Raw genomic sequence first — 57671 nt, forward strand, 5'->3', positions numbered from 1 at the left:
CTAGGATTACTCAGAGAAATAATATCACTAATATCCGAGTAAATACTCTGTGTTCGTGTCGAAATCTTACTTAAGCCTTCAATGGGGTCTTTCATCCTCTGCTTGACTCGCTCCAGATACTCCGTATTGATAATCGCACTATCATTGGTCTCACCAACCGTCTCCTTAAAAAGCTTGATAATCCCATCATAGCGACTGACAATGCTATCTAGGGCATTGACATAGTTATCAACCAGTGGTATCTGATAGTTGGTCACCTTCTGGTTAATGGCTTCCTTCACTGTCCCTTTGAGACTATCTGTAGAGACAACTTGGGACAAACAGCTTCTGGCCTTGGTTAGCTCGCCCTTGATACTACCTACAGATGTACCCAAGGCCGATTTCTGAGCTTGTACCTCAGATAAATCAATCTTCATTCACTATCTCCTCTCCATATACGCTAGAAACAATGCCCTCATTGAAATACTCTCTGCGGAAGACCTCTTGACAATAGCGCTCATCTGTCATTTCTGTATATCCTTCCGATACGACTCGCTTGATGAAGAGATTGCTTACAAACAAGGGAGCCGTATCAAATCGCAACCCAAAAGGCCATGTATATCCTATGTAATCTATGTAGCTTCCCGTTTCCATCACTACTCTACGACCAGAAAGAACGACAAAAAAGTCCATCTGCTCACTCTCAAAGGCTGCAACCAAATCTTGTGGAAGAAGGTCTCGATCCAACTCTACAACACTGCCTAAAGGATAAATACGGCTAAAACAAAGATCAACATAAGAAGCATATTGGATAAAGTGACCTCGCGAAAGAACAACCTCTTCTTTGAGACGCTTCACTCGAACTTCAGAACCTTCAAAGAAAAAATCTAGTGGAGCACCAATCATCGGATGGTAGTGATAAGAGTCCTCTCCATTCATAAAAGCCAAATAACACTTGCGAAAGACTTCCGGATGTCCTGAGAGAGTCATAGAAACCGCGAATAAAAATTCTTTAGCCTGTTCAGTCACCTCTATGCGACTAAGAGCTTGCTTAAATAAAGATAGCTGTTCTTCTTTCATCGCATCGTCCCCCAGCTTGAATAGCACCTGCTTCTCGAGCGTCATCCTGAACTTTATTATTCGCAGCTTGCTCCATCTTAGAAGCATCAGTACGGGTAAAATCTTTCAGTTTAACGATTGATTTATTAAAGTGCTCTAACACCTCATTAAACGTTGTAAAAGGGGTGAGATCTGTTTTTTTGAAAGTCAAATCCTTTATACGACCAATATTTGTCGTTGAGGACGATACACCCTTAGTAATACTATTCCATCTAGCTTCATCTACGCCTGTTGGTTTCATATCTACCTCCTATTCCATACAATCATAAATACGAGCCTGCCGATAATAAGAATTAATCGTAGACTGCAAACCTTCCGACTCTGACTTAAGAGAGCGAATCTTGTCATCAATAGCTGTCTTGTTATTGCTATGGCTAATACAGAAATTAGAGATATGAGTTCCTAGAGCATAAAATTGTGCTTCAAAATCTTCTTGACGACTTCCCTTAAAACTTGTAGAATCCAACGGAATTATCTGACCAAGTGATCTACTTTTATTGCCTATAGATTGAATTTCTGTTGCTAATTTACTACTAGCATTTTTTAACTTAGTAATTTTTCCATCAATTTCAGTTTTAGCAGCTTGAGCTTCTGCGGCTCTCCTTCGAAATCTTGCAGCTACATCTCTATAATACGAGCTCATCTCATTTCTCCTTTTACTATCAATATAAAATATCGCTTTTATTTTATCATATTTAAAATAGAATAGCTAGTAAGGTGAGGTAATACAAAAAAACATACCCACTTTCAAAAATCTAACGGGTATGTTTACATTAATCATCTGTTAGGCAACTTGATCCTATAAACTTCTCTTCCTACAAAGAAGTGAACTTCATCTACTTCCAGAAGCGGTTCATTATAATTCGTTTTCCCTTTGATCATCCCTTGATCCATAAATCTAGTACCAAAGATGCCTGCCGGCATATTTGACCGCAATCGCTTACTGAACTCATCAAATTTGTTTTCAATAGTCTTTTGATGACCGTGGAAAATGAAATAAACTCCTGCTTTAGCTGCATTTTTCAGAATAGATTCTAAAGTATTAAATGAGATTAACATTTTCTCGTTAAGAATATGTATATCTGGCATATACACAATCATTGGGATCTTATGTCCTCCATGAAGTCTGCGCTCTATTTCACCAACGATATCCGTAATGACTGCACTAAATTCTTCTGATGTGATAACTGAGTCACAATCAGCCTGATTAGCAAATCGACCCTCTAGATCAAAAACAATGCGTTGAGCTTTTCCTTCCAATTGTTTAAGGGCCTTCATGATAATGACTTCAAGCATTTCTGTCTGCTGAGGCGTATCATCCATAATCACAAAGTAGCCGTGCTCTTCTGGATTAAAGCCAACAATCTTTGTTGTTTCTTTATCATAACCTATTGGAACTTGTACTTGATGCAGCATAGTCTGTGTTTCCTTTGCCTGCTCAAAATCTTCCATTGTAATCTCATTTGGCAACATTGGAATTGACTCTGGACGTACCCCCGTCCACATATTTGATATCGTCTTAATTTCCTCTTCTAACTGATAGAGGCGCTCAATATCATTGTCACCACCCGTAGGTAAATAGACCTGAATAGCATAAGGGATATCTTCTTTAATTTGAGCACGTCCGAAAATTTCTTGCTGAATGAGGGCCTCGCGACCTACTATTTCTTTAGCAGCCCCTTCATCTACCATGAAGAAGGCCATCCGTGAAGTTATATTGCTTGACATACTAATTTTAAGACTATTCGAACGAAGAACTGTTAAAATCACATAACAGCCTAAACTAGCTCCCTCACGTAGAATTCGATTAACCAAATTTTCAATTGACTCTTCTAAAGGTGTATCCTTTATAGAATCAAATCCATCAAAAATGGTTAAAATTATCGGAAGCTTTTCACCAGATTTCTGCTCATATTGAGAAAGACTTGCTACATTGTAAGCCGCAAATTTCTCCTTGCGAGCTTTCAATTCATGATCAATTCTCTTTAAGAATTTAACTAGTTTTTCTTCTTCATCAAATCTTGTCAAATCAACTATATGCGGTAACTCCTTAAGCGGTAGCAGACCATTTGTACCAAAATCAAACAAATTAACATGGACTTGTTCTGGAGTATTTAGTCGAGCAAGATTCATCACCAAGGTTTGGAGTGCAACAGACTTACCAAAACCAGGGGAACCGTAAAAGACAGTATGACCCATCTTTTCTATGTCAAAGTTAAAATTAGTTTGTCTCTGCTCAGTAGGTATATCCATCTTAGCAAAAGGAACCGCCAAAACTTTTTTATCTGTCCAATGCACATCCGTTTCTGGTGATATAATCCTTGTCTCCAATGGCTCCAGCCAAGGTCTATCTGGCATAGTAATAGAAAAATGACTAGTAAATTCAGAAATATAGTTCACAAGTGCATCAAGCTCAGTGATTTCTTCAGACTCTGTAGTTGTATAATCCTCATCAATTGATAAATCCTCAGATAGCAGCTCATATTGTCCTAAATCATTAATCAGCCAAATCCGTTCATCAACCGTCTCTTTTTTATCATCTCCCTGCGGAGCATAGGCTGCACCACTCCAAGCGGATTGGAATAATTCGTATATTTCATTATTTCCAACTTGTAGATAAGCACGTCCTGGTTCTTTGATACTTGCTGCATCTGGTGTTTTTATAATTTCAGACGAATCTGATGCATCTGAAACTTTTAAGGCTAATTTAAAACGCGAGTTAGACCATATTTGATCATTAACAACACCTGACGGTTTTTGAGTCGCGAGGATAAGGTGAACCCCAAGAGAGCGTCCAATACGAGCAGTTGATACAAGTTCTGTCATAAATTCTGGCTCATGCTGTTTCAACTCTGCAAATTCATCACTGATAAGAAATAGATGTGGTAAAGGCTTGCTTGGAAAAGAATCCTTATCAGCAGCTAACTGTCCTTCTTTATACAATTTAGTATAACCATTGATATGGTTCACTCCAAATTGACTAAACAATCTTTGACGCTTTTGCAGTTCCGCCTTAATAGAGGCTAAAGCACGTGCACTTGAAGCCCCATCTAAATTCGTAATTGCCCCAAGCATATGAGGAAGATTGTTGAAAAGATTGGCCATTCCTCCACCTTTAAAGTCAATGGTAAGGAATCCAACATCCTCTGGACTGAAATTTACTGCTAAAGATAGAATATAGGATTGAAGAATTTCCGATTTCCCTGAACCCGTGGTTCCGGCCACGAGTCCGTGCGGCCCATGAGCTCGCTCATGAAGATTCAACTCAACAACATCATCTTTCCCACGCAGTCCTAAAGGAACTGCCAATGTCTTTGAAGTATCAGCCCTTCGCCAATTCGAACCTAAATCTATTTCTTCTACTGTTTTAACCTTATACAGCTCTAAGAAAGAAACAGACTTAGGAATCGTATTTTTTTCAACTTCAAGGTGTTCTAAATTTGCCAATGTCCGAACGCATTGTTCGTAAGTCGGCAAAGCTGAATATGGACAAAATGTCTGAGCGCTGTAATTTCGACCGTCATTGATAATCTGCCCAGCATTCTTATTTTTATATTCAATCAATGTTGTGACTGTTTCAGGCAATAAACGCTGAGCTTCTTTTACCCAAATAACAGTAACACCAAGTTCTGTCAAATCTTTTGCAAGATATTCGTTTAAACTATGACCTAAAAGATGTGAGTCATCTAAAATGGTTAAAACATAGTGAGGCTTAAATCGTGCATCTTTCTCACCCATCTCTTTTTTTAGCTGAGAGCGCTTTTGGATAATACGATAAAAAGAATTTAAAACTGCATCACGACTTCGAGCATCATGCACAAAACCTCGAATATTTCGTTCCTGCATTTTGAAATGAGGTAAAAAACGCCATTCTGACCAATCTTTCTCATAATCATGCTCATGAACCAAATTAATAAAGTTCACATCTAAATAACTATGAAAAATTGCCAACTGCAAAAGCAAATTATAAATAGCTGTCTTGGTAACTTCTTGATTACCAATCAATCCGACCGTCGCTTGTGCAATATTGACAGTAATAGGAACCTGTCTTTGCATCTGATATTTTTGAAGAACCTTTTGTGCAAATTTAGATGACTCATCTTTACTTTGAATATCAAAATTCGTTTGCAATTGGAGCTGACTTACTTTATTACCAAGCCCAAGAGAAAGTTGCAAAAAATCCTCATTGTAATCTAAGCGTTCGTAAATACGAGAATCATACCGAGCAATCATATCTGCTAAAACTTGAATTTCTGGTTGATTATACCTTAGAATCGCTGCCTCTTCTTGATAATATCGATTTAATTCTGAAACTTGCTTAAGCAAGTATTTTTCATAATCTTCTACCCGAATACGCTCCTGCTCTTTATTATCTTTTCTTTCTTCAAAATACTGGCTCATGGTTGTACCAGCAGTTAGCAGGCTAAACCCACCCATCCCAATCATCATCAGCGGGTTCCCTTTGAAAACAAAACTACTAAAAGCTGTAATTGCGAACATCCCAAGTGCAGGGACAATCGCTCTTACTAATGAATTTTTGGCTGGTTTTATCGGCAAAGGAGGTTGATTAATATGAATTTTTGAACTATAAATGGAGGGATTAATCCGAGGGCTTCTGCGATATGCTGGAAAATCTTGAGGATATTCGCTTGCACACTCTTCAACTAATATTTTCTCTAGATTAAAAATAGGAATTGAGTAGAGAGAAGAAATTTTCCATTGTAACTTTCGCTTTTCAATGAAATGCTGAGCAGTAGCAATCATATCTCCTATTTCAAATGGAAATAACCCACTTTCTTCAATTAGTTTATAATTAAGATAAACTGGCCTATCACCAATTTCAATCTGTACTTGTTTATCGGAGAAAATCAAAACTGTTGAAGAACTAATCTTCAGATCAGCTTCTTCCTGACTACTGCAAATGAAAAGCTCTGTCGGAGCAAAAATATAGGTCGTAAAGATTTCTTTTTCAGACTCTAATAAAGTGACTTTTTCCTCACCAAAAACTGTCTCTCCTAACTTTAAGATATCTCCATTTCGATAAACAGTCTGGTTCTCCAATTTATATGCACTACCATTCAGTAAAATAGACTGTGAATCTACTAGATTAGCAGTTAAGAGTTCTCTCGTTTCTATTAGTAACGTGTAGAGGGGATGATACTCTTCGAAAAGTTGATCACCTAGCTGGTGATAGTATACGTTCTTATTTTCTTCCATCAACTACTCACCATTTCCTTTTGATGAAAAAGTATCTTTAGAGTGACTACTGTCATCCGTACTTTTTTCACCAATTTCTGAGGATAATTCCTTTATTTTTTTCTCATATTCACTCAATTTTTTCTGTTTCTCTGAACCATTCATATTTACATTTGACCTGACTGATTCATAAAGATTTGTATAAGCATGCAGAATAAGTTGGGTATCTCCAATATTCTGGGCTACATCCAGTGCCTTTTCAAATTTTCCACGACCCAAATAAATCCAATAATTCAAAATAGTATCATCACTAGATTCCGTAATCGTATTTAATACTGTTTCTTTTTGCTTATCACTCAAACTATCTAAACGAACATAACTAGCTGCTAGAATGTATTTCGCCTCTTTAGGTAATGAATCTACACTATAAGCCTTTAGCGATTCGACCGTCTCAGAAAAATCTTTTCTCATAAAGTTTGATTGTGCCATGATGACTGCAGATTTTAAAGGTCCATCCTTGAACATAGATTGATAAGTTGTGAAACTAAGAACCGCAGAAACAACAGCTAGAACCGACGTAGCAATCAATAGACCTTTCCATTTTTTAGTATTGACCAAAATATTCTCTATCGAACTCTTTTTTGACAATGTATAATATTTTTCAGAAACATACTGATTGATTTCTTCCAAAGTTCTTAAAGGAATAATATCCTGAGCAATTTTATCTTTAACAGCATCTAACCCACTAACAGCCAACTCAAAATCTACTTTTGGCACTAAAATAGATACCATCAATGCTTTGTAGGATGCTAGACAAAATTCTTCATCATATATCCGTGGAGACAATAACTTCTCAATCCCTCGATGAAGCATCTTCACTTTCCCACCTAAAATAACAATATTTTCTGGATGTATATAAGGAATTTTAAAATTATTTTCTCCCAATTCTATAGAAGTCATTTTTTGGGCTAGAGCAAATCGCTCCAATTCTGTCTTTAATGATAACAACTCCTCTGTAACTGTTTTAAAATATGCAGGTATTTCATAATCTAAACACAGCGAACCATTTTCTTGTCTTATCGCAACACGACAGTATTCTTTGATAGCATCTAGCCGTTCTCTGTCATATCCTGAAGAGGAAACTTGAACAGTAACTTTATTCTCCGCCTTCAAAAAAATTAGCTTATCCCCGTCAAACATATATTACTACCCTTCCTAATTCTTCTTTCTAACCGATAATTTCTAGTATATCTCCATTACTAATAGGATAATTGGCTAAAATATCATTTCCTTCTATATGAATATGTTTATTTTTTACTTTAAACCAAAATTGATCATCAACTGGCAGCCCCAGTTTTGTTCTAATCACTCTATTATTCAATATCTTCTTAAAATTTATCCAAGTTAGAGACTTTGAAACTCTAATATCTAATTTTCTCTGTTTATATTCTATTGTTATCTCTACTTTTCCTAAGTCCATGCCATTTCCTTCCTAAAAATATTCCTGCAGTAGTCATAAAAATTAAAAAAACAGCAATCAATATATTAAATATTCCTTTTCCAATTTTTTTATTATTATGTTTAGTTACAGAAAAACCTTCAGCTAATTTATAGTCTGTAAATAGTGATTTTTTTAATTGAAGTGTATCTAATCCATAAATAGAAAAACTTTTCTCTTGCTTAAAAATATTTATTTCTGCTTCTTGCAGTAACTCTTTAGTTGTCCGATTTCTTTCATCCACCGCTTTTTTTGTTCGATTCAAGAACAGGTTAGGTGCATACTTTGATTCGATTAGATTGGCATTATTATTTTCCTGAGTACCATTTGTAATAATATCTGTGTCTAGCTTTAACTTCCCATCATCTGCAAACACTAATTGAGGTAGTAACAAACAACATATAAATAGAATCTGTAATTTTGCTTTTTTTTTCATAACAAAAATAAGCGTCAAGTTTCCCTGACGCCCCTCAATTCTTTTTACAAACCAAAACTTTGCGCATCATGTTGGTCGCGTTCAGCAACAGTTTGAGCATAGTTGTTCAATTGTTGATTAATACTTACTAAAAGTTCTTCAAATTTTTGAACATGAGTATATAGTTGATTATATTGTTCGAGGTAAGCATTAAAAGCTTGACCTTTCCACTGTGATGCAATTTCACCGTTTGTTTTATTAACAGTTTGAATTGCTTGTTCAATCTGATCTTTAGCACTAGTATAAATACGTGCTTGTTCTTTTAGCTGTTCTGGGGTTAAACTAATAACTGACATAGGTGTCTCCTTTTGTGTTTTTATTACTCCTTTAATTTATCATATTTATAAGAGTTTGTCAATTTTGAAGTACAAAGTACTGCTAAAAACAGATTCCCATGTTACTTATTAAATAATTAAACTATATCTATTATTTCTTAAGTCTCTTTTCGTACCTATCCTTAGACAGTAGAATCTATTTACCACTTTATACTTCCAGTAGAAACTTTCTTTTCATTTTATATAAGGCATTAAGGCAATAGTACGCCACATCCTACCTTTTCTCATAAATCAACATCCTTATGGTATCCTATAAAATCTTTACATATTAGGCGCCTTCTAAGCTAACGTAAATAGCATATTTGTCCAACTATTCATCATATTTGAATTATAAATACTTATTGCAACAATTATCAGGAGATAATTCCATATGAGAAATTACTTATTCTTATAAAGACTATACAATCCATTTAAACTGTCGTCTATTGTCACTACTCTCATTAAATGAATCACAATTTTATCCACATCTATTTTTATATTTCTATCAAGCGCTATAGCTATAGAACCTATCATCTCTATAACATAGAGGTATTGTGGAGTATTTTAGTATAAACAAAAGATCCTATACGAATTATAGTCTAATTGTGACTATAACATCATTAAAAAGAATCATATGGAACTAATTAATTCATTAAGAATCCTCGATAATCCCAATAAGCAGACTTTTTTATTGATGATAATCGTAGGCAAGGCGAGGGCTGCCATCTGGCAAATAAATCGTGCCACACTGGCTAAAACCGTAGCGGCGAATGGCTGCCTGCATCGGCTGGTTATCTTCATGCGTATCAATGCGAAGATAGGGAATCTGCTGCAGGCAAAAGTCAAAAAACAGGTAAGCCAGACCCTTGACTTGTCCATTTGAAGCGATACGATGGATTGTACCGTAAGGCTCTGATAAATGCCAAGCACCTTCAATCTCTTGGTAGGTTGGATCTGGTCCGATGATGAGCGCAAAGGTTCCAACAACTTCCCCAGCCTCTTCAAAGACATAGCAGTGCCCCGCCCGAATATCTTCCTCTACCAGCTGACGATTCGGATAGGAAGCTGGCCACTGACTGGGATTTCCCATAGTCCGCATAAACTCCCTAGCCTGACCAAAAATTGCTAAAATCGCTGATATATCTTGCATTTCCGCCAAGCGAATCATGGCTTCTCCTTCTAGCTTGCATTCTTATTTGACAAATTCCTCATAATCGCCCGTGTAATTAGCCCACTCCTTACTGAAGAATTTTTCATTGATCTGATAATTCGGAGCAGGTTGAGGATTAGACACAAAAGGATCGACAGCCTTGTCGAAAGCCAGCCAGCCATTCCAGCCCATGTGGATCGTGTCCTGCATGAAGTAAGGCTTATCGCCGTCCTTAGAAAAGTCAGCAATATTTGTAAATCCTTGACTCTCCAGCTGGAACTTAATCTTCTCAACCGTCCGCTGGTACATCTCTTCGCTCAGTCCAGTATAGGCCATCCATTTGGCATTGACCGGTGGAATGACAAAGATAACATTGGTATGGGATTTGGCAAATTGTTCCAAAACTAGCTGCAAATCATTGTACTCAGGAGACTTTTCGTAAGACTGTTTGGATTGGAATCCTTTGAACTTCTTGATTTTTCTAGCTAAACGCTTCTTATAAAAGTCGTTATCAATGCCTAAATCATTGTTATTGGTCTGCTTGACAGCATCTGCAGTAGCCAGTTTTTCCAATTCTTCATAAGAGAATTCATCTGGAAGACGGGAAAGCTGAGGCAAAACCTTCGTGTCATAGTTGCCATTATTACCAGCAGCAAATGTACTGAAAAATGCATCCTCCCGCTGATAAATCCGGCTCATAGTATTAATATACTGCTGCTCAAAAGAAGTCAGTTGGCTTCCATCGGCCACTTTCCTGACAATATCCCCCATAGCAATGTTGGGATAGAGCTGCAAAAGTCGCTGGGCTGCATACTGAGCGCCTACGCCACCGTCCTGCCAGCTGAGAAAGCCAGCTAGCTGGTCGCTATTGAAATACTGCTGAAAAGCCGCAGCGTCATAGCCTTTTTTGGTAAACCATTGCGGAGAAACGACATAAACAGCCGTCTTATTTTCCAGCTCAGAGGTCATCTGCTGCATCCCAAAATATTGGTTGAGCGAAGCCGCCCCCCGCTGCCCTAGAAAATAAGGTCGGTAATTGCGGTCATACTTTTCAGCCAAAACAGCTGGGTGCATACTGTCAAAGCGCAGCCATTCGCTGGAGCCAAAGTAGGGCACAAAACGGGTATCTTGATCTGTCAGGGCCGTCATTTTTTTGCTACGGCTTTTGAACGTTTCTGCTGTAAGGGTCACAGCTGCCCGCTTCTCTGCTTCCACATCGTGCTTTTTCTCAAGCGGATAGAAGAAAAAGAGCAGGGCGACCATGACCAAGGCGCAGAAGACCGGCCCCAGAATCAGCCAGAGTCGTTTAAGCATTACGAAGCTCCGTTACGCCTTCAACGATTTTATTGGCTGTATTCCAGTCATCGCGGCCAAATTCTGATACTGGCACACGGATGTCAAAACGGTTTTCCAGCTCAACAATCAGCTCTACTGTCCCCATGCTGTCCAAAACACCAGCATCAAACAAATCCTCGTCCATCATGTCCGAAACATCTTCCATAAATAATTCGTCAATAATTTCAATTACTTCTGCTTTTACATCCATTTTAGTTTCCTCATTTACATTTTATTTTTTAAACCAAAGGTCATTCAAAAATCCTGAGAAGATCAAGAATGAGAACATGACAACATGGAAGGTGATAACAACCCCCAGCGCTTGGGTCCACTTGTTGTCAGGCAGGGCCGGTAGTCCCTTGCTTTTACGCTCTTTATTGATGGTCTTTTTCTTACGGAGCCAAGCGTCATTGACCACCAAGCCCAAACCGTGGAAAAGACCATAGGCGATATAGTACCAGGTCACACCATGCCAGAAGCCCATGACCAACATATTGATTATATAGGCTACACTGGAAGTCGTATTGCGGTTTTTAAAGACCTTGTTGCGCATGAGCACCATGACCAAGCGCATAAAGACAAAGTCACGGAACCAAAAGGACAGGCTCATGTGCCAGCGATTCCAGAATTCCTTCAAATCGCGTGAAACAAAAGGCTTGTCAAAGTTGATAGGGCTCTTGATGCCCATGAGATTGGAAATGGCCACCGCAAACATCGAATAACCAGCAAAGTCAAAGAAGAGATCCAGACCAAAGACATACATGACGCCTAGCGTTCCCAGATTGAAGAAACCGCCAGTATAGAGGGCATAGGTCTTGACATGCCCTAAAATCATGTGGCCAAAGATATGGGCCAGGACAAACTTATAGAGAAAGCCCAGCATGATATACTTGACCGACTGCTCCAGCATATCTAGAAGCTCATCACGCTCTGGAATTTGGAGATAATTTTCATTGAAACGCTTGAAACGATCAATGGGACCACTAGAAAAAGTAGGCATAAAGAGCATAAAGCGGAGGAATTCCCAGAGGCTGAAATCAGTCAGCACGCCATCCCTCAGCTCAATAATCATACCAACTGAGCGAAAGGTCAAATAGGAAATTCCCAAAAAGCCAAAGAGTGATTGATGCCCACTGATAGCTGGTTCGACCTTAACCCAGAATAGGGGCAGGATCGCCAATGCTGTATGCAAATAAAATATCCACTTGCTGTCCTGCTTTTTGCGGTAGAATTTATAAGAATAAACCCAGACTGTCTGCCAGACAACATAAAAGAGCAGGGCATAAAGCTGCGCCAGACTGGGACCCGTCAGCATCAAGACGATAAAGACCAAGCTGACCAAGGCTTCATAGACTGGGAAGCGTTTTTTAAAGAAAAGTCCGATAAAGATTGGCAAAACAGCCAAGATAAGATAAAGGAAATACTGTGGGTCTCCGTAAGGCTCCAGATGAGGAAGCTGTTTCAAGAAATCCATCATGACTTGTTGACCTCACTAATCAGCCCCTTGATATCAATCTTACCGTTTGGTGTTAGGGGCAGAGATTCCCGATAGAGGAACTTAGACGGCATCATATAAGACATCATGATATCCTGTAAATCCTCTTTGATAGCCTTGGTAATATCGATTTCGCGGTCAAATTGCTCTGCAACACCGTCCTTCAAAATAACGTAGGCCAATAAGTTTTGCACCTTGTGGTCCTTATTATAACGTGGCACTGCTACTGCTGCCTCGATATACTTGGATTTGTTGAGGTTTTGAGACACATCCTCTAGCTCGATGCGATAGCCGTTAAACTTAATCTGGAAGTCCATACGACCGCCGTAGAGTAGGAGACCTTCATCAGTCATCGTCCCCACATCACCTGTATGATAGGCTGGTAGCCCTTCAAATTCAAAGAAGGCTTCAGCTGTCTTTTCAGGATTGTTGAGGTAGCCCTTTGATACAGCTGGTCCACAGACAATGATTTCGCCCTGCTGACCATTCGGCAATTTTTGCCCATTTTCATCGATGATAAAGGTTGGAGAATCTTCCTTGGTATAGCCGATTGGCAAGCGCTTGAGGGTCGCTAGCATCTCATCCGTGATGGCAACTGCAGACAGAGCCACCGTTGCTTCGGTTGGGCCGTAAGCATTGATAATACGAGCCTCAGGGAAACGCTCCCGCAATTTCTGAGCTGTCTTGACCGTCAGCTCCTCTCCATCAAAGTAAAAATGCGTAATGCCTGGCATCTTTTGGCTATTAAAATCTTCCGAAAGCATAGCCATATCCGCAAAGGACGGTGTAGAAGTCCAGATTGCTACAGGCAGGCTGAGAATCGCTTCAAATAGCTGCTTGAAGTCCTGAGTCAGACTAGAAGGTAGGGCATAGAGAGTTCCTCCTAGCGCCAAAGTCGGTGCCCAGTACATAACTGACAAGTCAAAAGAATAAGGCGGTTGCGCCAGCATTTGCGGACGGCTAGGTGTCGCAAATTCCTTGTCTGTAATCATCCAGTTGGTAAAGCTGAGCAGGTTATCATGAGAAATTTGCACACCTTTAGGTTTACCAGTTGTACCAGAAGTAAAGATGATGTAGTAATTGTCATCACCCTTGACAGGATGGCTCATCTCATAGGCAGTCTTTTCTGCGTAAGCCGCTCGAACCTCTGCCAGACTGAGAATGCTTGCATCTGTATCAGCCAGCGGAAAATCCGCAATGGCAATAATCAGGCTTGGTTCGGCTACTTCCAAAATAGCAGTCACGCGCTCCAAGGCTGAGTGACTATCAATAGGAATATAAGCATGACCAGCCTTGGTCAAGGCCACAAAAGTAGCCAACATTTCGTACTCCTGACCACCGTAAACAACGACGGGTGACTTGGGAGCCAGCCCCAAGCTATCAATCTTAGCTGCCAGTGCATCGGAATCGGCCTTTAGATCTCCGTAGGTATGGACTTGTCCGAGGACATTGTAGACAGGGAAATCTGGCTGCGTCTGAGCAAAGTGCTCAATCGCTTCAATCATATCTGTAATTGCTGTATTTGACATGTGTATAGTACTCTCTTACATTAAAATTCATTGTAGATAAAGCCACCTTGACCTTGACCAAGATAACTAAAGAAATAAAGCAGGGCTACGAAAATCACAAAGTATAGCAATGTCTGCCCTAGAAACTTATAAATCGTCTTATATTTCGTCATTTCATTCACTCTTATCTTTTTTTAGATAGACATAGATTATTTTACCATTTTATAGAGAAAGATTTCAATATAAAAGCTATCAATTGTGTAAAGTTCTTGTAAGGAAATAAAGAGAAAAAGAGTTACTTCCCTTATCTTTCAAGGATGAAATCCTTTTCAATATCTATAAGTAAAATTTCTATATATTACTTGACTTTTTGTTCAAAAGGGGTTATCCTATATGTAGAAAGTTTATATATAATATTTTTATATATAGGAGGTAGTGCATGTATTTCCCTACATCTTCTACCCTGATAGAATTTCTGATTTTAGCAATTTTAGATAAAGAAGATTCCTACGGCTATGAGATTAGCCAGACTATCAAGCTCATTGCAGATATTAAGGAGTCCACGCTTTATCCTATCCTGAAAAAATTGGAAAAGAGTCAGTATTTAGCGACTTACTCTCAGGAATATCAAGGTCGAAAACGAAAATATTACTCTCTGACCCCAACAGGTCAGAAACAACTGGTTCGGCTCAAAAATGAATGGGAGCTTTATACCAGCATGATTAAGGGCATTATCGAAGGGAGTGTTCGCCATGACAAGAACTGAATATCTAGCTCAACTAGATAACTATTTGAAAAAGTTGCCAGCAAAAGACTATCAAGAAGCCATGGACTACTTCACCGAGTACTTTGACGAGGTCGGTCCAGAGGGAGAGGCAGCAGCTATAGCTGAGCTGGGTAGTCCCAAAGAAGCGGCTCACGAGATTATCATCAATCTTCTGGACAAGAAAATAGAAGAAGATAGCCAAGAAGCTAGCTCCGTCAAAAATAGTAAGCAGATCGTCCAGATTGCTATTCTGTCCATCTTGGCGGCTCCACTAGCAATTCCTCTATTAATTTTGGCTTTGACTTTGATTTTCACTTTCTTCCTCCTCGTCAGTGTCCTTGCTTTTGTCATGGCCGTCTTTACCTTTGCTATGCTTCTCCTAGGGGCTAGTCTGATTTGGGACAGCCTGACTCTCGGCATGACCACTTCGATTCCTGCTTTTGCCCTTAGTTTGGGTATGAGCCTTTTAGCCTTGGGACTGGCTGGACTCTTCTATCTCAGCATTGGTCCTATCCTTCGCTTTATCAAACTCAGCTTTGTCAAACTCGCCCAAGCCTTGGCACGGAAAGGAGGCCGTCATGTCTAAAGTAAGAAAAACCATACTCAGTATTGCTATAGCTGCCTGTCTTCTGGGTCTAGGCCTCATACTGGCAGGGCTAGCAAGTGGTGGTCTGCAAGATCTGGTAAGGAGCTCAGCCACTAGCACCAAGATGGCCAAGCAAGAAGAAACCTATGACAATATCCATTCCTTAAATCTAGACCTGAGCAACCGCTCGGTTGTGATTGGAGAATCACCCGATGATAAGGTTCACTTGACCTATTATCAAGGAGATGGCAAGACATCCGAAAAAATCAGTAGCAAGGCTGAAAACGGTAGTTTATACATTAAGGAATCCAGCTTTTTTATCAACATTAACAGCGGTCTACGCTCTTTACTGGGCTTGATAAATGGAGATTTTGAAAGGACTCAACAAATCATTCTAAGCCTACCTAAGGGAAGGAATTTGGAGCAGGTCAAGGCCAGTTTGGCTAACGGTAGCCTATCAATCAATGACCTGACAATCAAAAAAATAAAAGCCGATCTCAGTAATGGTTCGATCGAACTCAGTCAGAGCCAAATTAAGAGCGGCAGCATTGAAAGTGCTAACGGTAGCATCGAGCTAATCCAAACCAGCCTGACCGATACTCAAATCAGTCTCTCCAACGGTAGTATCACTAGTGATAAACTGACCCTCAAGGGCAATATCAACATGTCCAGCAGCAATGGCTCCATCGATCTCCATCTCGCCGAAGAGACCTACAAAGCCATCTCACTGGACCTGCAAACAGACCTAGGTGACATTGAACTGCCCAAGGACATGCAGACCAGCCACGACCAAGAGGACTTCATAGGCGATCGAGTCATTCATACCAATGAACAAGCTCAAGCCAAGCTGACCGCCCGCACCAGCACCGGCAGTATTGAGATTAGTCATTAAAAATAGAACGGAACCTGATTGGTTCCGTTTTTTATGGTCATTCTCTCTAATCCTACCTTTACTTCCTATAGCCTTTATGTTATGATACTCTATAAAATTTATCACAAGGAGGTTTCTATGAAAAAACTCACATCTGGCATGCACATTCGGGTCGTCAGTCCCTCGTCGTCAATCGAACGCCTTGGCGGCTTTGAGGCCAATCTAGCCGCCAAGGAGCGCTTGGAAAAGCTAGGATTTACCGTGTCTTTTTCGGAGCATTATCTGGAAAATGATATACTAGGCTCTGCCTCCATCGAAAGTCGGGTGGCAGACATTCATGCTGCCTTTTCGGATGACTCAGTTGATGCTATTCTGGCCACCATCGGCGGTTTCAACTGCAATGAGCTTTTGCCCTATCTGGACTTTGAGTTGATTGCTAGAAATCCTAAAATTTTCTGTGGCTACTCAGACACAACAGCTTTGCTCAACGCGATCTATAGCAAGACTGGTATGAAAACCTACATGGGACCGTCCTACTCTAGCTTTAAGATGGATGCCCTGCAGGACTATCAGACCGAGAGCTGGCTCAAGGCCATCAGCCAGACTTCTTATGAATTGACTCCTAGTGAAAAATGGGGCGACAATGCCTGGTATCTGCCCGATGCCTCACTGACCTTCCATGAAACAGAGTGGAAAGTCTATCATCACGGACAAGCCCAAGCCACTGTTATCGGCGGTAATCTTTCCACCTTCTCACTTCTGCGTGGGACACCCTATACCCCGACAGATGAAAACTACGTCCTCTTTGTTGAAGAGGCGGAGGAAGATGATTATGTGGAATTTGACCGCAATCTTGCCGCCCTCCTTCAGGCCTATCCCAACCCACAGGCCCTTCTCATCGGCCGCTTTCCAAAAGAATGCCAGATGACAGAGGAGCTGCTCTTTTATATCTTGGACAAACATCCGATTCTCAAACAAATTCCCGTCCTCTATGACTTGGACTTTGCCCATACTCAGCCACTCTTTACCATCACCATCGGTGCTCAAGTGACTGTGGATACGGAGACGATGTCTATCAAAATTGACGAATAAACAAGAAACGACCTCCAAACAAAAGGTCGTTTTTGATATCTAAAAGTCATGAATCATCTCTAAACAGCGCTCCAAATCCACATCCCGCTCCAGATGCTCAACTGTCCAAGGAATAAGGATGTCTGGTTCAATCCCCTTGTCTGTCATACCCTGTCCCTTATCAAGTGCTAGAGCGCGTGAAGTTGGAAAGTTCAAACTATAGTCACCATAATCTACCTGACAGCAGTTGGAATAATCTAGTATTCCAAGAGTCGGGCGCCCCAGAACCGTCACCTTAGGAAACCATTTCATCATCTGGACAAAATTGTCTCCCGACGAAGCACAGTAGACATCTGCCAAGACAAAAATCTTCTCAGGATGGCTTCCTCCTTTCACATTAGGAAACATTTCCCTGTCCTCGCCTCCAAATTTGACATAGCCTTTGCCCCGATTGGCCTGCAGATCTTGCATGATTATCTCCAACAAATCCTTCGTCTCCTGATTAATCCCCTCCTGCTGCACGTAGGCTTCAAAATCTTTCAAACGCAGGTCAACATTCCGCTCTGTGTAGAGAATTTCCATCCCTTCATCAGTCCTACCCAAATCAGAATAGACTTGCCCCTCAGAAAGAGCATAGTGGAGCAGGGGAAAATACAGCGAGTCCATCCCGCCAGTATTTTGACGGACATCAATTACCAGACAAGCAGCTCTCTTGATAGTATCTTGTGCTTCCTGATAGAGTTCGTTGATGGCTTTCTCGTTCCTAAAGTCATCCAAACGGAGATAAACAACACCCTTTTCTAACTCTTTCCATTCAAATCGACTTTCTATAGGATTCTGGCTAGGCTCAACTGAAAGGATTTGCTCTGCTCCTGCTCGCAAAACAGTCACTTGCCTAGCTTTTGAAATCAACTCGCTCCACTCACGGTAGTTTCGCTCGGGCGTTGAACTGGTAAAATACGATCGGTGCATCCTATAAAACTCTTCTAGATGTTGTCCATCCAGTTTCACAATTTGATCGCCCACCTGCAAATTCGTATCCGCATTAGCCTGCTCAACATAAAGTCCTTGGATTGTTGAACGTAGAACAAAACCTTTTGGCTTAGCATATTTCTCCCGAAAAGCTACGTGGCCGATAACTCCGAAGCTAGCTAGATAAGTCTGAACCTGATAAAGAAAATCCTTTTCACTCATATCGTCTGAAATACATTCGCGAAAACCAGTCGGATCCGCACCGACAATATCCTTTTTAGTTGCCGAATCTTGGGTCATAATCGAAACAACATCTTCAAAAATAGCCGTTTTTCTCATCGTATTGCTCCTCTTCATTATTGAGACCAGTATATCATTTTTGTACATTTTATGCCGATTTAAACAAAAAAATCTAAGCACAATCTCTGCTTAGATTTTTTCTAATCAATGTCCACTGGGACCGCCACCTTGTCCGCCTGGGGCACCACCACCACCAGGGCCATCGGCTGTGATTTCGGTTCGGGTTTGCCCATTGACCGTGATAGTCCCGCCCGTATAGGTAGCCTTGCCATCAAAGTCAAAGGCAGACACAGTGGACGTGATAGCTAGGTTTCCGCCTGTCATGATGATATCGCCGTTGGAGTCAAGGGCGTCTGTATCGCCTTGGCCGACCTCAACCTTGATGTCACCTCCAGTAATCTTAATGAAAATCTCAGCCCCAGTCGCCGTACTAGCTGCATTGATTCCATCATCCGTCGCATAAAGATCAAGTGTACCGCCGTTAATCGTGACATTTGTTCCCTCTAAAGCTTCGACACTGGACTTGACTGTGATGGTGCCACCGTCGATCACTGCTGCATTGCTAGCATGAAGGCCGTCATCGCCAGCATTAATCGTAATGGTACCAGACTGGATATAGAGATTTCCGAGCGAAGTGTCCTCGTCATTATCTGCGTGGATCGCATCCTCCGTCGCTGTAATATCCAGACTAGCCTCCTTGATGTTGATGGCATCATTGGCTGACAAGCCATTCTTGTAGCCTTTAATCGTATAAGTCCCGCCTGTGATGCGCAGGTCATCATTAGATTCGACTGCGTTACCATATTTTCCTTCGATGGTCAGACTGCCTGAGCCGTTAAAGGTCAAGTCGTCCTTACTGTAAATGGCCGCATCGTAGTCAGTATTGGTGTGATTGGCTGAGTCAAAAATGCTATTCTTGCTGCCTTCAGCTAGGGTAATGAAGGTCTTATCTGCATTTTCTACCACAATCGCTGCATCCGTCCCTGTCATGGTCACGCCATTTAAGACAATCTGCACCTTGTCTTGATCGCCAGCTTTGACAACAATCTGGACATTTTCACTACTGCCAGAGAGGACATAGGTTCCAGCTGCCGTAATGGTCACTGTGGAGCCAGAAACGCTCGCTCCGTCACCAGATGTCTTGGCTGTAGAGCCGCTCAAGCTAATCTTGGTCGCTGTCGACTCATCATAAGAAGCATCCTGATCACGGTCCGTGAAATAGCTAGATGTATCTGTCTTTGTCGTACTGGTAGCTGTTTGAGTGGTCGTGGCACTAGCACTCGTACTAGTGCTGGACTGGCTGGTCAAACTACAAGCCCCCAAGGTGACACTCATTAGCGCTAGGGGCACCATTAGTTTTATTTTCTGAAATATTTTTTTCTTGCCTGTTTTCATGATTAGCCTCTTTCTAGATATTATAATTCATTTTCTTTCGTGATATAGCGGCTGATGGCAATCTCTAGATTTCCATTGCGTGTACGTAGGGCATCGATGAGTTCTTTTTCGGTCATTCGGCCATTCAGCTGAATGATGTATTTAATCTTGAACAAACTCCCCATATCAGAGGTTTTGACATTGGCTAGTTCAACATGATTGGCAGCTTTGTTGAAAATATCATCAAAAATGCTTTCATAGTCCAGACTCTCTGGTATGACGATAGTCAGCTGGCGCATGGAATGCTTCATCTGCCCGAAATTGACCACTTCAAGTAGCAGCATAGCGAGCGACATGATAAGGGTAAAGACGGTCGCAAAGACCAGATAGCCCATTCCGATGGCAATCCCGATTGTCATGACTAGGAAAATGGACACCAGCTCCTTGGCCCCTCCTGGTGCGGAACGGAAACGAATCAAGCTGAAGGCCCCCATGACGGCAACCCCTGCTCCCAAACTTCCATTGACCAAGAAAATCACAATTGCAATCAAGGTCGGCAAGAGCGCCAAACTCATCACAAAGGATTTGCTGTAAACCGTCTTAAACTGGTAAACCTTAGCAATGACTAAGCCCAAAAGCAAGGACACTCCGATAGCCAGCATCATCATGGCCGGATCTACAGCTGTATCGGTAAAAATATCATAAAATAAATGACTAAGCATGATTTACAACTCCTTTATAGTCTGTCGTTTTCTTGTAAGCAACCCCGTATTTGGAAAAAGAGCTTGGGAAAACTTGATGGCGATCCAAAATCTCACTCAGCCAGAGCGGATAGGCCCCTGGCACCTTGACTTCCATAATCACATGATGATCCGGCAGAAGATTTTCCCCGTAATGACCATGCAAAAGGCTTAAATCATCGTTGCGGTAGGTCAAATCGTGGTCAATGGTAATCCGAACATTGGGATCCTCAATCCCCTTCATAGAATAACGATTGCAGTAGATATACATCATGGGCTGCAGACCACCGTAGCGCTGACCCAGCCAGTCGATTTCCTCACGAATCTGACAATCTTCAATCTTACTGTGATCGCCCTCCAAGTAAGCCTCTGCAGCGACTAGATCTGTCGAAATGCGGCGCTTGTAGACAATCTTGCGCACTTTTTTCTTGATTTCCAAAAAGACTTGACTGTCTTCTTTCGGATTTTCATCGTAGGTCCGCACGCGCAATTTTTCTTTAAAATAAGGCTTTTCTAAGGACTCACGAATCATTTGATAGGTCGGGGTGTCGTAGTAAAGATTATGGATGGTCGAATAAGCATGCTCATCCTCCACCAGATGACTTTCAAACTCGGTCAATAAATCGGCCAAGGTTTCTTTGGAAATAATGTATTTAGTTTCAAATCGTTGAAATTTATCTTTAAATGTTTTTTTAGCCATGGATTCTCCCCCTGTCTTTCTTGTAACTAGAGCCATTTTACGGATGAAAACTTAAAGCAAGGCTAAAGAAAACTTAAAGAAAACAAAACATTCACATTTTCATGCCGAATAACATAGACTTGTGGAGAAAATCTACACAGCAAACTACTCTACTGTTTCACGTGAAACAAAAAAACTTGGTTCTGTTCACAAAACCAAGTTGTTCCTTTCGAAGAGAAAATAGTCTGCGCTCTTCTCTATCTTAAATAATTTCTTTCTTATCAGGGCGATAAGCTATTGTACCTAAAGCCATGAAAATCAGTAAAGTTGTGGTCAAGAAAGCTAGTTGGCCACCGATTTGACCATTCATCGAGATCGTTTCCCGCAGTCCTGACACCGCATAGCTCATTGGCAAGATTGGATTGATCATTTGGAAGATTTTCGCCGTCAGGGGCAGCGGATAAGTACCAGCGCTAGAAGCCAGTTGCAGGAGCAAGAGGATCAAGGAGATAAAGGCCCCGACCTTACTATCCCAAGTGACCAGAGTCGTCACAACCGCCATAAAGGCCATGCTGGCTAAAACAGTCAAGGCCAGCGTCGTCCATTCGTAGTTGGCCTCAAGACCAATCAAATGAACCGCTCCATAAACCAAGATGCCAGCCAAAACAGAAATCAAGCCATTGACCTCCAGACGAGCCTTGAGCCAAGCTTTGCGAGAAGCTGGAACTTGACCAGAAGGTAGCATGCCAAAAATAACATTGGTCGAAATCGCCGCCACAAAAAGAGCAACAGAAATCATGTAGGGAGCCATACCAACACCATTTTTACCAACCTGATCTTTATCTGTCTTTTTCAGCTCGACAGGGCCAGCCAAGGCAGCCGCATTGTCCTCTGTCACTGAAAGCTCGGATAATTGACCCTTGGCATCCGTCAACCCTGTATTTAGAGTCTGAGCGCCGATTGATAAATTTCCCAGCCCACTACTTAAAGTGAGACCACCATTCGCTAACTGCTGAGAACCATCCGCCATTTGAGTAGCACCTGTAGATAATGTTTGCATCCCTGCGACCAAAGTAGATGATTTATCATGTAATTGAGAGAGGCCTGAGCTGATTTGACCGATTCCTGAAGTCACTTGGTCATTATGGCTCGCTAGGTTAGCTGCTCCTTGAGAAAGCTGATCGACACCTGTAGTATAAGCGGCTACTCCCTGAGCTACTTGAGAAAGGCCACCTGTATAAGCCGTAATGCCTTGAGAAAGGGTCGCTGAACCAGTGCTGGCAGAGGATAAAGCTTCATTTACTTGACCTAGACCACCATAGAGACCACTAATCATAGCTGAAGCACCTGGCAGGACTTGGTTGGCTGCTGCCGACAGCTGACTTGCCTGACTGCTGGCCGTTTGCAAACCTTGCAGATTCGTTTGGATAGCTTGGACTTCCTGTACAATAGTTGCCGCTGCACTACTGCTAGAATCAGCTCCACCTGCTAGAGCTGCTTTTAGTTCTTCTTGCTCATCGGCAGAAAGTTTTTGGTAAGCAGCTGTGCCTTCTAAAGCGGCCACGGCTGCAGCCCGATCACTTTGCGCACTACTTGCCAAAGACTGGGCGTTGGTCGCAATCGTCGTGAGAGAAGCCGCAATTGTTTCCGTTGGCAAGCTCGTTCCCGATGTGGCATTCTGAATAGCTGTATTGAGCTGATCTAGACCCGCTGTCAACTGAGCAACCTTCTCTTGATTAGCAGTAACACTACTATTAACAGATGATTGCAGTTCTGCTAAACCGTTGTTTAGGCGTTCCACACCAGCAACCAATTCCTGTGAATTACCCGTCAGTTGGTTGGTTCCATTCAGTAATGTTTGTGACTGAGCGGTTAACTGACTGGCGCCAGCTGAAAGCTGCCCAACTCCATCTGTATATTCCGTCATCTTGCTAGTAAAAGTCGGCAAGCCGGCATTGATCTGAGCCACTCCATTTGTGTATGCTACCAGACCAGTCGATAGCACTGTAGCTCCATCTGAGAAAGTGAGGCTGGACTGAGCTAGGCTTTCCAAGTTAGTAGACAGCTTTTGGCTACCATTTGCTAATTCCTGACTGCCTTCAGCCAATTTAGCTGTGCCATCTGCGGCTGTTCCAAGTCCACCTTTTAACTTATCCATACTCGCAAAAAGGCTTGTTACATAGCTGTTCGTGATCTTCTGACTGACCGACTGCTTCATCGAAGTCATGGCAGAATCACTCATTTTACTAGCGATAAAACTATGACCACTGGAAGTTTGATAATTAATCGTGACCTGCTTAGGCTGATTGCTCAAGATACTAGCCGCATTGGCTGATAGATCCTTAGGAAGAGTCACCACCATGTAATAGTCGCCCTTTTCCAATCCCTTCTCTGCCTGATCCTTATCCACAAAATGAAAATCCATCGCTGCATTTTTCTTCATATCTTGAACCATATCTGAACCAATGGACAAGTCTTTTCCATACAAGCTCGCCTTCTGGTCCTGATTGACCACCGCTACTGGCAAATCAGAAAGTTTGCCATACGGATCCCACATGGAGCTCAAAAAAATCACATTATACAAGGCTGGAATCAAGGCAACCCCCAGCATGACCACAATAATCTTCGGTTTTTTGAAGATGGCTTTCCATTCTTTGAACATCTTTTCTCCTTTTTTATACACATTGTCTAAAAATTTGATATAATAGATTATACACAATAAAAAAATTAAGGCAAGCAAAAAAATCTGTTTTTGTACACCTTGTCTAATTTTGTATAATTCAATGACAAAGGAAAGATTAAAATGACAGAAAGTAATAAACGTAAGAAAACCAAGGCCATCATTGAGAAGGCTATGGTTGACTTATTGCATCAAGAATCTTTTGACCATATTACAACAGTCGAATTGGCCCGAGCTGCTGGTATCAGTCGCAGTAGCTTTTATACCCACTACAAAGATAAATATGATATGATTGAGCGCTATCAGCAAGGCCTCTTTCATCAACTAGAATACATCTTTGAGCACAATCGTGAAGATGTTGCAGTCGCTATCACAGAGGTCTTTCAGTTCTTGACCCAAGAGCCTCTTCTGGCTGCCCTCTTGACGGAAAACGGCACTAGAGAAATCCAAAATTTCCTACGCCATAAGCTCCAATCCTTACTTTCCCAAATCCTACAGGAACGGTTTCGCAATAAAGCTTTCAATCAAATCGAAAAGGAATACGGTATCGTCTACCTCGTTAATGCTTTCTTTGGCGTCTACCAGATGTGGATCTCCCGAGGCAGTAAGGAAAGCCCGGAACAAATGGCTAATCTTCTTTTAAAGATGCTATAAAACTCAACAACTAATAAAGGCTGGGACAAGATATCCCAGCCTCTTTTTGTTAATCGAATAAAAAAGAAGCCGAAATCGGCTTCTGAATAAATTTCCAATAGAAATTAAAGCATTTTGTTGTAGAATTCAACGACAAGTGCTTCGTTGATTTCTGGGTTGATTTCGTCGCGTTCTGGCAAGCGAGTCAATGAACCTTCCAATTTTTCAGCGTCGAATGATACGAATGCTGGACGTCCAAGAGTAGCTTCTACCGCTTCAAGGATTGCAGGAACTTTCAATGATTTTTCGCGAACTGAGATCACTTGACCTGGAGTTACGCGGTATGATGGGATATCAACGCGTTTGCCGTCAACAAGGATGTGACCGTGGTTTACGAATTGACGAGCTTGACGACGAGTAGTCGCAAGGCCAAGACGGTAAACAACGTTATCCAAACGACGTTCCAAAAGAAGCATGAAGTTAAAACCAAGGATTCCGCCTTTGATTTTTGTAGCTTGTACGAACAAGTTACGGAATTGTTTTTCACCTACACCGTAAGTGAAACGAAGTTTTTGTTTTTCAGCCAATTGCAAACCGTATTCTGACAATTTAGAACGGTTGTTTGGTCCGTGTTGTCCTGGTACGTAGTTACGACGTGCCAATTCTTTACCTGTACCTGTAAGTGAAAGGCCAAGGCGACGAGCTTGTTTCCAAGATGGTCCTGTATAACGTGACATATGTATGTCCTCCTAAAATAAAAATTTTTCGGTGGAAATAGTCACTTAGAAAGCCCTGATTCGTGCAGATGCCCTTCGCCTAAACAGCCAAGGTTACTTGTCATAAGACACCTGTTGACGAGCTTCATGCTTTCCTGCTGCTATTTCACACAAAGGCTATTGTACCATGAATAAAGTCAAAAGTAAAGGGACTCCTACAAAAAAATCAAGCCCAAAGGCTTGATTAAAGTCATTTTTATAAAACAAGGCAGCTTACAGCCCCAAAAGCTTCAAAATCTCCTGCTTGTATCGCAGCTTCTGCAATTCCTTATCCTCGCTGTCTGACCAAGTCAGTTGGAGATCTGCTACGATTTGTCCAGGCCGATTTTTCAGAATATAGATACGGTCGCTGAGAGCCAGAGCTTCCTCGATGCTATGAGTAATGAGGAGAGTCGTCAGGCCTAGCCTACGATGAATATCCAGATACCAAGCGTGCAGCTCCATCTTGGTCAGCTCATCCAAGGCACTAAAGGCCTCGTCTAGAAGAAATAGCTTATGGCCGAACATGTAGGTCCGTAGCAGAGCCACGCGCTGCCGCATCCCCCCGCTCAGCTCATGTGGATACTTGTCTGCCACATCAAAGAGTCCGAACTCCTTCAAAATCTGGGTTGCCTGCTCCGTCGCTGCCTTTTTGGATACTTTTCGGATTAGCAGGGGCAAGATGACATTGCCCAGCACCGTCTTGTGCTCCAGCAGCAAGTCTTTCTGCAGCATATAGCTCACCCGACCCTTGGGATTTTCCTGCCCGTCTAGAACAATCCTGCCCGACTGGACCTCCAAAATCCCAGCAATCAGATTAAAGAGGGTCGTTTTCCCGACTCCACTAGGCCCCAAAATCGCTACGACCTGGCCTGTTTCTACCTCTAGGCTGATATCTTTCAAAATCCGCTGCTCATCATAAGCATAGCTTACATTTTCAAGTTTGATTTCTGTCATTATTTTATATAATCGTTGCTGAATCCCTTGTCACTCAAGTCATTGTTCACGATGCCATTGTTCTTGACCCATTTGTAAAAGGCATTCCAGCGGCTAGCCTCAAACTGACCCCACTTGTCCTTATCTGATGCATATTGCTCGGACAGATATTTTTGGGAAGCCAAGACAAAGTCACGCTTATTTTTTAACTCTGGCGCATGCTTGATTAAAATATCCGCTGCTTCTTCAGGGTGCTCCATGGCATATTGATAGCCCTTCTTGATGGCCTGTAAAACCTTTTTCGCCTCGTCTGGATTCTTCTTCAGATAATCATTATTGGCAATGATGACTGGAGAATAGTAGTCAAACTCCTTGACATAGTCCTTCATGTAAAAGAAATTCGTGTCCATGCCCTGAGTCTCTGCCATGATGCCGTCCCAGCCATGATAAATCCATGCCGCATCAAACAAGCCATTTTCAATCGGCGTAATAGAGTTGGAATCGTTGTTGGGAACTTTTTCCACTTCATCAAACTGACCGCCTTGGCTTTCTACCAAAGTTTTCAGCATGCCCAGCTCCACTGGATCATTCCATGTACCGTATTTCTTGCCAGCCAGATCCTTAGGACTTGTAATCCCTGCAGACTTCTTGGAAATAATACCCGAAGTATTGTGTTCTACAATAGCCGCGACAGCTGTAATTTCTGCCCCCTTATCCAGTTTTTTAGCCATGGAGTCCTGGAAGTAAATACCAAAAGGTGCCTTGCCGTTGATAATCAAATCCGAACTGCTATCTTCAGGCGGTAACTTGATATCCACATCCACACCTGCTTCCTTAAAGTAGCCCTTTTCCTGAGCTACATAAAGGCCAGTATGGTTGGTGTTTGGTGACCAGTCTAGAATAAAATCAATCTTTTTATCCTTACTAGCAGACTCTGAGCCTGACTTACCACAAGCCGCTAGGCCAAAGATTGACACGGCAGCCAAACCTGCCAAGAACACTTTATAAGTTTTTTTCATTATAATCCTCTTTTCTTTCTTTGGAAATAGCAGAGCTGAGCTCCTATTTCCACTTGATGACATATTTTTCACTGACAGCCACCAGCTTCATCCCCAGCAGGCTGATGACCGAAACCAATATGATAATAGCAAACATGGTGTCATACTGGAAAAGTTTCTTGGACTGAATCATATAAACACCCAAACCTTCGAAACCGCCCAGCCATTCGGAAACTACGGTCGTGATAAAGGCATAGGAAACACTGACGCGCAAGCCCGCATAGAAATAGGGCAAACTAGCTGGAATCTTGAAATGCCAGAGAATCTGCCAGCGATTGGCCTGCATAAGCTCAAAGAGCGTCAGAGTATCCCGGTCACAATGCCGAAAACCATCCAGAATACTGACGATAATCGGAAAAGTCGTCGTCAAAATAATGAGCACAATCTTGGGCAAAATCCCATAACCCAGCCAGAGAACCAAGATTGGCGCCAAAGCAATGGTCGGAATCGTCTGCACCACGACCATCATGGGATAAATCAGATCATTGAGCCAGCTCATGCTGTCCATGAGTATAGCTAGTATACAGGCCAAGATGACGCCCAAGACTAAACCCAGCAAGGCTACTTTTAAGGTAGCCCAGCTATGACTTGCTAGAAAGCCAGCATCTCTGATAAAGGACTGAGCGATTTCCAGAGGTGTCGGCAGGATAAACTTGGGCAAGAGCTTGAGCCAGCCCATGACCTGCCAGATGACAAGGATTCCCAGCATACCCAAAAGACTAATCTGCTGGCGCAGGATATTTTTCAAGTTTTTCATCAATACTTAAAATCTTTCCATAGTTTATTTTCACATTCGCAAAAACATTGTCTGCCTGAGTGCCTGCAAGTTCAATCGCCTGCTGCAGAATAGGAAATAAGATCTCCCATTCCCCTTCTAGAACGGTCTCAAAAGGCGTTACGACCATCTTCACTGGCTGTTTTTGCAAAAACTCAATCACTTCCTCTATGACTGCCAAACGATTCACATCATGTGACAAAGGAAGAATTTGTAAAGCGATACTGGCTTTCATCTCTTCACCTCCTTACTTTCATGCTTCATCTGAGAATAATGTATGCAGATAGGATTAAAATTCACAAGAAAATAACTTGGTTTTTAAACAAAAAGACAGCGAGCTCCCTTTATAAACACCTTACTTTCCATACAAAAACACCTTCTCCAATATGGAAAAGGTGTTGCATGCATCAGTAAACTAAAGATTGGTGAATAATTCCCCATTTTAGCAAAACCACAAGGTCTTTACAAATACAATTCCCTACGCTGGCATTACCCAGATCAGGTGCGGTCGAAGCTTACACTTCCTCTCAGACTGTACACAGACTCCCATATATAGGATTATGATAACGCAATCATCAGCAAATGTCAAGATTGGAGCTTGGACTCACTACTTTTCAACTACAAGTGAATCAAACGATCATCAATCAGGCAAACTCTCCTTTCGCAGCCAACAAAGACTCCATAGCCCTGATATTCTCTGGCTCACTTGTGGATAAGATGGTTTCAAAACCCAGTTCAGCTGCCGTATCCAAGTTAGCTTGAATGTCATCAATAAAGACTGACTCTGTCGGATCAAGACTATACTTTTTTAGTAGCTTTTGATAAATCTCTAGCTCTGGCTTGACAACCCCGACTTCTGAGGAAAGGATATAGCCCGACAGTAGTGGAAAGATGGGCAGTGAACCAGCTTTTTCAATACGGTAAAAAATCTCGCAAGTAGTTGACAGGATGTAAATGCGATAGCCTTGATCAGCCCATAGTCGAATCTTTTCCTGTAAACCACTGTAAACCTCCACAACCTCATACCAATTGTAGAAGATATTCTGAACGGCAGAATGATACGAATCATCCAGCTTAGCTAGCACTTTGTCACAGGCTTCTTTTAAGCTCAACTCTCCCTTGTCTGTTTGATGCCAGATACCCGACTCAAAAATGACCTGTCTAAGAAGCTGTCGCCGCTCTTTCTCAGGTTCAAAAGAGGTCAAGATTTTCTCAGAATTCCATTCAATCAAGACATTTCCTAAGTCAAAAACCAAGTTTTTTATCATTTCCTTCACCAGCACTTTCCCCTTTATAGAAGCTTTCGTAAATTCTAGCTCATGCCATTGCAAATCCGCTATTCTAACCTACCTTGACTATCTCTAGTATAGTATGTTTAGGTTAAGAAAAATCCCAGAAATGAACTGTTCCTCAGAGTTGGGTTTTATCCAACTCTAGGAAGCAATACAAAGTTCTGGAATTACATGTTATTCTTGGTCAAAATAGCGAATTAAATTTTTCTCTGTCAAAATATCTGAGTAAGTGTAGGACTCCACATAGGTGTTGGCAATTTCACCTGGTTGGCCTCCTTCATTTTCATACTCAACGATAAATAGAGAAGGATAAACTTCAATCAAGCGACCTTGTTTGCTCTTTTGACGCTTACGACCATTTTCCAAGGTCATCTCTACCATCTGCCCCTCGTGAGCCTTGATGTCCTCCTTGATTTTCTTCATTTTTGCTACATCTGTAAATGCATCACTCATACTATACATCCTCTCTTTTAGAAATACTTGAAAATTTATTATATTCTTTTTGGAAAATCAGCTCAACCGTACCACGCGCCCCGCTCCGGTTTTTCTCAATAATGACTTCAACCTTGTTGTTCGGAATGCCTTCCTCTTCCTCACCGGCCCGTTCATAATAGTCGTCTCGGTAAAGAAAGGCTACGATATCCGCATCCTGCTCGATAGACCCAGACTCCCGAATATCTGATAGTACTGGACGTTTGTCCTGCCGTTGCTCCACGCCACGCGAGAGCTGACTCAGTGCAATGACAGGCACCTTGAGCTCCTTCGCTAAAATCTTAAGCTGGCGGGAAATTTCTGAAACTTCCTGTTGACGGTTTTCACGACCCGTTCCTGTAATCAATTGCAGGTAGTCAATCAAAATCAGGCCAAGATTGCCTGTCTCTTGAGACAGCTTACGAGCCCGCGAACGAATCTCCGTAATCCGAATCCCCGGCGTGTCATCGATATAAATACTCGCATTAGCCAGATTTGCCGTCGCAATGGTATATTTCTGCCACTCTTCATCTGTCAGTTGCCCCGTACGGATAGAGTGAGAATTAATCACTCCTTCTGAAGCCAGCATCCGGTCCACCAGGCTCTCTGCCCCCATTTCTAGAGAGAATATAGCCACTGTCTTATCCAGCTTAGTCCCGATATTCTGGGCGATATTGAGGGCAAAGGCCGTCTTTCCGACCGCAGGACGAGCAGCTAGGATGATTAACTCTTCTTCGTGCAAGCCCGTCGTCATCTTATCCAGCTCACGGTAACCCGTCGCAATCCCTGTAATATCAGTAGTTTGCTGAGAACGGGCTTCTAGACTAGCAAAGTTAAGATTTAGAATATCTTGAATATTTTTAAACCCACTGCGGCTGGCCGTTTCACTGACATCAATCAGAGCCTTTTCTGCTCCTGCAATGATTTCCTCTGATGGTCTCTCACCGTCATAGGCTTGGTTGATGGATTCTGTCAAGCGTGAAATCAATCGGCGTAAGATTGCTTTTTCAGAGACGATCTTAGCATAGTACTCTGCATTGGCAGAAGTCGGCACAGAATTAACGACCTCCACCAGATAGCTCAGTCCGCCAATATTCTGCAAGTCTCCTTGGCTATCCAAAATATTGCGAACGGTGGTCGCATCGATAGCATCCCCACGATCCGCCAAGTCAATCATGGCCTTAAAAATCAACCGATGGGCATATTTAAAGAAATCCCCAGGCTCAATATATTCACGGACAAAGACCAGTTTGCTCTCATCGATGAAAATGGCCCCTAGTACAGACTGTTCTGCTAAAATATCTTGAGGCTGAGCTCGCAACTCATCAATCTCTGCCATAGGTGAATCCTTCCTTTAATCCTTTTTACCCTTCCGTAACTCGCAGGCGAATCACACTTGTCACATCTTGGTAAATCTTTACAGGAACATCAATCAAACCAATCGAACGAATGGGAGAATCAACCTTGATATTCCGTTTATCAATTTTTAGGCCAAATTGCTTTTGTAATTCATCAGCAATTTTTTTGTTAGTAATCGAACCGAAAGTCCGTCCGTCTGGTCCGACTTTCTCTGTAAAAGCAACAACCGTTGTTTCTTCTTCCAACTTAGCTTTGATGGCTTGTGCTTCTGCCACCATCTCTGCGTGAGCCTTTTCCTGGGATTTTTGCTTTCCTCTCAGCTCACCGATAGCTTGTGCATTGGCTTCCTTAGCCAGATTTTTCTTAATCAGGAAATTTTGAGCATAGCCAGTAGGTACTTCCTTGATTTCCCCTTTTTTCCCTTTTCCTTTTACATCCTCTAAAAAAATGACTTTCATTTTATTTCTCCTTTTCTATTGATTCCTCATTATCCATCACTTGATCCATAATCTCTTGATTTAGACGTTGAGTGACTTCAGCAACCGTTTGATCGATAACTTGCGCTGCTGCTAGATTAAAGTGGCCGCCACCACCCATTTTCTCCATAATCCGCTGAACATTGATCTTGCTGCGACTACGAGCTGAAATGGATACGTAACCCTCAGTATTTTTGCTGACTACAAATGTTGCTTCAATGCCCGACATGGCAAGCATGGTGTCAGCCGCCTTACTAATGACGACTGTATCATAGCTGGCATTTTCAGGACCCGCTGCTACAATCACATTTGGCAAAAGCTTCTTACCAGTCAAAATCAGCTCATTGACTGCTCGATATTCTTCAAAATTCGTCGAAGAAATATCCTGAATGACGACACTATCACTGCCCCGAGCCCGCAAATAACTGGCTACATCAAAGGTTCGGCTGGTCACTCTGGAAGTGAACTTCTTGGTATCCAGCATAATCCCAGCCATGAGCAGGCTGGCTTGAATTTTATTCAGGCGATTCTTCTTGGAATTTTGAAACTGAATCAGCTCCGTTACCAATTCGCTGGCACTGCTAGCTCCACTTTCGATATAGGCAATGACTGCATTTTCAGGGAAATCCTCATCGCGACGGTGATGATCCACCACAATCGTCTGGCTAAATCGGTCAAATAATTCCCTTGAAAGCGTTAAAGCTAGCTTCGAGTGGTCCACCATTATCAAGAGCGAACGACTGGTCACTCGGTTCATGGCTTCCGAAATCGACAAAAGATAATCAGCGCCTTCCGACGTCAATTTTTGAATGGAGCGATAGATGTCTGAGCCCATCTGTTGGTCATCATACACAACATAAGCTTTTTCAATGATATTGCTGGCAAAAAGCTGCATACCCACCGCGGAACCTAAGGCATCCAAATCAAGATTGCGATGACCAACCACAAAAACCTGATCTACACTCTTGATTTTATCTGAAATAGCTGCCATCATAGCCCTCGTACGCGTGCGTGTACGTTTGACAGATGCAGCCGTTCCACCACCAAAGTATACGGGATTCTTGGTCTCGTCATTCTCTTTGACAACCGCTTGGTCACCACCCCGGACCTCAGCTAGGTTAAGATTAAGGAGGGCAATCTTACCAATTTCATCATGCTTACCATCTCCATAAGAAAAGCCCATACTAAGCGTCAAAGGAAGTTTTCGATTCTTAGCTTCTGTCCGAAATTGATCAATGATCGAAAATTTACTATCCATCAGTTGTTCCAAAACCGTATAATCCGTGAAAAGATAATAACGATCCATTCCCACCCGACGGTAGAACATATGAAATTGCTCAGAAAACTCTGCTACAAAGTTAGCTACGAAACTATTGATATGACTGATATCTGAATCTGATACCGCATCTTCCAAATCATCATAATTATCAACTGAGACAACACCGATAACTGGTCGCGTCGTAACTAGCCCAACTGTTGCTTCATACTCACTCGATGCATCAAAAAAGTACAGGACACTAGAAGCTGAATCAAAGTAAACAGAATACTGGTTATCTCCTACTGTTGCGTAGCTACCCGATTTCGAAGCATCAAGCTGGATAATTTCCTGAAGGAGATCACTATTTAGCTCCCCATCATCCGTTGTAAAAATCAATTCAGCATAAGGATTGAACCAATCTACATCTCCACTATTTTCATTGATTTTAATCACACCAACTGGCATCTTATCCAACAAAGAAGCTAAACTTCCCTCTGCTTGATGATTGACATAGCGAATTTGCTCAAGCTCGTCCAATTCGGTCACTCTTTGCTGCTGTATAAATAGTCCAACCAAGAGCACCAGCACTATGAAAAGAGACACCAGCATAGGCAAACTATCACCAAAAAGGCGTAGACAAATAGCTAATATGATAAAGGAAGTAAACCCCACTATCGCAAAGTGGCTCGGGGAAAAACGAATTCTTTTCATTAAAAAACCTCTTATTGCGCCATTTTACCATATTTTCTTAAAAAAAGCGAGTTTTCACTGCCTCTGGATACTTGTGAAGCAAGAAAGACTCAAATCCTAGATCTATTCTCAAATAAACATTCACAATTAATTTACAAGATGTGTAAATCTTGTAAATTTTATTAAACAAAAAGTTGACAGTAGTTGTAAATATTTCTCTATATAAAAGAGGTTTTTTGTAAACATGTATTTACAATTCTGTAAATTATTCAAAAAACCGTACTATCAATAAGATAGTACGTTAATATGTCTACGATTTTGCTTTGTTTTTAGAAATGCTTCTAGACTTGCCTTCTAAGTAAACCATCAAAATCGAAATATCTGCTGGATTGACACCCGAAATACGGCTTGCCTGACCAATCGTTTCTGGATTGATTTTCTTGAACTTCTGCCGCGCTTCTGTCGCAATCGAGTCAATATCATCCCAATCAATATTGGCTGGAATCCGCTTTTCTTCCATGCGTTTCATCTTCTCAACTTGATCAAGAGCTTTAGAAATATAACCTTCGTACTTAATCTCTGTCTCAATTAGCTCGATAATCTTTTCATCCAATTCTTCTGCCGCTGGACCAATGAATTGAACCACATCTTGATAAGACACTTCCGGTCGCCGCATAAATTCTTTGGCTGTCACTGCATCTGTCAGAGCTTTAAAGCCAAGCGCTTCTATCTTAGCATTGGTTTCCTTGATAGGTTTCAACTTGATGGATTCCAAGCGCTTCATCTCGTTGTCAAATTGATTCTTTTTAATCTCAAAACGAGCCCAGCGCTCATCATCTACCAAACCAATTTCTCGTCCCATCTCTGTCAAACGCATATCTGCATTGTCGTGGCGGAGAATCAAACGGTATTCCGCTCGACTAGTCAAGAGGCGATAAGGTTCTACAGTCCCCTTGGTCACCAAATCATCAATCATGACTCCAATGTAACCATCACTACGCTTCAAGATCAACTCTGGCTTACCTTGGATCTTCAATGCCGCGTTAATCCCAGCAATAATCCCTTGACCCGCTGCTTCTTCATAACCAGAAGTTCCATTGGTCTGCCCTGCTGTAAAGAGTCCTGAAATTTTCTTTGTTTCCAAGGTTGCCCGCAACTGGTGGGGCATAATCATATCGTACTCAATGGCATAACCTGTCCGCATCATCTCAGCATTTTCTAAACCTTTGATAGAGTGAACCAAATCCTTCTGTACATCTTCTGGCAGACTAGTTGACAGCCCCTGCACATAAACTTCTTCCGTATCACGACCCTCAGGCTCTAAGAAAAGCTGGTGGCGTTCCTTATCCGCAAAACGGACGATCTTATCCTCAATAGACGGGCAATAACGTGGTCCTACTCCTTTAACGATACCTGAAAACATAGGAGCACGGTGCAGGTTATTTTGGATAATTTCATGACTTTCTGCATTGGTATAAGTCAACCAGCAAGGCACTTGATCTTTCACATAGTCTTCATCACGAGAGGTGTAAGAGAAATGATTGGCTTTTTCGTCTCCTGGCTGAATCTCGGTCACATCATAATTGATAGATGATGCCTTAACACGTGGAGGTGTTCCTGTCTTAAAACGGCCAATTTCAAAGCCTAGATCACGCAGATTATCAGCTAAAGGAATGGCTGCCAAGCTATGGTTTGGACCAGATGAATACTTGAGATCACCAATGATGATTTCTCCCCGCAAGGCTGTTCCAGTTGTAACAATGACGGCTTTAGCTGCATATTCCTGTTGCGTCGCTGTCTTAACCCCAATGACCTTACCATCTTCTACCAAGATTTCATTAATCATGGTTTGCCGCAGAGTCAGATTTTCTTGATTTTCGACAGTCTTCCGCATTTCTTTGGAGTAAAGCTCTTTATCTGCCTGCGCTCGAAGAGCCCGAACAGCGGGTCCTTTACCAGTATTGAGCATTTTCATCTGGATATAGCTCTTGTCAATATTCTTGGCCATCTCTCCGCCCAAAGCATCTACTTCACGAACGACAATGCCTTTTGCAGACCCTCCTATAGAGGGATTACAAGGCATAAAAGCCAGCATCTCAATATTGATGGTTGCCAAAAGAACTTTACAACCCATTCGACTAGCAGCAAGCGATGCCTCAACCCCAGCGTGCCCTGCTCCAATCACGATAACATCATAACTTTCAGTAAAATTGTGTGTCATTTCTTTTTCCTTCATTTTTTCACCAAAAAAGGCCAAGTCTCTAGAAGTGCAGGACAAAAAAGCCTGCAACATCCATGAGCTTTGACCATCATAGGTATTGCTTATCTTATTTTAGCAAATTATGTTGAATTGTCAATCTAAATGTACTGCAAGACTTGACCATTCTTATAAGCTCTGTCAATCAATCCTCCACCTAAACACTCTTCTCCATCATAGAAAACGACTGCTTGGCCTGGAGTAACGGCCCTTTGTGGTTGATCGAAGTTGACAACAGCCTTGTCACCCTTTACAGTAACTGTCACCTTAGAATCTGGCTGCCGGTAACGGAACTTAGCTGTACATTCCATAGTAAATTCTTCCGGCATTTCTTTCGTGAAATGAACCTGACTAGCGTCAAGGCTGGTTGACATTAAATGGTCATGATAGAATCCTTGACCAACATAAAGAATATTTTGGCTAAGATCTTTTCCGACCACAAACCAAGGTTCATTATCACCACCCTGCTGACCACCGATCCCAAGACCACCTCGCTGGCCAATGGTATAGTACATTAGTCCTGCGTGCTGACCCATATCTCGGCCATCCATTGTCATCATGCGACCAGGCTGGGCTGGTAAATATTGACTCAGAAATTCTTTAAAATTCTTCTCACCTATGAAGCAAATGCCAGTCGAGTCTTTTTTCTTAGCAGTGGCCAAGCCAGCTCTTTCAGCAATTTCTCGAACTTCTGGCTTTTCTAGATGTCCCAGAGGGAACATAGTCTTCTGAAGTTGTTCCTGTGATAGCTGACTTAAGAAGTAGGTCTGATCCTTATTGTTGTCCTTGCCACGTAACATATGGACTAGTCCATCTTGGTCTCTCTTCACCTGAGCATAGTGACCCGTAGCAACGTAATCTGCACCCAGTGTCAAGGTATAGTCAAGGAAGGCTTTAAACTTGATTTCCTTGTTACACATGACATCTGGGTTCGGAGTCCTACCAGCTCGGTATTCCGCCAAGAAGTATTCAAAAACACGTTCCCAGTACTCTTTCTCAAAGTTGACAGAGTAGTAAGGAATGCCAATCTGGTCTGCAACAGCTGCAACATCTTTGTAATCTTCTGTGGCTGTGCAGACACCAAATTCATCTGTGTCGTCCCAGTTTTTCATGAAGATGCCAATTACATCGTAACCTTGCTCTTTCAAGAGTAAAGCAGTTACTGATGAATCGACACCTCCGCTCATACCAACGACGACACGAGTCTTAGAGTTATCACTCATTGTGTTCTCCCATCTTTTCGTTATTTCACGATTGAAGGTCGTGCTGTGCTTTCAACGATTGAAGGTCGCTTGAGCAAGGTCTATTATAGCATGATTTAGCAAGGAGAACAACGAATAACCTTTGCCCAATCTGATGAGCTTTATAAGTTGTCAAGTAAATTTACAGTATTGTAAATACCTTGATGCAAAATATCATATTCCAAGCAAAAATGTACTAATAATTATAAAAAAGGAACTAGAATGCAAATTCCAATCCCTATAAACATATTTCTAAATAAAGTTTTAATACCAGCCATTTGCTAACCAGAAATTTTTAGCAGCCGACCATGAGCCATAGCGACCTACTACATAAGCATCCGCTGTCTTCTCTTGATTTTCTGGTGACAAATCTCCATTTAGATAGGTAATAGTCAACTGATAGCGACCATAGTATTGCCCATTTTGCGCTGTATAACTGCCGCTGGATTCTTTTTGAGCAATCCACTCCTTAGCCTCTGCATCCTCAGCACTCAAGTCAGAACTTGGGTTTACAGTAGATTGCTCAGCCTTATCTGATTTTTCAACAGTCACCTGCTCAGATACATCATCGTCCAGCTCTAAAACCTGACCAATACTAATCAGATTGATATTGCTGATCTTGTTTTTTTGCGCAATCTTGTCAACAGTCGTCTGATGAGAAGCAGCAATCGCGGACAAGGTATCACCTGACTTGACAGTATAACTTTCTGCATTGGCTACAATCGGAAGCAAAGCAGCAGCTCCTGCCATCAAACTGAGCAAGCCTGCTTTCATCATTCTATTTTTAAAATACAAATTCATGTTTAGAATTCTCCTTTTCTGTGATATATCTATCCTAAAGCAAAAGTATTACAGAACTTTATTACTTTGATGAATTATATTACAGACTATTGAAGAACTTGTAAAAACAGACATATATTATAAAGCTTTTTTGATGATGTAAAGCCTATGCTGAACTATCTATATGTTTTTTGCTCCATTTAAATCGAACTCTATCATAGAAGAAAAATAAAACTATTCCTAAAATGAAAGCTGCAGTTCCTTCCTTTAATCCCCTTGGAACAAATGATAAAGTAACTCTACCTGCTCCTCTGTTCACATCAAGTTTCATAAAACCATTCTGCGCACGTTTTAACGGTACCTTCTTGCCATCTACACTAGCTGTCCACCCCTTATCATAAGGAATGGTGAAAAAGAGAGAACTATCTCTATCCGCATGATAATCAACCGTTACCCTATTGGATTTTGTCGTCACAGAAACTTCTTGTTCTTTCAATTTACTTATGAGTTGCTGATATTTGTTTACATCCACAGAGAAGAACTCTGGTTGGTTAAAAGAAACATTTCGATTCTCTGGAAAAGAAAATTGAATAGAAACCGTCTGTGCTTCCTTAAAGTAACCAATATTCAAAAATGGAAAAACATTATGGGTTGGGTAACGATTCGTGATTCCATTTACAGTAATATTGACATCCGTCTGATTATCGTTTGAAAAATCAAGATCTGCAAGGTTGACATAGACTTGACTACCTGCAGGCACCTCAATTGTATAAGTGACGCTAGCATAGCTTAATTGAGTGTCATTTTCAATGCTTGCAGTTACTTTCCCTTCAGTTTCTTCCTCATTACCAGCTATAGAAATTCGCTCATAATATTTATGATCCAAACCCGATAGTTGATTTAAAAAGGCTGTCTGATTGTCGAGCGTTAAATTAGTGAACTTGACATCTTTGTAAACATCATTGGTTAAGAAAGCCAAACCCAAAGCATAATTATTTTCATACAATGTCATTGATCGCTCAGTCTTATCTGCAGAAAAACCAAATTTCTGCGGATCTGTTTCAGACAAGTTATACTTTACAGCAAAAAGGCTATCCATCAAAATGCTATTATTTTGATAGCGGAGATTAAGGTTAGTTCCTGCTGATTTAAAACCTAACTTATCTAACGTCGAGCTAGCTTGCGTGTTCCTGACTGATGAGAATTGAGAAATTCCATTATAATTAAATTTCATACTGTCATTCCCAGTCTGAGGATCAAGCCTCTCTGTTCGAAAGAAATCTATGTTTTCTTTCTTACTATAATTGACAAGGCTGTCAATTTCGTTCATCTTTTTCGAATAGGATGAACGACTTGCAAAAACCCATTCTTTAGCAATTCCATCAACCTGATAATAAGCGTTTAAGGTAAGCTCAAAAACCACAAAAAACAGTAAAGATAGTGTAAACATACTTTGCCTAACGTGACAACGAATAAAAGCGAAGCTGATTAAGAGATAGGCAAAGAAAAACTCTAAGGTAAAAATGTAATTTTCAGGACCAAGAAAATCATAGCGTTTACTATGGTATAAAGTGGCTAGAAAACCAAAAGAAATGAGCAGAAAGCTAAGGAATACTTGTCGCCATTTAACTTCCTCCAAACGATTGAGCGTCTCTGCAGCCATCAAAATGATAAGAAGAGAAAAGAGCCAAGAATAGCGATGTAAAAACATATTTGGAGCATGCATTCCTTGCCAAAGCAAATCCAAATACTGCAGTCGAAAACTCACTATAAAAATGCCAATCAAGAAAATATAGGCCAGTTTCACGCGAAGCTTAATACTTTTTATCGTGAAAAATAAGATACTTAAAATAAGAGGAAATAGACCAACATAAATCATAGGAATGGATCCATACTTAGTCGTATCAAAACTTCCTACAAAATTTTTAGCAAAAATATCTAGATACCAACTTTTCTCAGTAAACAAGCCTTCAACCTTTGTCAAGGTCTCACCATGTGAACTCAGATCTAGATAAGTTGGCAAAATCATAATTAAACTAGTAAAGCCTGCTAATATTGACACGATAGCAAAATCAGGAAAAGACCGAATCCTGGCCTTAAAGTCCCAAGAAAGCTGAACGAGATACCAAAGGACTAAAAACAAGGCCATCATGTAACCAAAATAATAATTTTGGATAAAGAGAATTGACAAGCTTGTAAAGTATAAAACTCTCCCTTGCCCATTCATCAACTTGTGTAAACCAAAGATGATAAGAGGGACTAATATAAATACATCTAACCAAGTTTTAATTTCTAGTTGACTAACTGAGAAACTCATCAAGGCAAAGGAGGTTGACAGAATCAAGACTAGTGTTTCTGGAATTTTTTTAAAGATCCCTTTAATGCTAATACAAGTTGTCAAGCCAATCAAGCCAAACTTAATAAGAGTAAACAAGTAAACCGCATCTGGCATTGATTTTAAATCGAAAAAGTAGACGAAGGGGGAAAGGAAACTTCCTAGATAATAGCTAGATAGGGCATAGAAATTTTGTCCTAATCCACTTGAAAACGTGTAAAAAAGACTATCCGTTCCATGAAGGATATTCCTCAATGTCGTATCAAATACGACATACTGATGAAAGCCATCTCCAAGAATCGGAGAAGTATTGCTACCCCAGTAAATACCTTGACTCAGATAAATAAAATACATAATGAGAAAAGGTAAGATGAAGGAAGCTAAATAAAGCCAATTTTTCTTAAAAAAATATCTGATTTTTTTCATGTTTCTTATAGAGAAAGAGGCCGAAACGTTGTTTCATGCCTCTGTAAACTTCTGTCAACTTACATTGACAACTTATTAATCTTTCCAAAGTTCTTTGACTTTTGCCTGAACTTCTTGATTTTCCAAAAATTCATCATAAGTTTCGTCAATGCGGTCAATCACACCATTTTTTGAGAGAACGATGATATGGTTGGCCAAGGTTTGAATAAACTCATGGTCATGGCTGGCAAAAATGATCGACTCTTTAAAGTTCTTCAAACCATCATTAAGACTAGAAATAGATTCCAAATCCAAGTGATTGGTTGGGTCGTCCAAAACCAAAACATTTGACTTGAGAAGCATCAGTTTAGACAGCATAACCCGAACTTTTTCTCCACCTGACAAGACGTTGACAGGCTTGTTAACCTCATCGCCAGAGAAAAGCATCCGACCTAAGAAACCTCGAAGGAAGGTATTATCGTCTTCTTCTTTACTAGCAAATTGACGAAGCCAGTCAAGAATAGATTCACCACCAGCAAAGTCACGAGAATTATCTTTTGGTAAATAAGAACGACTGGTTGTGACACCCCATTTGATGGTCCCCTCATAGTTGATATCTCCCATCAAGGCACGAATCAAGGCAGTTGTTTGGATATCATTTTGTCCAATCAAAGCTGTCTTATCGCCAGGACGCAGGATAAAGCTGATATTGTCAAGAATAGTCTCGCCGTCAATCTTGACAGAAAGATTTTCTACTGTCAAGAGATCATTCCCGATTTCCCGTTCTGCTTTAAAGCTGATAAATGGATATTTGCGACTTGACGGAACAATTTCTTCCAATTCAATCTTATCCAGCATCTTTTTACGAGAGGTTGCCTGTTTGGACTTGGAAGCATTGGCAGAGAAGCGAGCCACAAACTCTTGCAATTGCTTGATTTTTTCTTCCACCTTAGCATTGCGGTCAGCGAGCAACTTAGCTGCCAATTCACTTGATTCTTTCCAGAAATCATAGTTTCCGACATAAAGTTTGATCTTACCAAAATCAAGGTCAGCCATATGCGTACAAACTTTATTTAAGAAGTGACGGTCGTGGGATACGACAATAACTGTATTCTCAAAATCAATCAAGAAATCTTCCAACCAAGTGATAGACTGGATGTCCAAACCATTGGTCGGCTCGTCCAGAAGCAAAACATCTGGCTTGCCAAAAAGAGCCTTGGCAAGAAGGACCTTAACCTTGTCGCCATTCGACAATTCACTCATATTTTGATAATGCAAGTCTTCTGGAATATTGAGGTTTTGTAGCAATTGAGAGGCTTCACTTTCAGCTTCCCAGCCACCCAACTCAGCAAATTCTCCTTCCAGCTCAGCTGCTCGAACCCCATCCTCGTCAGAGAAGTCAGGCTTCATATAAATAGCATCTTTCTCTTTCATAATGCTGTAAAGGTGCTCGTTCCCCATGATAACGACATCAATGACCCGCTCATCCTCATAGTCAAAATGATTTTGACGCAAAACAGAGAGTCGCTCATCTGGCCCTAAAGAAATATGGCCTGTCGTTGGCTCAATATCCCCAGCTAAAATCTTCAAGAAGGTAGACTTACCTGCACCATTAGCTCCAATCAAACCATAGGTATTTCCTTCTGTAAATTTAATATTTACTTCATCAAATAATTTTCGATCACTGAAACGCAGTGACACATCAGATACTGTAAGCAATGATTTTCTCCTATATATGTAATCTCCTCCATTTTACTAGAAAATTCTTCTTTTTTCAAATTATTATAGAATAAAAAACTATTAAAAGAGATAAAAATGCTGTCAACTTTGTAAACATGCTGTAAATATATTGTCAACTAATTTCTTTTAAACTATGATTCTTCTTTTTTCTTCTAGATTCTTCCGCATTTTCTTTGAAAATGATATAATGAGAACAACACTAATTGAGGAGCAAGCAATGACAAAACCCATTATTTTAACCGGAGACCGTCCGACTGGAAAATTACATATTGGTCATTATGTAGGAAGCTTACGTAACCGTGTTCTTCTACAAAATCAAGATAAATATGATATGTTTGTTTTTCTGGCGGACCAACAAGCTCTGACAGACCATGCGAAAGATCCACAAACGATTGTAAAATCCATTGGTAATGTGGCTTTAGATTATCTAGCAGCTGGACTGGATCCCAAAAAAGTAACTATTTTTATCCAAAGTCAGATTCCTGAGTTGGCAGAGTTGTCAATGTATTACATGAATTTGGTATCTTTAGCTCGATTAGAGCGCAATCCAACTGTCAAGACAGAAATTGCTCAGAAAGGTTTTGGAGAAAGTATCCCAACTGGATTTTTGGTTTATCCTATCTCTCAAGCAGCTGACATTACAGCCTTTAAGGCCAATTATGTACCTGTCGGAAATGACCAAAAACCAATGATTGAGCAGACACGTGAAATTGTTCGTTCCTTCAATCATGCCTATGACTGTGAGGTTTTGGTGGAGCCAGAAGGCATCTATCCAGAAAATGAAGCGGCTGGTCGTCTGCCAGGCCTTGATGGCAATGCTAAAATGTCCAAATCATTGAACAATGGGATTTATCTAGCGGATGACATGGATACACTCAAGAAAAAGGTTATGAGTATGTACACCGATCCCGACCACATCAAAGTTGAAGATCCAGGAAAAATCGAAGGTAATATGGTTTTCCATTATCTGGATGTTTTTGGTCGGCCAGAAGATGCTGCTGAAATTGCAGCTATGAAAGAACACTACCAACGCGGTGGTCTGGGGGATGTCAAAACTAAACGCTATCTCTTAGAAATTTTGGAGCGTGAATTAGGACCAATCAGAGAGCGTCGCCTCGAGTTTGCAAAAGACATGGGCCAAGTCTATGACATGCTGAAAGAAGGCAGTGAACGTGCTCGACAAGTTGCTGGACAAACCCTGTCAGAAGTCAAAAATGCAATGGGAATTAATTACTTTAAATAACGAACAATAATAGTAGATTGTATCAAAAACCATCGTCTTTTACCTTCAAAAGAGATGGTTTTTAATTTTTGCATAATAATCATTGACAAATGCCTATAGAATGGTATGATATTAACAATAAAAAGACGAGCCTTGCTCAATATATAAGAAAAGAGGAAACTGTGGATGTCTAACTGGGACACTAAATTTTTGAAAAAAGGTTTTACCTTTGATGACGTATTGCTCATTCCAGCTGAAAGTCACGTGTTGCCAAATGATGCTGATTTAAGTACAAAACTTGCTGAGAATTTAAAATTAAATATCCCAATTATTACTGCGGCTATGGATACAGTTACCGAAAGTCAAATGGCGATCGCCATTGCCCGTGCCGGCGGTCTAGGTGTCATCCACAAAAATATGTCTATTGCACAGCAGGCTGATGAAGTTCGTAAGGTAAAACGTTCTGAAAATGGTGTCATCATCGATCCATTCTTCCTGACTCCTAATCATACAATTGCTGAAGCAGATGAATTGATGGGTCGCTACCGCATTAGTGGGGTCCCAGTGGTTGAAACGATGGAAAATCGTAAATTAGTCGGTATCCTGACTAACCGTGATTTACGCTTTATTTCAGATTATAATCAACCAATTTCCAACCACATGACCAGTGAAAATCTTGTTACAGCTCCAGTCGGAACTGATCTGGCAACTGCTGAAAGAATTCTGCAAGAACACCGGATTGAAAAACTACCTTTAGTAGATGAAAACGGTCGACTTTCTGGTCTCATTACCATTAAAGATATTGAAAAAGTGATTGAGTTCCCAAATGCAGCAAAAGATGAATTTGGTCGTCTGCTAGTTGCTGGTGCGGTAGGTGTCACTTCAGATACCTTTGAGCGTGCAGAGGCCCTCTTTGAAGCAGGAGCAGATGCCATTGTTATTGATACAGCCCATGGTCATTCAGCTGGCGTTCTACGTAAAATTGCTGAAATTCGTGCTCACTTCCCAGATCGCACTTTGATTGCCGGAAATATTGCAACTGCTGAAGGTGCACGCGCCCTCTTTGATGCCGGTGTTGATGTAGTAAAAGTCGGAATCGGACCAGGTTCTATCTGTACAACTCGTGTCATTGCCGGTGTCGGTGTGCCACAAGTCACAGCAATCTACGATGCAGCTGCAGTCGCACGTGAATATGGAAAAACCATCATTGCTGATGGTGGAATTAAATATTCTGGAGATATTGTTAAGGCTTTAGCTGCAGGTGGAAATGCAGTCATGCTTGGTTCCATGTTTGCTGGAACAGACGAAGCGCCAGGTGAGACTGAAATTTTCCAAGGACGTAAATTTAAAACTTACCGTGGAATGGGCTCTATCGCAGCTATGAAGAAAGGTTCCAGCGATCGCTATTTCCAAGGTTCTGTCAATGAAGCGAATAAGCTGGTTCCAGAAGGAATCGAAGGCCGTGTAGCCTATAAAGGAGCGGCTGCAGATATCGTCTTCCAAATGTTAGGCGGTATCCGTTCTGGTATGGGATATGTCGGTGCAGCTAACCTGCAAGAACTTCATGAAAATGCTCAGTTTATTGAGATGAGTGGTGCTGGTTTGAAAGAAAGTCACCCTCACGATGTACAAATCACCAATGAAGCTCCAAACTACTCTGTCCAATAAAATTATAAAGAAAAACAACCTTGTCAACTCCTTGACAAGGTTGTTTTTAGTTTACAATGTTGTAAATTCAATTTACAGTTATTTTACTAATTTGTAAAACCTACATTTTCTTCTTTCTTAATTACACCCTGACTTATCTGAAAAATATTAATATCTTCTGGTAGATTATGTAAGTGATCTAAGCTGGTTGTCGTGATGAAAGTCTGAATATTTTGAGAGATAGTTTCTAGCAATTTTAATTGACGCATATTGTCAAGTTCGCTCATTACATCGTCAAGCAATAATATCGGAGTATCTTTTGTAAGACTCTCGATGAGTTTGATTTCAGCTAACTTGAGAGATAGAACAACACTACGGTGCTGACCTTGGCTACCAAATCCGGCATCCATATCATTGATAAAAAAGTTGATATCGTCTCGGTGAGGTCCAACACCAGTATTTTTTTTGAAAAGGTCTCTTCTATGACTTTCTGATAAGGCTGACCGAAAAGAAGCTTCCAAATCTTCGAGACGTGAAAACGGAACAGACGACAAATACTTGATTGTCAAATTCTCTTTCCCTTGAGAAATATCGCTATGGCTTTCCTGAGCAAAACCTTCTAGCTTTTCAATAAAGTCTAAGCGATGTTGCATGACACGACAACCAAAATCAATCAGTTGCTCATCTAGAACAGAGAGAAAGGTTTCATCTACCTTATCATTAGCCTTAAGGTAGGCATTTCTTTGCTTGAGTACATGATTGTAACTAGATAAGTCAGCAAGGTAGATGGGCTTGATTTGCCCAAGCTCAATATCAATAAATTTTCGGCGTAAAGCAGGGGCTCCTTTAATGAGCTGTAAATCTTCTGGAGCAAACAAGACAACGTTGACAACCCCTATATAATCTGATAATTTCCCTTGTTTCAAATGATTTATTTTGGTGATTCTCCCCTTTGGTGTCAACTCGATGTCAAGTGGGATTTTACCCGTTGTTTTTTCAATAATTCCCGAAATTTGAAGATTATTCTCTTGGAAATGAATCAAATCCTTATCGGTTCGGGTCCGGTGACTGCGAGTAAGGGCTAAAAAATAGATGGCTTCTAGAATATTGGTTTTCCCCTGTGCATTTTGCCCCAGAAAGATATTAAGACCAGGATCAAAATCAACCTCTGCAGCTTGGTAATTACGAAAATGTTTAATTTTCAGCGTTTTTAACCACATGGCTTAGGTTCCTGGAAAGCGAACAGGTGCTTTTTTATTTTTCTGCTCGGGCTTTCTTTTCTTTTGTTCTTTTTTCGCTGGTTGAGATTTTTTCAAGTCCTTATTCATGGCTTTAACTAATTCCGCCACTCTTTTTTTCTCTTCTTGCTCCTCTTGATGTTCAAGAATTTCCTCCTGACTTGGAGCAAGGAGGATGATCTCCAGTTCTTGGTCTGGGAGAGAGACGACATCTCCAATTCTAAGTTTTTTCCCTCGTCTATTTTCTAGTTCACCGTTAAAAAAGACCTGATGATCTGCCAAAAAGGACTTGATTGCTCCGCCACTTTGAATGATACCGACTTCTTTTAAGAGAGCCTGTAGAGTAATAAATTCGTCAAATAATTTGTATTCCATATTTCACCTCAATCCTTGTCATTATATCATAATTTAAGCAGAAACTGTTCCGTGGTAGTCTCATTCAAGGACAAGTTTTACTAGAAAAATAGAAAACGCTTTAATCTCTAAAAATGCCGTTCCTTACAAAGCATTAAACAGCATTTCGTGTTATAATAGAAGTCTATATTATTCGGTATGAGGAGAGCAATGGAAATCATAAAAGGAGTACATCTTCACTTCATTCAGTCAGAAAAATTTAAAACCAATAAAATTAAAGTGCGATTTTCAGCTCCTATGTCTGAAAAAACAATAGCTGGGCGGGTTCTTACGGCCAGTATGCTGGAAACTTCAAATGCTCTTTATCCAACATCACAAGCCTTTCGAGAAAAATTAGCGAATTTATATGGGGCTAATTATTCGACAAGTCTTTCACGACGGGGATTAGTGCATTATCTGGATATCAATCTTTCTTTTGTGCGGGATCAATTTTTAAGCCGAAAAAATATGTTGGCAGATGAAATACTAGATTTTTTGAAGGCTAGTCTCTTTTTTCCTCTGTCAAATGGACAGGCTTTTGATACCAAAACCTTTGAAATTGAAAAGAGAAATGTTTTAACAGACTTGGAAGCTGAAATTGAGAATCATTTCTACCATGCTCACAGAGAGTTAAATAATTTATTTTACGATTCACCAGAAATGCGGATTCCACGCGTGGCAACAATCGAGCTAGTAGAAAAAGAAACAGCTGAAAATAGTTTTGCTGCTTTTCAGCAAATGCTAAATCAGGATCAAATCGATTTTTTCTTCATCGGTGATTTCAATGAGATTGCTGTCCGTGAGAAAATCCAAGAATTCCAGTTTTCTGAGCGAGAGCAGTCTTTACAGCTTAGCTACCAACAAAACTATTCAAATATAACGAAAGAAAAGCTGGAGCAGCGAGATGTGCATCAGTCCATTGTTGAACTGGCCTACCATTTTTCTAGTCAATATGGAGATAGTGCCCATCTGCCCCTGATTGTTTTGAATGGCTTATTGGGAGGATTTGCTCATTCCAAACTCTTTGTCAATGTTCGGGAAAAAGAGAGCCTAGCCTACACTATTTCTAGTAGTTTTGATATTTTTTCTGGTTTGATGCGAATCTATGCTGGAATTGACCGAGCAAATCGGACAAAGACCATCGCTTTAATCAACCGCCAAATTCTAGATTTGAAACGGGGGCATTTCACAGATGAAGAACTTGAACAAACCAAGAATATGCTGAAAAATTCAATACTTCTGGCTCAGGATCGACAAAACACCTTGATTGAGCGTGATTACATGTCCTCTGTTCTAGGGAAAAAATTTCTGTCACTAGAGGCTTGGCTGAAAGCATTAGAAAATGTCAGCAAAGCTGATCTTATAGAGGCATCCCAGCAGTTGAAATTACAGGCGATTTACTTTATGGAAGGGAAATAATGCAGAATCCAGGTTTAGAAAAAATCAATTATATAGCCGTGGGAGAAAGCATCTATCGGGCGGTGCTAGCAAATGGATTGCAGGTTTACCTACTCCCTAAAAATGATTTTAATGAAACCTACGGCATCATCTCAACACATTTTGGCTCTGTTGATACTAAGGTTGTTTCACGTGAAACAAAGCAAGTCTCTCATTATCCAGCAGGGATTGCGCATTTTTTGGAGCATAAACTATTCGAGCGTGAAAACGGTGAGGATTTGCTGCTGGAATTTACTAAATTTGGCGCAGAAAGTAATGCCTTTACAAGCTTTACACGTACCAGCTATCTGTTTTCTACGACAAACTGTGTAGCAGAAAATCTGAAGCTGTTGCAGGAACTCGTTTCCCAAGCCAATTTTTCAGAAGCATCTGTTCAGCGTGAGCAAGGAATTATCCAGCAAGAAATCGAGATGTACCAAGACGATCCAGATTATCGGCTCTTCTTTGGTGCTTTGAGTAATCTCTACCCTCAAACTCCACTAGCAGAAGATATTGCCGGAACGACAGAGTCAATTATGGATATTACTGTAGAAGATCTGACAGAAAACTTTGAGCTTTTCTACCGTCCGTCCAATATGACTTTATTTGTCATTGGTAATTTTGATTTGGAGTCCACTTTTGAAGATATTGTCCAAACACAAGAGACCTTATCTCCTAAATTATTAACTGAAACGATTGAAAAAGAGCCTCTCATCTTACAGCCAGTAATTCCAACTGCTACTAGTCGGATGGAAGTTGCAAGCCCTAAGTTGGCGATTGGTATTCGTGGGAAAGATACGATACAGGATACGGAGCTTTATCGCTATAAAATTGCCCTGAAATTGCTTTTTGCCATGATGTTTGGTTGGACTTCCAAGCGTTTCCAGACCCTGTATGAAAACGGAAAAATTGACAATTCGCTCACTCTTGAAGTAGAGGTGGAAAAAGATTTCCACTTTGTCATCTTAACTATGGACACGCAGGAACCCGTAGGAATTTCTCATCAATTCCGTTCAGCCATCCGGAAATTTGCTCAGGATCCAGATGTCACAGAAACACATCTAGATACGATTAAAAGTGAAATGTTTGGAGATCTGCTGCATGGGCTAAATTCTCTTGAATACATGGCAACCCAATATGAACCGCATTTAAAAGGGGAGAATCTTTTTGATTTACCTAAGATTTTACAGGATATCACTTTAAATGACGTCTTAAAAGTTGGACGTCGGTTTATTGACCAGTGTGATATGACAGATTTTACTATTTTCCCAAAATAGTTCCAAGTTTATTTCAAAATTTTGTTAGAATAATGTCTAAGAGAAAAGGACTATCCTTATGAGAAAAAAAACGATAGGAGAGGTACTCAGACTTGCTCGAGTAAACCAGAAACTTACTTTAGCAGATGTAGCCAAAAAAACAGATATAAAAACTGACTACCTAAAGGCTCTTGAAAATAATCAATATGAGAAATTTCCAAATGCCTTTTACGTCCGTAGCCTGCTGAGAAAATACGCTTGGGCTCTGGATTTAGACGAGCAGATTCTATTGGAGGCATACGACACAGATAATACTGTCGTTTATGACGAAATTGAATTAGCTGAAAACGAAGAATTTCGAAGCAGAAAATATAAAAATCGTTCCTTTTCACTTCCGCTCTTTTATTTCCTAGTAGTTGCCCTGTCTATCATTATTTTTGTCACCTATTACGTTTGGCAATATGCAAATACAACTACTCCGCAGTTTGCCAGCTCCGATAGTTATAGCCTCGTCTCAAGCTCAAATCTCGAAGATCGTTCAACTCCACCTGAGACCTCCACAACAGACTCTAGCTCAACAAAAGAAAAGCTGGAAGTCACTGGAGAAGGAAACTATTTGACTGCAAAATATCGCGGCGAGTCGCAAACTACTCAGTTAACAATCTCAGCGAGCAACAGCTCAAGCTGGATTAGTGTGACAAATACAGAACTTGCAGCTGGTACAACCCTTACTCCAACCCAATCAAGCCAAACAGTGACACTCTCTCCCAATACCACTTATACAATTACCTTAGGAGTTGTAAAAGGCGTCACTGTCACTGTCGGCAGTCAGAAAATAGACCTATCTACCTTGACCAGCGACAGTGCTATAATCACCCTTACAATTGAATCATAAAGGAAGAATGATGAAAAAAGAAAATATCCCCAACGCTTTAACCCTTGCCAGAATTGCCTTAATCCCAATCTTTATTTTGATTTTGACCTTCGGGCATTCGCCAGCCATGCATATCCTAGCTGGAATCATTTTCGCCCTTGCCAGCATCACAGACTACCTGGATGGCTATCTGGCGCGCAAGTGGCAGGTCGTGACCAATTTTGGAAAATTTGCCGATCCTATGGCCGATAAACTACTGGTTATGTCTGCATTTATCATGCTGATTGAAATGAAAATGGCTCCTGCTTGGGTGGTAGCTATCATCATTTGCCGAGAGCTGGCCGTCACTGGTTTGAGACTCCTATTGGTAGAAACTGGCGGAACAGTTCTAGCGGCCGCTATGCCAGGCAAAATCAAGACTTTCACGCAGATGTTTGCCATCCTCTTTCTCCTGCTCCATTGGACTTCACTCGGTCAGATTCTCCTTTACATAGCCCTGATTTTCACTATTTATTCTGGCTATGATTATTTCAAGGGCAGTGCCTATCTCTTTAAAGATACATTTAAATAATATGGAAAATATCATTGAAGTAAAAAATCTTAGTTATCGCTATGACCATAAGTCTGAAGATTATATTTTAAAAGATGTCTCGTTTCACGTGAAACAAGGAGAATGGTTATCTATTGTCGGCCACAATGGCAGCGGAAAATCGACTACAGTTCGTTTGATTGACGGTCTTTTGGAGGCCGAGAGTGGTGATATCATCATTTCTGGAGATAAATTGACGGCTGATAATGTCTGGGAAAAACGTCGCCAAATCGGCATGGTCTTTCAGAATCCTGATAATCAGTTTGTTGGAGCAACTGTTGAAGACGACGTTGCATTTGGTCTGGAAAATCAAGGCATGGATTATCCCATGATGGTGAAACGCGTCCATGAAGCTCTGGAACTAGTCGGCATGCAGAATTTTAAAGAGAGAGAACCTGCTCGACTTTCTGGCGGACAGAAGCAAAGAGTCGCTATTGCTGGCGTAGTCGCGCTCCAGCCAGATATTATCATCTTGGATGAAGCAACCAGTATGTTAGACCCAGAAGGCCGACTGGAATTGATTCGGACTGTCAAGAAAATTAAAGATAAGAATCATTTAACAGTCATCTCCATTACCCACGATTTGGACGAGATTTCGCTGAGTGACCGTGTTCTCGTTATGAAAAATGGTCAAGTTGAGTCAACCGCTACACCAAGAGAACTCTTTTCCAGACCTGATTTGGAAGACTTGGGCTTGGATCAACCCTTTGTCAACCAGGTCAAAGCTGCCATGATTCAAACTGGGCTAACTCTGCCAGAAACCTATTTAACTGAAAAAGAATTGCAGGAACAATTATGGGAATTACTCTAAATAAAGTCAGTTATACCTATCAGGCTGGAACTCCATTTGAGGGTCCAGCGCTTTTTGAAGTTGATTTGGAAATCAAAGATGGCAGCTATACGGCTTTGATTGGGCACACTGGCAGCGGAAAATCAACCATTTTACAGCTCTTGAATGGCTTGCTGACTCCGAGTGAGGGCAGCGTGCAAGTCAACAATGTTACCATTACTTCAAATTCTGTTAACAAGGACATCAAACAAGTTCGTAAACAGGTTGGTTTGGTCTTTCAGTTTGCTGAAAGTCAGGTTTTTGATGAGACTGTTTTGAAAGACGTAGCCTTTGGTCCGCAAAATTTTGGTGTCTCTAAAGAAGAAGCCGAGGCTTTAGCGCGTGAAAAATTAAGCCTTGTCGGCATTTCTGAAGAATTGTTTAGCCGCAGTCCTTTTGAACTTTCTGGCGGACAGATGAGAAGGGTTGCCATTGCCGGAATCCTAGCAATGGAGCCTGATATCTTGGTGTTGGATGAGCCAACGGCTGGACTTGATCCAGCAGGACGTAAGGAATTGATGGAACTCTTTAAAAAACTGCATCAAGCTGGAATGACCATTGTTCTTGTAACCCATTTAATGGATGATGTAGCGAATTTTGCCGATACAGTCTATGTGTTGGAAAAGGGCCGCGTCGTCAAAAGCGGTCAGCCTGCTCAAGTTTTTCAAGATGTCGATTTTATGGAAAAGATTCAGCTAGGAGTGCCTAAAATCACGAAATTTTCCCAAGAATTAGCTGAAAAAGGAATGAAATTTTCTCATTATCCAATTACGATTGAGGAATTTAAGGAGATGCTGCATGGATAAATTGATTTTAGGACGGTATATCCCAGGAAATTCAGTCATCCATCGATTGGATCCGCGCAGTAAATTGGTGGCCATGTTCTTCTTTATTTTATTGATTTTCTGGGCCAACAATCTCATCACTAATTTGCTGTTATTTGTTTTCGTTTTTACTCTGATTTTTCTCTCAAAAGTTCCTTTGACATTCTTTCTAAAGGGCATTCAATCAATGGTTTTCATTATTTCCTTTACCACCCTCTTCCAGCTCTTTCTGACAGGAGGAGACAAGGTACTTTTCCAGTTTGGTTTCATTAAAATTACGGAATTTGGTCTTTCTCAAGCGGGGATTATCTTTAGTCGTTTTGTTTTGATTATCTTCTTTTCAACTCTGTTGACCTTAACCACAACACCACTCAGCCTTTCAGATGCAGTAGAAGCTCTACTAAAGCCACTCAAAGTCTTTAAAGTTCCTACGCATGAAATTGGTCTCATGCTCTCTATGAGCCTGCGTTTCGTACCGACTTTAATGGATGACACTACGAGAATTATGAATGCTCAGAGGGCTCGAGGAGTTGATTTTGGCGAAGGAACGATTGTTCAAAAGGTTAAATCAATCATTCCAATCTTAATTCCTTTATTTGCTTCTAGTTTCAAGCGGGCAGACGCCTTAGCCATCGCAATGGAAGCGCGTGGCTATAGTGGTGGTGAAGGAAGAAGCCGCTATCGACAACTTTCTTGGAAAATGATTGATAACCTTGCTCTTCTCTCTATTTTCCTGATCGGTATCTTACTCTTTTTCTTGAAAAAATAAAGAATAGTATAAGTTTGATAGCAATATTTTTGTTAGAGATCTAATGAAATACACTAAAAATCCTTTTAAAATAATATTTTTATGTGTAAATCTCAATATTTTTGTAATATTCGTACTTAAAATGTAATCTTTTAGTAATATTTAATGTGTATGATAGTATTATAACTAAAGGAGAAAACTTTTAAAATGAGTATGAAAGTGAAAAAATTGACTCTAGCAGGAACGATTGCTACAGCAACACTATTTGCATCAACTATTGTTGCTAGTGCTGAATCTTATACAGTAAAAGCTGGAGATACCCTATCAGAAATCGCTGAAAGTAAAAAAACAACTGTTGAACGTTTGGTAGAATTAAACAAAATTTCAAATCCAGATTTTATCATGACTGGACAAGTTTTGGAATTAGGTGATTTGAAAGATGTTGCAAAACAAACAACATCAGCACCTGCTGTCTCACCAGCGACACCAGCAGTCCCAGCTCCAGTAACTCCAGCTGCCCCAGTAGCTACGGAAACTCCAGTAACGACAGAAACTCCTGCAGTTACTGCAACTTCAGACTACTCTGCCTATTCATCAGACGTCGTACTCGCAAATGGTAATACTCCAGGTGCTGTAGGTTCTTACGCAGCTGCTCGTATGGCTGAAATGACAGGAGTGTCTGCATCTACATGGGAAAATATTATTGCTCGTGAATCTAACGGACAAGTCGATGCTTACAACCCATCAGGAGCAAGTGGTCTTTTCCAAACAATGCCAGGTTGGGGATCTACTGCAACTGTTGAAGATCAAATTCAAGCAGCTTACCGTGCTTACAGTGCACAAGGACTATCTGCTTGGGCTTACTAAAATAATAAAAAATGACTAAACATATTTAGTCATTTTTTATTACTCAAAGATACTATTTATTCTCCAAAAATTTCTTTTGAAAGTCTGCGGCCAGTAGGAGTTGTAGCTAGCCCTCCTTCAGCTGTTTCCCTGAAGGCAGTAGGCAGGCTAGAGCCTACTTGGTACATAGCATCAATGACTTCGTCAACAGGGATTTTAGACTCGATTCCGGCCAAAGCCATATCCGCTGCGATAAAGGCGTAGCTAGCTCCCATGGCATTTCGCTTGACACAAGGAACTTCTACCAAACCAGCTACTGGGTCACAAATCAAGCCCAGCATATTTTTGATGACAAAACAGATAGCTTGACTCGCCTGAAAAGCAGAGCCACCAGCAGCCAGAACCAAAGCAGCTGCACTCATAGCAGAAGCAGAGCCCACCTCAGCTTGACAGCCTCCTTCTGCGCCGGAAATAGAAGCGTTATTGGCAATAACCAAGCCAAAAGCACCAGCAGCCAACAAAAAATCTAATTGCTGCTCCTCTGTCAAATCTAATTTTTCAATCGCTGATGTAAGCACGGCTGGCAAGCAGCCGGCACTACCAGCCGTAGGAGTTGCACAAACCAGCCCCATTTTAGCGTTGTGCTCATTGACTGCAATGGCATTTTTTGCAGCAGTCAGCACAGTGTGATCTGACAAGGCCTTCCCTGACTGGATATAGTGGTGCAGTTTGGCTGCGTCTCCACCGGTCAATCCGCTGCGAGACTTGCTCTCATCAAGCCCAAGAAGGACTGAGGCTTTCATCACTTCAAGATTTCGGCTCATCAGGCGTAAAACTTCGTCTCTTTCCCGACCTGTCAATTCATACTCGGTCGCAATCATTAATTCAGCGACATTGCCATTAAAGTCTAAATCAGCTTGCTCAACCAACTCTTTTATTGAATAAAACATCTCTTCTCCTATTTAAAGAAATTGACATTGTGAAGATGGGGGATTTTCCGAATCTCTTCGATAGCCTCTTCGCAACTACGACTATCCACCTCAATGATCATAATCGCTTTCTCACCCGCTTTTTCTCTAGTCACCGTCATTTGAGCAATATTGATATTGTAGCGGGACAGAGCCTCCGTTACATGGGCAATCATACCTGGAACATCTTGGTGGACGATGATAATGGTTGGCGTATTCATGCTGAGAGAGACTGAGAAGCCATTTAACTCGGTCACCTGAATATTTCCACCACCGATAGACACACCCGTTACACTGATGCTTTTATGGGCGTTTTTAACCGTGATTTTTGTCGTATTTGGATGGGGAGCATTGCTATCTTTCTGAATAGTCCAGACAATCTTGATACCACGTTTATGGGCAATTTCAAGGCTATTAGGAATTTCAGGATCATCTGTATCCATTCCTAAAATACCTGCTACCAGAGCCAAATCCGTTCCATGCCCGCGATAAGTCTTTGCAAAGGAATTAAAAAGCTGGAATTCAACCTCGGTTGGTGTATCATCAAAAATAGAGGATACGATCTTACCGATACGCACAGCCCCTGCAGTATGACTGCTGGAAGGACCAATCATGACAGGCCCGATAATGTCAAAAACAGACTGAAATTTTAATGATTTCATAAGAAACCTCTTGAACATATTTTCTAAAATTATTATATCAAACTTATCAAATTTCTGCCTGATATCATACAAAAAAAGAGGACAATTGTCCTCTTTTCATTATTGGTAAGTCGCATACCTGAAACTCTTTTACTCCGCCAGTAGGACTCGAACCTACGACATCATGATTAACAGTCATGCGCTACTACCAACTGAGCTATGGCGGATAGTATAGTCCGTACGGGATTCGAACCCGTGTTACCGCCGTGAAAAGGCGGTGTCTTAACCCCTTGACCAACGGACCATCTATGTTCTTTTCAGAACATATTCTATTATATCAGGTTTTGAATCTTTGTCAACAGTTTTTTATTTATTTTTTAAAATTTCTTTTAAATGTTTTGTTCTTAGCCTAGAAACAGGGCAACGACGGCCTTCATAAAATATAATTTCCTTTGTTTTCTTATCATAATCACAGATATTATCGATATTGACTAAGAAAGATTTATGGGAAGCAAAGAAACGTTGGGTTTTCTCATCCTGCTCTTGAACACTGGCAATCGTTCCATAAAATTCTTTTATAAAGTTTTTTCCGACCATCCGTAACTTATGGGAGGAGCTTGAGGTTTCGATATACAAAATATCATTAAATGGCACGCGCACATCATTGCCTCGATAGCTGTATTCAAAGTAATCAACCATATTGGTGTTTGTAATTAAGGTGTTTTTCGTATAAATGATACAATCTTTGATACGTTTTTTAAACGAATCATCGTTAATATCCTTGTCAATAAAATCAAGAGCAGATACTTTATATTTAAAGGTCATGGTCGCAAACTCTGATTTTGAAGTTACAAAGACAATAATAGCATATGGATTATGGTGACGAATAAAACGAGCGACCTCCAGTCCTTTGGTCTCTTCCCCTTTAATATCTATATCCAGAAAATAAATCTGATTGACATCTTCATTTTCGACGTAGTCCTTAAATTCCAGAATTTTTCCTGTAATTTTTACCTGGATATCGAGACCCATTTCTTCAGCAATCTCTGCTAAAGTTTTTTCCATACGGAGTTGGTGGGCTAAGGTATCTTCTAATGCTAAGATTCTCATAAACTATTCCTTCTTTTAATTGTTAATACTTGTGTGAAATCATACTTACTTATTTCTGTATCCAGCATGATATATTCATAATTCTCTAAAATTTCTTTCAGATTATTTAAACCTAGGCCTCTTCGATAACCTTTAGTAGAGAACTCTGGTTCATAAATTTCTTCTAAATCTAATTTCCTTTGCTTGCGGGAATTTTTTACAACAAAAATGATTTCCGTATCGAGTTGAACTAAAGTCACATGAATCATTTTTTCATAGCTTTCGATTGCGCCTTCAACAGCATTGTTTAGCAATATACTAGCCATTCTTACCACATCTAATAGCTTAATCGGTAATTTCTCAACAGGATCTTTGACTTCGAATGTCAAATCAATCTGGTGTTCACGCGCCTTGAATAAAGTCTCTGTCATAACGCTTCGGAGAGCTGAGTCGCCAACATTGTTCAAATCAAAATAAGTGTATTTATCCGAGCGTAATTTT

General features: G+C 40.9%; 55 protein-coding genes, 2 tRNA genes and 1 pseudogene (1 of these 58 running past the window's edge). 15 read left to right on the forward strand and 43 right to left on the reverse strand.

Going from position 1 to position 57671, the window contains the following annotated elements; genetic code table 11:
• The 15 genes from D8790_RS09395 to D8790_RS09465 form a co-directional block, all read right to left on the reverse strand.
• On the reverse strand, positions 1–416 hold a 416-nt coding region (locus D8790_RS09395), incomplete at its 3' end, for a T7SS effector LXG polymorphic toxin (protein ID WP_221765902.1).
• Complete coding sequence (locus tag D8790_RS09400) at positions 406–1059, reverse strand: DUF4176 domain-containing protein (protein WP_125388397.1); 654 nt, start codon at positions 1057–1059, stop codon at positions 406–408. The genes D8790_RS09400 and D8790_RS09395, both read right to left, overlap by 11 nt.
• Complete coding sequence (locus D8790_RS09405; protein ID WP_125388398.1) at positions 1031–1339, reverse strand: variable surface protein mvspG; 309 nt, start codon at positions 1337–1339, stop codon at positions 1031–1033. Before D8790_RS09405 ends, D8790_RS09400 begins: the two co-directional genes overlap by 29 nt.
• A gap of 9 nt (positions 1340–1348) precedes the next feature.
• A complete protein-coding gene (locus D8790_RS09410; RefSeq protein WP_125388399.1) occupies positions 1349–1741 on the reverse strand; it encodes a YwqH-like family protein in 393 nt (130 codons plus the stop codon).
• Between the two features lie 134 nt (positions 1742–1875).
• On the reverse strand, positions 1876–6315 hold the full coding sequence (gene essC, locus D8790_RS09415) for a type VII secretion protein EssC (protein WP_125388400.1): 4440 nt from the start codon (positions 6313–6315) through the stop codon (positions 1876–1878).
• A gap of 3 nt (positions 6316–6318) precedes the next feature.
• Complete coding sequence (essB, locus tag D8790_RS09420; protein WP_125388401.1) at positions 6319–7494, reverse strand: type VII secretion protein EssB; 1176 nt, start codon at positions 7492–7494, stop codon at positions 6319–6321.
• A gap of 28 nt (positions 7495–7522) precedes the next feature.
• On the reverse strand, positions 7523–7774 hold the full coding sequence (locus tag D8790_RS09425) for an EsaB/YukD family protein (protein WP_125388402.1): 252 nt from the start codon (positions 7772–7774) through the stop codon (positions 7523–7525).
• Positions 7737–8228: a type VII secretion protein EssA gene (essA, locus tag D8790_RS09430; protein WP_125388403.1), complete on the reverse strand. Its 492-nt coding sequence runs from the start codon at positions 8226–8228 to the stop codon at positions 7737–7739. Before essA ends, D8790_RS09425 begins: the two co-directional genes overlap by 38 nt.
• A 44-nt stretch (positions 8229–8272) precedes the next feature.
• Positions 8273–8563, reverse strand: coding sequence for a WXG100 family type VII secretion target (locus D8790_RS09435; RefSeq protein WP_061421940.1), 291 nt, complete (start codon positions 8561–8563; stop codon positions 8273–8275).
• Positions 8564–9269: 706 nt separating this feature from the next.
• Positions 9270–9749 (reverse strand): GNAT family N-acetyltransferase, encoded by a 480-nt coding sequence (locus D8790_RS09440; RefSeq protein ID WP_125388404.1) that lies wholly within the window; start codon positions 9747–9749, stop codon positions 9270–9272.
• A 24-nt stretch (positions 9750–9773) separates the two neighbouring features.
• Positions 9774–11045, reverse strand: coding sequence for a D-alanyl-lipoteichoic acid biosynthesis protein DltD (dltD, locus tag D8790_RS09445; protein WP_125388405.1), 1272 nt, complete (start codon positions 11043–11045; stop codon positions 9774–9776).
• Positions 11038–11277: a D-alanine--poly(phosphoribitol) ligase subunit DltC gene (gene dltC / locus D8790_RS09450; RefSeq protein WP_005591431.1), complete on the reverse strand. Its 240-nt coding sequence runs from the start codon at positions 11275–11277 to the stop codon at positions 11038–11040. The genes dltD and dltC overlap by 8 nt, the downstream gene beginning before the upstream one ends.
• A gap of 21 nt (positions 11278–11298) precedes the next feature.
• Complete coding sequence (gene dltB / locus D8790_RS09455; protein WP_125388406.1) at positions 11299–12543, reverse strand: D-alanyl-lipoteichoic acid biosynthesis protein DltB; 1245 nt, start codon at positions 12541–12543, stop codon at positions 11299–11301.
• Entirely contained in the window at positions 12540–14090 is a 1551-nt protein-coding gene (gene dltA, locus D8790_RS09460; RefSeq protein WP_125388407.1) for a D-alanine--poly(phosphoribitol) ligase subunit DltA, read from the reverse strand. The genes dltB and dltA overlap by 4 nt, the downstream gene beginning before the upstream one ends.
• Positions 14091–14110: 20 nt before the next feature.
• Positions 14111–14242: a teichoic acid D-Ala incorporation-associated protein DltX gene (locus tag D8790_RS09465; RefSeq protein WP_125379144.1), complete on the reverse strand. Its 132-nt coding sequence runs from the start codon at positions 14240–14242 to the stop codon at positions 14111–14113.
• Positions 14243–14508: 266 nt separating this feature from the next.
• Here D8790_RS09465 and D8790_RS09470 point away from each other — a divergent pair, with 266 nt between their 5' ends.
• The 4 genes from D8790_RS09470 (at position 14509) to D8790_RS09485 (ending at position 17384) form a co-directional block, all read left to right on the forward strand.
• The gene (locus D8790_RS09470; protein ID WP_125379145.1) at positions 14509–14835 is read left to right on the forward strand and encodes a PadR family transcriptional regulator; all 327 of its coding nucleotides are present in this window, start codon (positions 14509–14511) and stop codon (positions 14833–14835) included.
• Entirely contained in the window at positions 14822–15421 is a 600-nt protein-coding gene (locus tag D8790_RS09475) for a DUF1700 domain-containing protein (protein ID WP_125379146.1), read from the forward strand. Before D8790_RS09470 ends, D8790_RS09475 begins: the two co-directional genes overlap by 14 nt.
• Positions 15414–16313 carry a DUF4097 family beta strand repeat-containing protein gene (locus D8790_RS09480; protein ID WP_125379147.1) on the forward strand — a complete coding sequence of 300 codons (900 nt, stop codon included), beginning with the start codon at positions 15414–15416 and terminating at the stop codon, positions 16311–16313. The genes D8790_RS09475 and D8790_RS09480 overlap by 8 nt, the downstream gene beginning before the upstream one ends.
• A 117-nt stretch (positions 16314–16430) precedes the next feature.
• Positions 16431–17384 carry a S66 family peptidase gene (locus D8790_RS09485; RefSeq protein ID WP_125379148.1) on the forward strand — a complete coding sequence of 318 codons (954 nt, stop codon included), beginning with the start codon at positions 16431–16433 and terminating at the stop codon, positions 17382–17384.
• 39 nt (positions 17385–17423) lie between these two features.
• On the opposite strand, the gene D8790_RS09490 is transcribed toward D8790_RS09485, so the two are convergent.
• The 5 genes from D8790_RS09490 to D8790_RS09510 form a co-directional block, all read right to left on the reverse strand.
• Positions 17424–18674 carry a S41 family peptidase gene (locus D8790_RS09490; protein WP_125388408.1) on the reverse strand — a complete coding sequence of 417 codons (1251 nt, stop codon included), beginning with the start codon at positions 18672–18674 and terminating at the stop codon, positions 17424–17426.
• A 105-nt stretch (positions 18675–18779) separates the two neighbouring features.
• Entirely contained in the window at positions 18780–20030 is a 1251-nt protein-coding gene (locus tag D8790_RS09495; RefSeq protein WP_125388409.1) for a carbohydrate-binding domain-containing protein, read from the reverse strand.
• 20 nt (positions 20031–20050) lie between these two features.
• The gene (locus D8790_RS09500; protein WP_045499982.1) at positions 20051–20731 is read right to left on the reverse strand and encodes a DUF4956 domain-containing protein; all 681 of its coding nucleotides are present in this window, start codon (positions 20729–20731) and stop codon (positions 20051–20053) included.
• On the reverse strand, positions 20724–21449 hold the full coding sequence (locus tag D8790_RS09505; RefSeq protein ID WP_125388410.1) for a polyphosphate polymerase domain-containing protein: 726 nt from the start codon (positions 21447–21449) through the stop codon (positions 20724–20726). Before D8790_RS09505 ends, D8790_RS09500 begins: the two co-directional genes overlap by 8 nt.
• Positions 21450–21690: 241 nt before the next feature.
• The gene (locus D8790_RS09510) at positions 21691–24090 is read right to left on the reverse strand and encodes a YhgE/Pip domain-containing protein (RefSeq protein ID WP_125388411.1); all 2400 of its coding nucleotides are present in this window, start codon (positions 24088–24090) and stop codon (positions 21691–21693) included.
• A 141-nt stretch (positions 24091–24231) separates the two neighbouring features.
• On the opposite strand from D8790_RS09510, the gene D8790_RS09515 reads away from it, so the two are divergent.
• A complete protein-coding gene (locus D8790_RS09515; protein WP_125388412.1) occupies positions 24232–24762 on the forward strand; it encodes a TetR/AcrR family transcriptional regulator in 531 nt (176 codons plus the stop codon).
• Between the two features lie 104 nt (positions 24763–24866).
• On the opposite strand, the gene rpsD is transcribed toward D8790_RS09515, so the two are convergent.
• From rpsD to D8790_RS09590, 15 genes are all read right to left on the reverse strand, one after another.
• The gene (gene rpsD / locus D8790_RS09520; RefSeq protein ID WP_000092756.1) at positions 24867–25478 is read right to left on the reverse strand and encodes a 30S ribosomal protein S4; all 612 of its coding nucleotides are present in this window, start codon (positions 25476–25478) and stop codon (positions 24867–24869) included.
• Between the two features lie 252 nt (positions 25479–25730).
• Positions 25731–26453 carry an ABC transporter ATP-binding protein gene (locus D8790_RS09525; protein WP_125388413.1) on the reverse strand — a complete coding sequence of 241 codons (723 nt, stop codon included), beginning with the start codon at positions 26451–26453 and terminating at the stop codon, positions 25731–25733.
• A complete protein-coding gene (locus tag D8790_RS09530; protein WP_185761936.1) occupies positions 26453–27451 on the reverse strand; it encodes an ABC transporter substrate-binding protein in 999 nt (332 codons plus the stop codon). The genes D8790_RS09525 and D8790_RS09530 overlap by 1 nt, the downstream gene beginning before the upstream one ends.
• Positions 27452–27494: 43 nt before the next feature.
• Positions 27495–28247: an ABC transporter permease gene (locus D8790_RS09535; protein ID WP_125388414.1), complete on the reverse strand. Its 753-nt coding sequence runs from the start codon at positions 28245–28247 to the stop codon at positions 27495–27497.
• Entirely contained in the window at positions 28210–28500 is a 291-nt protein-coding gene (locus tag D8790_RS09540) for a thiamine-binding protein (RefSeq protein WP_125388415.1), read from the reverse strand. The genes D8790_RS09535 and D8790_RS09540 overlap by 38 nt, the downstream gene beginning before the upstream one ends.
• Before the next feature lie 409 nt (positions 28501–28909).
• Positions 28910–29533 carry an HAD family hydrolase gene (locus D8790_RS09545; RefSeq protein ID WP_185761937.1) on the reverse strand — a complete coding sequence of 208 codons (624 nt, stop codon included), beginning with the start codon at positions 29531–29533 and terminating at the stop codon, positions 28910–28912.
• A gap of 198 nt (positions 29534–29731) precedes the next feature.
• The gene (locus D8790_RS09550) at positions 29732–30010 is read right to left on the reverse strand and encodes a Veg family protein (protein WP_015606063.1); all 279 of its coding nucleotides are present in this window, start codon (positions 30008–30010) and stop codon (positions 29732–29734) included.
• 1 nt (position 30011) lies between these two features.
• Entirely contained in the window at positions 30012–31367 is a 1356-nt protein-coding gene (gene dnaB, locus D8790_RS09555; protein WP_125388417.1) for a replicative DNA helicase, read from the reverse strand.
• Between the two features lie 25 nt (positions 31368–31392).
• A complete protein-coding gene (rplI, locus tag D8790_RS09560; RefSeq protein ID WP_061909903.1) occupies positions 31393–31845 on the reverse strand; it encodes a 50S ribosomal protein L9 in 453 nt (150 codons plus the stop codon).
• Position 31846: 1 nt separating this feature from the next.
• On the reverse strand, positions 31847–33832 hold the full coding sequence (locus tag D8790_RS09565; RefSeq protein ID WP_185761938.1) for a DHH family phosphoesterase: 1986 nt from the start codon (positions 33830–33832) through the stop codon (positions 31847–31849).
• A 289-nt stretch (positions 33833–34121) separates the two neighbouring features.
• Complete coding sequence (gene mnmG / locus D8790_RS09570) at positions 34122–36032, reverse strand: tRNA uridine-5-carboxymethylaminomethyl(34) synthesis enzyme MnmG (protein ID WP_125388418.1); 1911 nt, start codon at positions 36030–36032, stop codon at positions 34122–34124.
• A gap of 137 nt (positions 36033–36169) precedes the next feature.
• Positions 36170–37315 carry a tRNA 2-thiouridine(34) synthase MnmA gene (mnmA, locus tag D8790_RS09575; protein ID WP_260470302.1) on the reverse strand — a complete coding sequence of 382 codons (1146 nt, stop codon included), beginning with the start codon at positions 37313–37315 and terminating at the stop codon, positions 36170–36172.
• A 258-nt stretch (positions 37316–37573) separates the two neighbouring features.
• Entirely contained in the window at positions 37574–38110 is a 537-nt protein-coding gene (gene apf, locus D8790_RS09580; protein ID WP_062004566.1) for an aggregation-promoting factor, read from the reverse strand.
• A 145-nt stretch (positions 38111–38255) separates the two neighbouring features.
• Entirely contained in the window at positions 38256–40850 is a 2595-nt protein-coding gene (locus tag D8790_RS09585) for a YfhO family protein (protein WP_125388420.1), read from the reverse strand.
• Positions 40851–40925: 75 nt separating this feature from the next.
• Complete coding sequence (locus D8790_RS09590) at positions 40926–42548, reverse strand: ATP-binding cassette domain-containing protein (protein WP_125388421.1); 1623 nt, start codon at positions 42546–42548, stop codon at positions 40926–40928.
• Between the two features lie 238 nt (positions 42549–42786).
• Between D8790_RS09590 and trpS the strand changes: the two genes are divergently transcribed.
• Positions 42787–43812 carry a tryptophan--tRNA ligase gene (gene trpS, locus D8790_RS09595; RefSeq protein ID WP_125388422.1) on the forward strand — a complete coding sequence of 342 codons (1026 nt, stop codon included), beginning with the start codon at positions 42787–42789 and terminating at the stop codon, positions 43810–43812.
• A 165-nt stretch (positions 43813–43977) separates the two neighbouring features.
• Positions 43978–45459 (forward strand): IMP dehydrogenase, encoded by a 1482-nt coding sequence (guaB, locus tag D8790_RS09600; protein ID WP_005591397.1) that lies wholly within the window; start codon positions 43978–43980, stop codon positions 45457–45459.
• 86 nt (positions 45460–45545) lie between these two features.
• On the opposite strand, the gene recF is transcribed toward guaB, so the two are convergent.
• Together recF and yaaA are read right to left on the reverse strand one after the other, a co-directional pair.
• Positions 45546–46658: a DNA replication/repair protein RecF gene (gene recF, locus D8790_RS09605; RefSeq protein ID WP_125388423.1), complete on the reverse strand. Its 1113-nt coding sequence runs from the start codon at positions 46656–46658 to the stop codon at positions 45546–45548.
• A gap of 3 nt (positions 46659–46661) precedes the next feature.
• On the reverse strand, positions 46662–47051 hold the full coding sequence (gene yaaA, locus D8790_RS09610) for a S4 domain-containing protein YaaA (protein ID WP_125388424.1): 390 nt from the start codon (positions 47049–47051) through the stop codon (positions 46662–46664).
• 189 nt (positions 47052–47240) lie between these two features.
• On the opposite strand from yaaA, the gene yfmF reads away from it, so the two are divergent.
• The 8 genes from yfmF to D8790_RS10945 all read left to right on the forward strand — a co-directional run bounded on the left by yfmF (position 47241) and on the right by D8790_RS10945 (position 54493).
• Positions 47241–48488: an EF-P 5-aminopentanol modification-associated protein YfmF gene (gene yfmF, locus D8790_RS09615; RefSeq protein WP_312023758.1), complete on the forward strand. Its 1248-nt coding sequence runs from the start codon at positions 47241–47243 to the stop codon at positions 48486–48488.
• Positions 48488–49783 carry an EF-P 5-aminopentanol modification-associated protein YfmH gene (yfmH, locus tag D8790_RS09620; protein ID WP_125388426.1) on the forward strand — a complete coding sequence of 432 codons (1296 nt, stop codon included), beginning with the start codon at positions 48488–48490 and terminating at the stop codon, positions 49781–49783. Before yfmF ends, yfmH begins: the two co-directional genes overlap by 1 nt.
• Before the next feature lie 58 nt (positions 49784–49841).
• Entirely contained in the window at positions 49842–50657 is an 816-nt protein-coding gene (gene rodZ / locus D8790_RS09625; RefSeq protein ID WP_125388427.1) for a cytoskeleton protein RodZ, read from the forward strand.
• 10 nt (positions 50658–50667) lie between these two features.
• The gene (gene pgsA, locus D8790_RS09630; RefSeq protein ID WP_125388449.1) at positions 50668–51207 is read left to right on the forward strand and encodes a CDP-diacylglycerol--glycerol-3-phosphate 3-phosphatidyltransferase; all 540 of its coding nucleotides are present in this window, start codon (positions 50668–50670) and stop codon (positions 51205–51207) included.
• A gap of 1 nt (position 51208) precedes the next feature.
• A complete protein-coding gene (locus D8790_RS09635; protein WP_185761939.1) occupies positions 51209–52036 on the forward strand; it encodes an energy-coupling factor ABC transporter ATP-binding protein in 828 nt (275 codons plus the stop codon).
• Positions 52021–52860 (forward strand): energy-coupling factor ABC transporter ATP-binding protein, encoded by an 840-nt coding sequence (locus D8790_RS09640; protein WP_125388429.1) that lies wholly within the window; start codon positions 52021–52023, stop codon positions 52858–52860. Before D8790_RS09635 ends, D8790_RS09640 begins: the two co-directional genes overlap by 16 nt.
• On the forward strand, positions 52853–53647 hold the full coding sequence (locus D8790_RS09645) for an energy-coupling factor transporter transmembrane component T family protein (RefSeq protein ID WP_125388430.1): 795 nt from the start codon (positions 52853–52855) through the stop codon (positions 53645–53647). The genes D8790_RS09640 and D8790_RS09645 overlap by 8 nt, the downstream gene beginning before the upstream one ends.
• A 186-nt stretch (positions 53648–53833) precedes the next feature.
• Entirely contained in the window at positions 53834–54493 is a 660-nt protein-coding gene (locus tag D8790_RS10945; protein ID WP_005591387.1) for a LysM peptidoglycan-binding domain-containing protein, read from the forward strand.
• Between the two features lie 56 nt (positions 54494–54549).
• Here the strand turns inward: D8790_RS10945 and sdaAA are convergent, their stop codons facing one another.
• The 6 genes and pseudogenes from sdaAA to D8790_RS09680 all read right to left on the reverse strand — a co-directional run.
• Positions 54550–55422 (reverse strand): L-serine ammonia-lyase, iron-sulfur-dependent, subunit alpha, encoded by an 873-nt coding sequence (gene sdaAA / locus D8790_RS09655; RefSeq protein WP_125388431.1) that lies wholly within the window; start codon positions 55420–55422, stop codon positions 54550–54552.
• Positions 55423–55430: 8 nt separating this feature from the next.
• Positions 55431–56102 (reverse strand): L-serine ammonia-lyase, iron-sulfur-dependent subunit beta, encoded by a 672-nt coding sequence (gene sdaAB / locus D8790_RS09660; protein ID WP_045499905.1) that lies wholly within the window; start codon positions 56100–56102, stop codon positions 55431–55433.
• Between the two features lie 132 nt (positions 56103–56234).
• Positions 56235–56308: transfer RNA gene (locus tag D8790_RS09665), tRNA-Asn, on the reverse strand.
• A 5-nt stretch (positions 56309–56313) separates the two neighbouring features.
• A tRNA-Glu gene (locus D8790_RS09670) sits at positions 56314–56385 on the reverse strand.
• A gap of 62 nt (positions 56386–56447) precedes the next feature.
• Positions 56448–57191: a competence system response regulator transcription factor ComE gene (gene comE, locus D8790_RS09675; protein ID WP_125388432.1), complete on the reverse strand. Its 744-nt coding sequence runs from the start codon at positions 57189–57191 to the stop codon at positions 56448–56450.
• A pseudogene (locus tag D8790_RS09680) lies at positions 57188–57671 on the reverse strand (GHKL domain-containing protein) (its annotated part continues 131 nt past the right edge of the window); the annotation flags it as partial. The gene comE and the pseudogene D8790_RS09680, both read right to left, overlap by 4 nt.

The sequence above is a fragment of the Streptococcus cristatus genome (assembly GCF_003943535.1).
Lineage (GTDB): Bacteria > Bacillota > Bacilli > Lactobacillales > Streptococcaceae > Streptococcus > Streptococcus cristatus_L.

Excerpts from the sequence above, each read along its gene's own strand:
- D8790_RS09475 (WP_125379146.1), top strand. The coding sequence starts at position 14,822 with ATGACAAGAACTGAATATCTAGCTCAACTAGATAACTATTTGAAAAAG.
- D8790_RS09405 (WP_125388398.1), bottom strand. The coding sequence starts at position 1,339 with ATGAAACCAACAGGCGTAGATGAAGCTAGATGGAATAGTATTACTAAG.
- D8790_RS09565 (WP_185761938.1), bottom strand. The coding sequence starts at position 33,832 with ATGAAAAGAATTCGTTTTTCCCCGAGCCACTTTGCGATAGTGGGGTTT.
- D8790_RS09510 (WP_125388411.1), bottom strand. The coding sequence starts at position 24,090 with ATGTTCAAAGAATGGAAAGCCATCTTCAAAAAACCGAAGATTATTGTG.
- D8790_RS09435 (WP_061421940.1), bottom strand. The coding sequence starts at position 8,563 with ATGTCAGTTATTAGTTTAACCCCAGAACAGCTAAAAGAACAAGCACGT.
- sdaAA (WP_125388431.1), bottom strand. The coding sequence starts at position 55,422 with ATGTTTTATTCAATAAAAGAGTTGGTTGAGCAAGCTGATTTAGACTTT.
- D8790_RS09440 (WP_125388404.1), bottom strand. The coding sequence starts at position 9,749 with ATGATTCGCTTGGCGGAAATGCAAGATATATCAGCGATTTTAGCAATT.
- yaaA (WP_125388424.1), bottom strand. The coding sequence starts at position 47,051 with ATGGAATACAAATTATTTGACGAATTTATTACTCTACAGGCTCTCTTA.
- essA (WP_125388403.1), bottom strand. The coding sequence starts at position 8,228 with ATGAAAAAAAAAGCAAAATTACAGATTCTATTTATATGTTGTTTGTTA.
- trpS (WP_125388422.1), top strand. The coding sequence starts at position 42,787 with ATGACAAAACCCATTATTTTAACCGGAGACCGTCCGACTGGAAAATTA.
- D8790_RS09505 (WP_125388410.1), bottom strand. The coding sequence starts at position 21,449 with ATGGCTAAAAAAACATTTAAAGATAAATTTCAACGATTTGAAACTAAA.
- yfmH (WP_125388426.1), top strand. The coding sequence starts at position 48,488 with ATGCAGAATCCAGGTTTAGAAAAAATCAATTATATAGCCGTGGGAGAA.
- D8790_RS09640 (WP_125388429.1), top strand. The coding sequence starts at position 52,021 with ATGGGAATTACTCTAAATAAAGTCAGTTATACCTATCAGGCTGGAACT.
- D8790_RS09485 (WP_125379148.1), top strand. The coding sequence starts at position 16,431 with ATGAAAAAACTCACATCTGGCATGCACATTCGGGTCGTCAGTCCCTCG.
- comE (WP_125388432.1), bottom strand. The coding sequence starts at position 57,191 with ATGAGAATCTTAGCATTAGAAGATACCTTAGCCCACCAACTCCGTATG.
- D8790_RS09645 (WP_125388430.1), top strand. The coding sequence starts at position 52,853 with ATGGATAAATTGATTTTAGGACGGTATATCCCAGGAAATTCAGTCATC.
- D8790_RS09480 (WP_125379147.1), top strand. The coding sequence starts at position 15,414 with ATGTCTAAAGTAAGAAAAACCATACTCAGTATTGCTATAGCTGCCTGT.
- mnmG (WP_125388418.1), bottom strand. The coding sequence starts at position 36,032 with ATGACACACAATTTTACTGAAAGTTATGATGTTATCGTGATTGGAGCA.
- D8790_RS09545 (WP_185761937.1), bottom strand. The coding sequence starts at position 29,533 with ATGATAAAAAACTTGGTTTTTGACTTAGGAAATGTCTTGATTGAATGG.
- rplI (WP_061909903.1), bottom strand. The coding sequence starts at position 31,845 with ATGAAAGTCATTTTTTTAGAGGATGTAAAAGGAAAAGGGAAAAAAGGG.
- recF (WP_125388423.1), bottom strand. The coding sequence starts at position 46,658 with ATGTGGTTAAAAACGCTGAAAATTAAACATTTTCGTAATTACCAAGCT.
- D8790_RS09515 (WP_125388412.1), top strand. The coding sequence starts at position 24,232 with ATGACAGAAAGTAATAAACGTAAGAAAACCAAGGCCATCATTGAGAAG.
- essC (WP_125388400.1), bottom strand. The coding sequence starts at position 6,315 with ATGGAAGAAAATAAGAACGTATACTATCACCAGCTAGGTGATCAACTT.
- dltB (WP_125388406.1), bottom strand. The coding sequence starts at position 12,543 with ATGATGGATTTCTTGAAACAGCTTCCTCATCTGGAGCCTTACGGAGAC.
- dltD (WP_125388405.1), bottom strand. The coding sequence starts at position 11,045 with ATGCTTAAACGACTCTGGCTGATTCTGGGGCCGGTCTTCTGCGCCTTG.
- D8790_RS09410 (WP_125388399.1), bottom strand. The coding sequence starts at position 1,741 with ATGAGCTCGTATTATAGAGATGTAGCTGCAAGATTTCGAAGGAGAGCC.
- D8790_RS09535 (WP_125388414.1), bottom strand. The coding sequence starts at position 28,247 with ATGAAAAACTTGAAAAATATCCTGCGCCAGCAGATTAGTCTTTTGGGT.
- dltC (WP_005591431.1), bottom strand. The coding sequence starts at position 11,277 with ATGGATGTAAAAGCAGAAGTAATTGAAATTATTGACGAATTATTTATG.
- pgsA (WP_125388449.1), top strand. The coding sequence starts at position 50,668 with ATGAAAAAAGAAAATATCCCCAACGCTTTAACCCTTGCCAGAATTGCC.
- D8790_RS09400 (WP_125388397.1), bottom strand. The coding sequence starts at position 1,059 with ATGAAAGAAGAACAGCTATCTTTATTTAAGCAAGCTCTTAGTCGCATA.
- D8790_RS09530 (WP_185761936.1), bottom strand. The coding sequence starts at position 27,451 with ATGAAAAAAACTTATAAAGTGTTCTTGGCAGGTTTGGCTGCCGTGTCA.
- D8790_RS09490 (WP_125388408.1), bottom strand. The coding sequence starts at position 18,674 with ATGAGAAAAACGGCTATTTTTGAAGATGTTGTTTCGATTATGACCCAA.
- D8790_RS09550 (WP_015606063.1), bottom strand. The coding sequence starts at position 30,010 with ATGAGTGATGCATTTACAGATGTAGCAAAAATGAAGAAAATCAAGGAG.
- D8790_RS09500 (WP_045499982.1), bottom strand. The coding sequence starts at position 20,731 with ATGCTTAGTCATTTATTTTATGATATTTTTACCGATACAGCTGTAGAT.
- yfmF (WP_312023758.1), top strand. The coding sequence starts at position 47,241 with ATGGAAATCATAAAAGGAGTACATCTTCACTTCATTCAGTCAGAAAAA.
- guaB (WP_005591397.1), top strand. The coding sequence starts at position 43,978 with ATGTCTAACTGGGACACTAAATTTTTGAAAAAAGGTTTTACCTTTGAT.
- D8790_RS09470 (WP_125379145.1), top strand. The coding sequence starts at position 14,509 with ATGTATTTCCCTACATCTTCTACCCTGATAGAATTTCTGATTTTAGCA.
- rpsD (WP_000092756.1), bottom strand. The coding sequence starts at position 25,478 with ATGTCACGTTATACAGGACCATCTTGGAAACAAGCTCGTCGCCTTGGC.
- apf (WP_062004566.1), bottom strand. The coding sequence starts at position 38,110 with ATGAATTTGTATTTTAAAAATAGAATGATGAAAGCAGGCTTGCTCAGT.
- essB (WP_125388401.1), bottom strand. The coding sequence starts at position 7,494 with ATGTTTGACGGGGATAAGCTAATTTTTTTGAAGGCGGAGAATAAAGTT.
- dltA (WP_125388407.1), bottom strand. The coding sequence starts at position 14,090 with ATGTCAAATACAGCAATTACAGATATGATTGAAGCGATTGAGCACTTT.
- D8790_RS09635 (WP_185761939.1), top strand. The coding sequence starts at position 51,209 with ATGGAAAATATCATTGAAGTAAAAAATCTTAGTTATCGCTATGACCAT.
- D8790_RS10945 (WP_005591387.1), top strand. The coding sequence starts at position 53,834 with ATGAGTATGAAAGTGAAAAAATTGACTCTAGCAGGAACGATTGCTACA.
- D8790_RS09540 (WP_125388415.1), bottom strand. The coding sequence starts at position 28,500 with ATGAAAGCCAGTATCGCTTTACAAATTCTTCCTTTGTCACATGATGTG.
- rodZ (WP_125388427.1), top strand. The coding sequence starts at position 49,842 with ATGAGAAAAAAAACGATAGGAGAGGTACTCAGACTTGCTCGAGTAAAC.
- D8790_RS09425 (WP_125388402.1), bottom strand. The coding sequence starts at position 7,774 with ATGGACTTAGGAAAAGTAGAGATAACAATAGAATATAAACAGAGAAAA.
- sdaAB (WP_045499905.1), bottom strand. The coding sequence starts at position 56,102 with ATGAAATCATTAAAATTTCAGTCTGTTTTTGACATTATCGGGCCTGTC.
- D8790_RS09495 (WP_125388409.1), bottom strand. The coding sequence starts at position 20,030 with ATGAAAACAGGCAAGAAAAAAATATTTCAGAAAATAAAACTAATGGTG.
- D8790_RS09525 (WP_125388413.1), bottom strand. The coding sequence starts at position 26,453 with ATGACAGAAATCAAACTTGAAAATGTAAGCTATGCTTATGATGAGCAG.
- D8790_RS09465 (WP_125379144.1), bottom strand. The coding sequence starts at position 14,242 with ATGACGAAATATAAGACGATTTATAAGTTTCTAGGGCAGACATTGCTA.
- dnaB (WP_125388417.1), bottom strand. The coding sequence starts at position 31,367 with ATGGCAGAGATTGATGAGTTGCGAGCTCAGCCTCAAGATATTTTAGCA.
- D8790_RS09585 (WP_125388420.1), bottom strand. The coding sequence starts at position 40,850 with ATGAAAAAAATCAGATATTTTTTTAAGAAAAATTGGCTTTATTTAGCT.